Raw genomic sequence first — 56,137 nt, forward strand, 5'->3', positions numbered from 1 at the left:
GCCCCACCCCCAGCCCACCCTGCTTGGTGGTAAAAAACGGCCGGAAAGCCATGCGCTGCTGCATTTCATTCATGCCCCTGCCATTGTCAGACAGGCGCAGGGTCAGGCTACGGCGGTCATGGCGTACCACCTCGACACGCAACCGGCCGCCCTGCTCCATCGATTCCAGGGCATTGGCGATCACGCTACTAAAAATCTGCCGCAGTAACGCCGGATGCCCCAATACCTGTACCGCCGGTAACGGTTGCAGGTCCAGGCTCACCCCGCCCCGCGCCAGCGGCACGGCGTAGGCCTGGAGGCTTTCTTGCAAGGCCAGCGCCAAGTCCACCGCCCCCCCCTCATCGTTCAGCGGACGCAGTGACTGCAGCATCTGGCGAATCCACTGCGACATCCGATCAACCTGGCTGATGATGTCGTTGATATTGCGCTGCGCCGGGCCTTCGTCGAACGCCTGGGCGAGCTCGGCACTGGAGCGGATACTCGCCAGCGGGTTTCGCAGGCTGTGGGCCACCGCCGAGGACACCTCGCCCAGTGCCACATAGGTTTCGTTATTGATCAGCCGCTTCTGCTGCACCGCCAGCAACCGTGCAGCGCGGTGCATGATGCCGTACAGGCCGACGTAGACGAGCGCGGCGCCGATGGTGATCGCCAGCCAGATCAGTATCAGACCATGCTCGATGCGCACAATAAGGTCACGGGGCTCTTTATAGATCTCGACCATCGCCGTTACGTGCTCGCCGTCGGCATCGAACAGCGGAATATAGTTCTCGATGAACAGCTGTTTGGGCAGGGTGACAAACTTTTGCTCGGCACGGGCCTGTTCGAAGTTGTGATAGCTGGCCGAGACTCGCATCTTGTACTCGAAAGCCCGCTCCAGGTCGTCGTCGCTGTCAATCAGCTTGCCGATAAGCGCCGGGTTGGTGGACCAGATCACCGTACGGTCCGGGGCATAGATATTGGCCAGCAGCATGTCTGGCAGGTGGGCGATATGGTCGAGGAACTCACCGCGGGCCTTGCGCCGGGCATCCGGGTCGACGTCCGGCAGGTTGCTGCGGTCGGTGCGCGGGTCAAGCAGCTCGCCCATGGTACGCACGTTGGGGATCGACACATGGCGTACTTCGGCGTCGGCGATGGAGGTGATGAACTGTGCCGTGAGCAAGGCATCGCGCTCAACGCTCTCATCAATGATGAAACGGCTGGAAATCAGCCCCAGTCCGGCAGCCACCGAAAGAATGATGGCCAGGCTGACCCAGGCATACCAACGCAGCAGGTTGAACGGCTTGCGTACGGCTGCCAGCTCGTTGCCGGCAGGCACTTCGATGGCGTCGGAACGAGGGGCGATGTCCATGGCGGGCTCCACAGCTGGGCACCTTCAGAAGGTTATAGCCCAGACCTGGGGAAACCGTAGTGCTAAATTGATGGCAACCGCCGAAGGGTAACGTTTTTTTCACTTTGTTCACGCTGTCTGTAGGAGCGCGTAACCTCTGACAAGCTATGACAAGCTATTACAGTGGTGAATCATTCGCCAACCCCTGCAGCTTGCGGTATTCGCGCAGCACCGTGGGCACATAGCGCCGGGTCTCGGCAAACGGCGGCACAGCGCCGCGCCGCATTACGGCATCCGGGCCGGCGTTGTAAGCCGCCACGGCCAGGGTGATGTCGTTGTTGAACAGTGTGAGCATCTGCTTGAGGTAACGTGCCCCGCCCTGCACGTTGTCTTCGGGGTCCAGGCGATCTTCCACGCCCATCTCACGTGCGGTATCCGGCATCAATTGCATCAGCCCTACCGCGCCGGCAGACGACCGGGCCTTCGGGTTGTAGCCGGACTCGGCCTTGATCAGCGCATGCAGCAACGCCGGTGGCACGTTGTGGATGCGCGCTGCCGTGGCGACCACCTCGGCGTAAGGGCGGCCAGTGATCATCTGCGCATTGGCCGGGCCAGCCTGGGCCAGCGGCTCGTTGATCACCTTTTCATAGTGGCGCCCGGGTCGATGGACGTTGGTCAGTACGTAGCCGCCCTTGGCATCGATGGAGATGTACACATCGGCCTGGGCGGCACCTGCCGCCAGCCAGATCAAACCGAGGATGAGTCCACGCATGACGGTCGCCTCTTCGTCGTGGCCCCCGAAGTGGGGGAAATGCCCCGGAAACCCGAGGTCGATGACCACGACGCAAGCACTGTGCCGCTTCCTGTACCGCATGGCGCAAGGCGCCGAGGCAGACGTGCACGGCTGTTGCATGGTGCCTGTCAACCTGTGTCCCCATGCAGTGGAGGGCTTCACCATGCAGCGCAGAACCAACCCGCAACGTGGCTTCACCCTGCTCGAACTCCTGGTGGTGCTGGTGGTGCTCGGCCTGTTGGCCGGCATCGTCGCCCCCAAGTACTTCAGCCAGCTCGGTCGCTCCGAAGCCAAGGTGGCGCGGGCGCAGATAGAAGGGCTGAGCAAGGCGCTGGATTTATATCGCCTGGAGGTCGGCCACTACCCCAACAGTGAGCAAGGCCTGCAGGCCCTGGTAATCGCACCCAGTGGCGAAGCCCGCTGGACCGGCCCGTACCTGCAGAAGGCCGTGCCGCAGGACCCGTGGGGCCGCCCTTACATCTACCGGCAACCGGGCGAAAACGGCGGTGAATACGACCTGCTGTCGATGGGCAAGGACGGCCAGCCCGGTGGTGACGGGGAAAACGCCGAAATTACCAGCTGGCAGTAAGGAGCGTGGCCATGCGTTACAGCCTCAAGGCCCTGGGCAGACAGGGTGTGGTGCAGTTGCAGATCGACGCCGAGGATGCCGATCAAGCCCGCCGCCTGGCCGAGGACCAAGGCCTGCGCGTGCTTAGCCTGCGCGGCAGCGGCGGCGCCTTGCGCGGCATGGCTTGGCGACGCGAAGCGGCATTTGACCTGGTGCTGTTCAGCCAGGAACTGTCAACCCTGCTCAACGCCGGCCTGCCGCTGATCGACGCACTGGAGAGCCTGGCGGAAAAGGCGCCTGCCGCCACCACACGCAAGGTGCTGGCCGAGCTAGTACGCCAGTTGTACGAAGGCCGTTCGCTGTCCCAGGCCCTGGGCCAGCAACCGCGGATATTTCCGCCGCTGTATGTGGCGCTGGTGCAGTCCAGCGAACGCACCGGTGCGCTGGGCGATGCCCTTACGCGCTACATCAGCTACCGCCAGCGCCTGGACCTGGTACGGCAAAAGTTGGTGGGGGCCTCGGTCTACCCGTTGCTGCTGTTGCTGGTGGGTGGCGGCGTGGTGCTGTTCCTGCTCGGCTACGTGGTACCGCGTTTCAGCCAGGTGTTCGAGGGCATGGGCACCGAATTGCCGTGGCTGTCACGGGTATTGATGCAGATCGGGCTGTTCTTGCATGCCCAGCAACTGCCGCTGGCGCTGGGCACGGTCGGTGGGGTCACGGCGCTGTGGCTGCTACGCCGCCACCCACGGGTGCGGCGCTGGGCATCCTGCCAGTTGCGCCGCCTGCCGGCGCTGCACCAACGCTTGATGATGTACGAGCTTGCGCGCTTCTATCGCTCGCTGGGTATCCTGCTGCAAGGCGGCATTCCCATCCTTACCGCCATGGGCATGGCCCGCGGCCTGCTCGGTAGCGCAGCAGCCCAGGGCCTGGGACAGGCCAGCCAACGGGTGGGCGAAGGGCTGCCACTGTCCGATGCGCTGGAAGCCGGGCACCTGGTTACGCCGGTGTCGCTGCGCCTGCTACGGGCGGGCGAGCAGTCCGGCAACCTGGGCGAGATGCTGGAACGCTGCGCCGACTTCCATGACCAGGAAATCGGCCGCTGGGTGGAATGGTTCGTGAAACTGTTCGAACCGCTGCTGATGACGTTCATCGGCCTGCTGATCGGCCTGATCGTGATCCTGATGTACATGCCGATCTTCGAACTGGCCTCAAGCATTCACTGAATGGTCAGGCCCAGGCTCTCGCGCAGCGTGCTGCCCTCGTAAGCTGTACGGTACACCCCGCGCTCCTGCAACAGCGGGACCACCTCCTGGGTAAACCGGCGGAACTGCCCTGGGTGGCCGATGTAGATGTTGTAGCCATCCAGGGCCCGCGCCTCGAACCACTCGGTCATTTTTGCCGCTACCGTTTCGGCCGAGCCAACGAAAGCCCCTGGGCGCAGCTTACGGCCGAACTCCACCGCCTGGCGCAAGCTGAACCCCTGCTCCCGTGCCTGGTCGGCGATGCGCTTGGCGTTGGTGAAGAAGCTGCTGCGTGCTTGCTCCAGGCTTTCCTGCGGGAACGGCGCATCAAGGTCGTACTGGCTGAAGTCGTGCCAGCCGAAATTGCGCCCGAATTCCTTGAGGGCCAGCTCGAAACTATGGTCCTGCTGGTGGTAATGGCGTTCGATCTCGCGGGCGTGTTCGTCGGTGTCGCCCACATAGATCTCGGCACCAGGCAACACCAGCAGCTGCTCGGGGTCGCGCCCTAGCCGCACAGCGCGGTCTTTCACATCGCGGTAGAACGCCTGGCCCTGCTCGATGCTGGCGGCATGGGTAAAGATGACATCTGCCGTGGCTGCCCCAAGCTCGCGCCCTTGCTGCGAGTCTCCGGCCTGGAAAATCACCGGCTGGCCCTGGGGGGAACGCTGGATATTCAATGGCCCTACGACCGAGAAGTGCTCGCCCTTGTGGTGCAGGGCATGCATCCGGCTCGGATCGAGGAACTGCCCGGTGGCGCGGTTGCGTGGGAACGCGCCGTCTTCATAGGACTGCCAGAGGCCCTGCACCACCGCCACGTGCTCGTGTGCGCGGGCGTAACGGGTGTCGTAATCGTAGTGCTCGTCACGGCCATAGTTGCCCGCGGTGCCAGCATCACCACTGGTGACCACGTTCCAGCCAGCGCGGCCCTTGCTGATCAGGTCCAGCGAGGCCAGGCGGCGGGCGACGTTGAAGGGTTCGTTGTAAGAGGTGGTCAGAGTACCGACCAGGCCGATGTTGCGGGTAGTCACTGCCAGTGCCGAGAGCAGGGTCAGCGGCTCGAGGCGGTTGAGATAGTGCGACGGTGAGCCGGGGGTGATGTACTGGCTGTCGACGATGAACATGAGGTCGAACAGTGCCGCTTCGGCCTGGCGGGCGATATCGATGTACCAGTCGATGTTGACGCTGGCATCGGCGGGCAGTTCCGGGTCGAGCCACAGGTTATGCCGGCCAGGGCCACCACAACCCATGGTCAGGGCGCCGAGCTTGATTTTGCGGGTAGTCATGTACAGCTCCTCATAACAGTTGTTGCCTGTACCGGCCCAATCGCCGGCAAGCCAGCTCCCACAGGTTTGCCACTGTACCCAGGGCTGTGGTGATCCTGTGGGAGCTGGCTTGCCGGCGATTGGGCCACGGCAGGAAAACTCAGTGGTCGAACGCTGCCGCGAACGAGGTATCGAACAGGCTCGACGCCGGGTAGCTCTTGATCAGCCCCAGCCCGGCAAAGAAGTCCACGGTCTTCTGCGCATCCACGATCACCTGCGGGCTCAGCGGCGCCACATCGGTACGGGCGCGGGCAAACCAGACGCGAGCAATGTCGCGATCGGCACGGGTACGTTTGGCCCAGGCATCGGCATAAGCCTCGGTATGGGCCGGGTCGCTCAGCGTCCAGTCACGGGCCTTTTTCAGGCGCTGCAGAAAATCACTGATCTGTGCCCGCTTGGCCTCCACCGCCTTGGCGTTGGCCACCACGAAGCTCTGCGCCGGGATCAATCCTTCGGCCGTGGCCAGCACCCGCGCCCCTTGGCGCTCCTGCTGGGTGACATAGGGCTCCCAGGTCGCGATCACATCCACTGAACCGCCATCCAGGGCATGGGAGGCGTCCAGGGCGCTGAGGTAGCGCAGCTCCAGGGCATCACGCGGCACGGCGGCCTTGTCCAGGGCGCTGAACAGCAACTGCTGGCTCCAGGAGCCTTTCCAGATCGCCGCACGTTTGCCGCGCAGGTCTTCGAGGCTGTGAATGTTCGAGTCCTTGCGCGCCAGGATCGCCACGCCATCGAGGTTCTGCCGGCTGACCGCAATCACCTTGATCGGCGCGCCCAGGGCACCAAGGAACAACGGCGGCGCATCGCCCAGCAGGCCGATGTCCAGGCTGCCCACGTTCAGCGCCTCGGCTACCGGCGAGCCGGCCGTAAACTGCTTCCACTCCAATGTATACGGCAGGTCGTCGAGCACGCCGGCCGCTTCCATCACCGCTCGGGCATTGACGCTCTGGTCACCGACTACCAAGGTTTGCGCGGCAGCGGCCAGGCTGAGGGAGCTGGCCAGCACACCGGCGGCCAATTGCTTGAGGTATCGCACGTTCGTCTCCAGGTACCGAAGGGGTACTTCAGGCCGATCCGCGCGTGCGGTCTCGTGGGGGGCATGGGGGCTGACATATTCACTTTGAATATAACCAGAGCAATGCTTATAAGTTATCGATTATGCGCATCGCCGTGAAATTCGTTTTGGGCATAACCTAATGCTTTGCCCATGTGCCCATTTCAAAACAGATTCACCAATCTGTAAATGCGTAATTTGCATATTAGCTTATTCGTATTTTTACTTTTGAGAATATTCAGTGCGTTTGCTAGGGTTAACCCAAACCGTCAGCCGAGCCTGAACCATGAACCAACCTCTGCGCCTTGAGCGCCTGCGCCACTTCATCGACGCGCTTGCGCAACTGGTGGACCAAGAACCCGACGAAGCCACCCTCCTCGACCACGGCCAGGGCTTGCTGCGCAGCCTGGTCGCCCATGACGACTGGTTGCCCGAAGCACTGGCGCAGCCAGACCCGGCCCGTTACCAGCAATATTTGCTGCATTGCGATTCGCGCCAGCGCTTTTCCATCGTCAGCTTCGTCTGGGGGCCAGGCCAGCAGACACCAATCCACGACCACCGGGTCTGGGGCCTGATCGGCATGCTGCGCGGCGCGGAATATTCGCAAGGCTTCGCCCGTAGCGAACACGGCGCATTATTGCCAGCGGGTGAGCCCGTACGCCTGGACCCCGGCCATGTAGAGGCCGTTTCGCCGCGTATTGGCGATGTTCATCAAGTCAGCAACGCGTTCGACGACCGGGTGTCGATCAGCATCCACGTCTATGGCGCCAACATCGGTGCCGTCAGCCGCGCGGTGTACTCGCCCGACGGCAGCGAAAAACCGTTCATTTCCGGCTATTCCAACAGCCTTCTGCCCAACATTTGGGACCTGTCCAAAGAGAACCCTGCCCCATGAGTACCGTTGCCACCCGCTCCTACCAAGACATTCGCCAGGCCTTGCTGGCCCATGAAGAACTGGCGCTGATCGATGTGCGCGAGGAAGACCCGTTCGCCCAGGCACACCCCCTGTTCACCGCCAACATCCCCTTGTCCAAGCTGGAGCTGGAGATTTACGCCCGGGTGCCGCGCCGTGACACCGCCATTACGGTGTATGACGACGGCGAAGGCTTGGCCCATCAGGCCGCCGAACGCCTGCTGGCCTTGGGATACAGCGATGTCGCATTGCTCGAAGGCGGGCTGGCCGGCTGGCGCGCCGCCGGTGGCGAGCTGTTCCGTGACGTGAACGTGCCGAGCAAGGCCTTTGGCGAGCTGGTTGAAAGCGTGCGCCATACCCCGTCGCTGGCGGCCGAACAGGTGCAGGCGCTGCTGGACGACAAGGCCGATGTGGTGGTGCTTGACGCCCGCCGCTTCGACGAATACCAGACCATGAGCATCCCGGGGGGCATCAGTGTGCCGGGTGCCGAACTAGTCCTGCGGGTTGCCGAACTGGCGCCAAGCCCAGCTACGCAGGTCATCGTCAACTGCGCAGGGCGCACCCGCAGCATCATCGGCACCCAGTCGCTGGTCAACGCCGGCATCCCCAACCCCGTGGCCGCCCTGCGCAACGGAACCATCGGCTGGACCCTGGCCGGGCAAACGCTGGCGCACGGCCAGGAGCGCCGCTTCGCCGAGGTGAGCGACAACACCCGCGCCGACGCCGCCCAACGCGCACGCAATGTGGCCGACCGTGCCGGTGTGCTGCGCCTGGAGCGCGAAGCCCTGGCCGCCTGGCAGGCCGATACCCAGCGCACCACTTACCTGTTCGATGTGCGCACCCCCGAGGAATATGCCCAGGGCCATCTGCCGGCCAGCCGCAGTGTACCGGGAGGGCAACTGGTGCAGGAAACCGACCACGTCGCCAGCGTGCGCGGGGCGCGCATCGTGCTGGTGGATGATGACGGCGTGCGGGCCAACATGAGCGCTTCCTGGCTGGCGCAAATGGGCTGGCAGGTCGCCGTGCTCGATGGCGTGTCGGCGCAAGATTTCAGCGAGAACGGCGATTGGCAGGCCCCCCAACCTCCACTGCCCGCAGTCACCGAAATCGGCGTCGAGCAGCTGGACGACTGGCTGCAAACGCCAGGCACCGTGCTGCTGGACTTCACCACCAGTGCCAACTACGTGAAACGCCATATTCCAGGTGCCCACTGGGCAATTCGCGCGCAGTTGCCGCAGGTGCTGGAACAGCTGCCAGTCGCCGAGCGCTATGTACTGACCTGCGGCAGCAGCCTGCTGGCACGCTTTGCCGCGGTAGACTTGCAGGCGCTTACGCAAACCCCGGTGTACGTACTGGACGGCGGCACGGCGCGGTGGATTGCGGCAGGCAAGCCGCTGGAAAATGGCGAAACGCACCTGGCGGTGGCGCGTACCGACCGTTATCGCCGGCCTTATGAAGGGACGGATAACCAACGTGAAGCCATGCAGGGGTACCTGGACTGGGAGTTCGGGCTGATTGCCCAGCTGGAGCGGGATGGCACCCATGGGTTCAACGTATTGAGCTGAGATTGCCGGGGCTGCCAGGCAGCCCCTTCATGCCCGCCATCGATGAATGATCCACACATATCATTCAGCGTGATATTAACCTTCGTCCCGTTCGATTCGTGCCTCACGCGCAACACACTCACACTCCGCCCACTACTAATACATTGGCGGAGTTCTCCATGGAACAATCTCTCAAACCCTTGCGCTTTCCCCTCGCTGCCTTGGCAGTGGTGGTGATCAGCGCTTGCGGTCGAACCCCAGACGCCGTGCAGGCTCCCGCCGCGCCAAAGGTCACTGTGGCCAAGGTGATCGAGCAACCGATCAACGAGTGGGACGAGTTCACCGGCCGCCTCGAAGCCCCGGAAACTGTCGAAGTTCGCCCGCGGGTCGCCGGCCAGATCGACCAGGTCGCCTTCACGGAGGGCGCCCAGGTTAAAAAAGGCGACCTGCTGTTCCAGATCGACCCACGGCCGTTCCAGGCTGAAGTCCGCCGCCTTGAAGCCCAACTGCAACAAGCAAAAGCCACCGCCATTCGCAGCGCCAACGAAGCCCGCCGTGGCGAACGCCTGCGCGACAGCAACGCCATTTCCGCCGAACTGGCAGAATCGCGTAGCAGCGCTGCCGCCGAAGCCCGCGCCGGGGTCGACGCGATCCAGGCCCAACTTGACCTGGCGCGCCTTAACCTCAGCTTTACCCGCGTCACCGCACCCATCAGTGGCCGCGTCAGCCGTGCCCAGTTCACTGCCGGCAACATCGTCACGGCCGATGTCACCCCGCTGACCAGCGTGGTGTCCACCGACAAGGTGTACGCCTACTTCGACGCCGACGAGCGCGTGTACCTCAAGTACACCCAGCTGGCGCGCGAAGGCCAGCGTGGCCAGAGCACCCCGGTGTACCTGGGCCTCACCAACGAAACCGGCAACCCGCACCTGGGCCAGATGAACTTCGTCGACAACCAGGTCAACCCGCGCACCGGCACCATCCGTGGTCGTGCGGTGTTCGACAACCGCGACGGCCAGTTCACCCCGGGCCTGTACGCACGCCTGAAGCTGGTCGGCAGCGCCCAGTACGACGCCGTGCTGATCAACGACGAAGCTGTGGGCACCGACCTTGGCAAGAAGTTCGTGCTGGTCATGGACAAGGACAACAAGGCCGCCTACCGCACCGTGGAGCTGGGGCCGAAGCTGGAAGGCCTGCGCATCGTGCGCAGCGGCCTGGGCAAGGACGACCGCATTGTGGTCAAGGGCCTGCAGCGCGTGCGCCCAGGTTCGCCGGTCACACCGGAAGAAACCCCGATGGCCAGCGAACAGACCCTCGCCGCCCTCGCCCAGCAACGCCAGGCACTGGAGGCCAGCAACCCGGCACCCAAGGTGGCGGGCAACAACGTGAAAGTCGCCAGCGCCCAGGCGCCACGCGGTTAAGGGAACATACCGATGAACTTCTCGAAATTCTTCATTACCCGGCCGATTTTCGCCGCGGTGCTGTCGCTGGTGCTGCTGATCGCGGGGTCGATCTCGCTGTTCCAGCTGCCGATCAGCGAATACCCCGAAGTGGTACCACCCACCGTGGTGGTACGTGCCAACTTCCCCGGCGCCAACCCCAAGGTCATCGGCCAAACCGTCGCCGCACCACTGGAACAGGCCATCACGGGCGTTGAGAACATGCTGTACATGTCCTCCCAGTCCACCGCTGATGGCAAGCTGACGCTGACCATCACGTTCGCCCTGGGCACTGACCTGGACAACGCCCAGGTGCAGGTGCAGAACCGCGTCACCCGTACCCAGCCCAAGCTGCCCGAGGAAGTGACGCGTATCGGTATCACCGTCGACAAGGCCTCGCCCGACCTGACCATGGTCGTGCACCTGACGTCGCCGGACAACCGCTACGACATGCTCTACCTGTCCAACTACGCCATCCTCAACATCAAGGACGAGCTGGCGCGTCTGGGCGGCGTAGGCGACGTGCAACTGTTCGGCATGGGCGACTACTCGCTGCGCGTGTGGCTGGACCCGAACAAGACCGCTTCGCGCAACCTCACCGCCAGTGATGTGGTAGCGGCAATCCGCGAGCAGAACCGCCAGGTGGCTGCCGGCCAGCTGGGCGCCCCGCCCGCCCCGGGCTCCACCAGCTTCCAGCTGTCGATCAACACCCAGGGCCGTCTGGTCAACGAGGAAGAGTTCGAAAACATCATCATCCGCGCCGGTGCCGATGGCGAAATCACCCGCCTGAAGGACATCGCCCGGGTCGAACTCGGCTCCAGCCAGTACGCCTTGCGCTCGCTGCTGAACAACCAGCCGGCGGTGGCCATCCCGATCTTCCAGCGCCCAGGCTCCAACGCCATCGAAATCTCCGACGAAGTGCGGGCGAAAATGGCCGAGCTGAAGAAGGACTTCCCTGAAGGGATGGACTACAGCATCGTCTATGATCCGACCATCTTCGTGCGTGGCTCCATCGAAGCAGTGGTGCACACCCTGTTCGAAGCCCTGGTGCTGGTCGTGCTGGTGGTCATCCTGTTCCTGCAGACCTGGCGTGCCTCGATCATCCCGCTGCTGGCCGTGCCGGTATCGTTGATCGGTACCTTTGCGGTGATGCACCTGTTCGGTTTCTCGCTTAACGCCTTGTCGCTATTCGGCTTGGTGCTGGCCATCGGCATCGTGGTGGACGATGCCATCGTCGTGGTGGAGAACGTCGAACGTAACATCGGGCTGGGCCTGAAACCGTTGGAAGCCACGCAAAAGGCCATGAGCGAAGTGACCGGGCCGATCATTGCCACCGCCCTGGTGCTGTGCGCCGTGTTCGTACCGGCTGCGTTCATTTCCGGCCTTACCGGGCAGTTCTACAAGCAGTTCGCCCTGACCATCGCCATTTCCACCGTGATCTCGGCGTTCAACTCGCTGACCCTGTCGCCGGCCCTGGCTGCCGTGCTGCTGAAGGACCACCATGCGCCCAAGGACCGTTTCTCGCGGTTCCTCGACAAACTGCTGGGCAGCTGGCTGTTCTCGCCGTTCAACCGTTTCTTCGACCGCGCCAGCCACAGCTACGTCGGTGGCGTGCGCCGGGTCATCCGCTCCAGCGGCATCGCCCTGTTCGTCTATGCCGGCCTGATGGGCCTGACCTACCTCGGCTTCTCGTCCACGCCGACCGGTTTCGTGCCGGCCCAGGACAAGCAGTACCTGGTGGCCTTCGCCCAGCTGCCGGACGCCGCCAGCCTCGACCGCACCGAAGCGGTGATCAAGCGCATGAGCGAAATCGCCCTGAAGCAGCCTGGCGTGGCCGACTCGGTGGCCTTCCCTGGCCTGTCGATCAACGGTTTCACCAACAGCCCGAACAGCGGCATCGTGTTCACTCCGCTCAAGCCGTTCGATGAGCGCAAGGACCCGAGCCAGTCGGCGGCGGCCATCGCGGCTGCACTGAATGCCCAGTTCGCCGATATCCAGGACGCCTACATCGCCATCTTCCCACCACCGCCCGTACAGGGCCTGGGCACGATCGGCGGCTTCCGCCTGCAAATCGAAGACCGTGGCAACCTGGGTTACGAAGCGCTGTACAAGGAAACCCAGAACATCATCGCCAAGAGCCACAACGTGCCGGAGCTGGCAGGCTTGTTCACCAGCTACCAGGTCAACGTGCCGCAGGTCGATGCCGCCATCGACCGGGAAAAGGCCAAGACGCACGGCGTGGCGATCACCGATATCTTCGACACCTTGCAGGTTTACCTGGGCTCGCTGTACACCAACGACTTCAACCGCTTTGGCCGCACCTACCAGGTCAACGTCCAGGCTGAGCAGCAGTTCCGCCTCGATGCCGAGCAGATCGGCCAGTTGAAGGTGCGCAACAACCTGGGCGAGATGATCCCGCTGGCGACCTTCCTCAAGGTCAGCGACACCTCCGGCCCGGACCGCGTGATGCACTACAACGGCTTTATCACCGCAGAAATCAACGGTGCAGCAGCCCCGGGCTATAGCTCTGGCCAGGCCGAAGCTGCCATCGAGAAGCTGCTGAAAGAAGAACTGCCTAACGGCATGACCTTCGAGTGGACCGACCTGACCTACCAGCAGATCCTCTCGGGCAACACCGCACTGCTGGTCTTCCCGCTGTGCGTGCTGCTGGCGTTCCTGGTGCTGGCCGCCCAGTACGAAAGCTGGAGCCTGCCGCTGGCGGTGATCCTGATCGTACCGATGACCCTGCTGTCGGCCATTACCGGTGTGATCGTGTCGGGTGGCGACAACAACATCTTCACCCAGATCGGCCTGATCGTGCTGGTGGGCCTGGCGTGCAAGAACGCGATCCTGATCGTGGAGTTTGCCAAGGATGAGCAGGCCAAGGGCCTCGATCCACTGGCTGCGGTACTGGAAGCCTGCCGCCTGCGCCTGCGGCCGATCCTGATGACTTCGATCGCCTTCATCATGGGTGTGGTGCCGCTGGTGTTCAGCTCTGGTGCAGGTTCGGAAATGCGCCATGCCATGGGGGTGGCGGTGTTCTCGGGGATGATCGGCGTGACCGTGTTCGGCCTGTTCCTGACCCCGGTGTTCTTCTTCCTGATCCGCCGTTTCGTCGAGCGTCGCCAGGCCCGCAAGGCCGAGCGCGTTCAAGTGCTGGAGAACCATGCATGAACCTGCTCAAACCCCTGACCCCAAGCCTGCTGGCACTGGCCCTGGCAGCCTGTGCGGTAGGCCCGGACTACCAGGCCCCGGCAACCGAACCTGCACAACTGAGCAGCGATGTGCAGGCCAAGGCCTACGACCGTAGCCGCTTCGAAAGCCTGTGGTGGAAGCAGTTCGACGACCCGGTGCTGAACCAGCTGGTGCAGGCTTCGCTGGACGGCAACCGTGACTTGCGCGTGGCCTTCGCCCGCCTGAAATCCGCCCGTTCCATCCGCGAAGACGCCGAAAACGACCAGTTCCCGGTGGTCACCAGCCGCGCCAGCAGCGACATCGGCAAGGGCCAGATCCCCGGCCAGACCACGCAGCGGGTGAACAGCGAGCGCTATGACCTGGGCCTGGACATGGCCTGGGAGCTTGACCTGTTCGGACGCATCCAGCGCCAGATTGAGGCCAGCGAAGCACAGGAAGCGGTAGCCGCCGCCGACCTGCAACAATTGCAGGTCAGCCTGATTGCCGAACTGGTCGATGCCTACGGGCAGCTGCGCGGTGCGCAATTGCGCGAGAAGATCGCCCTGGCCAACCTCAAGACCCAGCAAGAATCACGCACCATTACCGAAACCCTGCGCGATGCCGGCGTGGGCAATGACCTCGACGTGGTACGTGCCGATGCACGCCTGGCCGGGGTCGAAGCCACCGTGCCGCAACTGCAGGCCGAACAGGCACGGGCGCGGCACCGCATCGCCACCCTACTCGGTCAGCGCCCGGACGCGCTCAGCGTAGACCTGTCACCCAAGGACCTACCGGCCATCGCCAAGGCGTTGCCGGTGGGTGACCCCGGTGAACTGTTGCGCCGTCGCCCGGACATCCGCAGTGCCGAGCGCCAGCTGGCTGCCGCCACCGCCAACGTCGGCGTGGCCACGGCAGACCTTTTCCCCCGCGTCAGCCTCAGCGGCTTCCTTGGCTTTACCGCCGCACGCGGTTCGCAGATCGGCTCCTCGGCAGCCAATGCCTGGGCGCTGGGCCCAAGCATTACCTGGGCAGCCTTCGACCTGGGCAGCGTACGGGCCCGCCTGCGCGGCGCCAAGGCCGATGCCGAAGGGGCACTGGCCAACTACGAGCAGCAGGTATTGCTGGCCCTGGAGGAATCGGCCAACGCCTTCAGCGATTACGACAAGACCCAGCAGCGGCTGCTGTCGCTGATGCGCCAGAGCGACGCCAGCCGCAAGGCAGCGGAGCTGGCCTCGATTCGATATCGAGAAGGTACGGTGGACTACCTGGTACTGCTCGACGCCGAGCGCGAGCGGCTGAGCGCTGAGGATGCGCAGGCCCAGGGTGAGGTCGATCTGTACCGCGGTATCGTCTCCATCTACAAGGCCCTGGGCGGCGGCTGGCAACCGCAGACGGTGGCCAGCGCACGCTGATACACCCGTTCCAACGACTCCTTTGGTTGGCTCCTCCCCCAACCGTTTGCCCCGCAGGCCTTGGTCTGCGGGGCTTTTTTATGCCGTTGAAGCTTCAGCGCCTGCGAGATCGAGCACCGCCCGCGCGGCGCACCGCGAGCGAAGCTCGCTCCTACGTTTATTTCGGGCCAATTATGCCTGTGGGATTTGCGCGCGACCGCCTTGGTGCCTGCACTCGGTTGCATTTGCCCCCCGGCTGGCCCAAGCTCTGCCCTTCCCGCCACCACGGACCGTCCGATGCACAGACGCAACCGCTACCTGATCGCCCTGCTGCTGTTGATCCTGGTATCGGCCCTGTTCGGTTACCTGTGGCGCGACGATCAGCCAGCACCGCCGACCTTGCCTGCACACAGCTATGCCAAGGCCCTGCGCCAGGCCCATGACGGCCAACCCGGTGCAGCGCGCGTGCTTTACCAGCAATTGCAACGCAATGACCTGCCCTCTATCCGCCGCGCTGCACTGTATGCCGAGCTACCCAACTACCCGTCCCCCCAGGCATTGAAACTCGCCCGCCAGGACCTGGAGCATGCCGACCCGCTGGTGCGCCGTGCGGCCATCGCCGGTATCCGCCGCCTGCTGCCGGCGGCGCAGCGCAGCCTGGTGCTCGGCCCATTGCTGGACGACGATGAACAAAGCGTGCGCTTTGCTGCCGTGGATGCCCTGCTGGGCCTCGATCCCGATGCCATCGGCCTGTATTTCGGCCCGTTGCAGGCAGCCCTGGAACAATACCAGCAGGCGCTCGAGCAACAACCCGAGGATGCCGACGCCCAGGTACATCTGGCGCGCCTGTACCTGCACGAAAACGACTACACCCAGGCAGCCACGGCCTTGCAACGGGCGCTGAAGGTTGCACCCGGCAACCTCGACGCCCTGGCCACCCAGGTGCGCCTGCTGGAGCGTCAGGGCCACCACGATGCCTCGCGCCAGGTCTTGGGCAAAGCCTTGGCGCTAAGCCCCGACTCAGCCTTCCTGCAGTACGAGCTGGGGCTCTGGCTGAACCGCCACGAGCAGCGCGAGTACGCCTTGCTGGCTTTGTCCCGCGCCGTCGAACTGGACCCGGACAACGCCGACTACCGCTATACGCTGGCAGTCACGCTGCACGAGCTGGAACAACTCGACGCCGCGCAAAAGCAGCTGGAAACCGTACTCAACCGCCAGCCGGCCAACCGCCGGGCGCGCGTGTTGCTGATTCAGTACTGGAAAGAGACCGGGCAATTGCAGAACGTACAAGTGCTGCTGGCCGAGCTTGAGCGGCAGAACCCGGACGACCCCATACTGCAACAGGGCCTGTAGGTAACACCTGAATATTTCTGAACCCTGGGCGTGTGCCCAGAGTCCAGTGGATATCAGGCCACCCTACAGGAGAGCCGTTTTGGCCCATTCATTGGCGCTGGATGAACGTGCCTTGATTCTGGCACCCCCGCCATTAGCAGCGGACACCTCGCGCCTGCTCGCCTCAGCCGGCATCAATAGCCTGTGCGCCGTCGACCTGCCCAACCTGAAGACTTGCCTGGCAGAAGGCGCAGGCCTGGCAATCATTGCCGAGCAAGTATTCAGCCAAGGCCCAAGCGCGTTGCTGCAAGCATTCATTGACCAGCAACAGAGCTGGTCGGACCTGCCTATCGTGCTGCTCATCCAAGGCGCCTGGTCAGCCGCAGGCGCGGGTAACCACCCAGTGGGCAATCTTTTACTGCTGTTCGCCCCGTTCGATAACGCCCAACTGTTGCACATGACACAATCCGCCCTGCGCAACCGGCGCCGGCAGTACGCTGCCCGCGATCAGTTGCAGGACCTGCAGCAGCGCCTGAACACCCAGATTGCGTTGGCAGAGAAGGAACAGGAACGCGACGATTTCGCCCGCTACCAAGCACGCAAGATGGAAGCCATTGGCCAATTGGCCGGGGGGGTTGCGCATGACTTCAACAACTTGCTCACCAGCATTGGCGGCAGCTTCGAGCTAATTGAACGGCGCTTGCATCAAGGCCGCAGCGATGGCCTGGACAGCGTGCTGCACATGGGCCGTGAGGCTGTAGCACGCGCTGCCCGCGTGACTCACCGCTTGCTGGCCTTCTCTTCCCGCCAATCGTTGAACAGCCAGCGTGTGGACCTGCACGGCCTGCTCAACGTGAAACGCCTGAAGGCTTGCCTGAACCCTGCTGTAACCTTGCACGTCCACATAGCCAAAGGGCTGTGGCCGGTAGAAGCTGATGACAAACAGTTGCAGGAAGCCCTTGATAACCTGCTGCTCAATGCCTGCGAAGCCATGCCCAGTGGTGGCCAGCTACGAATCGAGGCGAGCAATCAGCACATCGGCAACAATCAGTTCACCAGCGGATCTCTATGTGCGGGTGACTACCTGCGGCTGAGCATCACCGATGACGGCCAGGGCATGGCGCAGAGCACACTGGAGCGCGCTTTCGAGCCATTTTTCAGTACCAAGGCGATCGGCCAGGGCATTGGCCTGGGCCTGTCAATGGTATATGGCTTCAGTAAGCAGTCTCACGGGCATGTCGCCCTGCACAGCCAGGTAGGCCAGGGGACCCGGGTAGACCTGTACCTACCGCGCCATATCGGCCGGGCAAAGGCACCAAGCAAGCCGGTGCCTGTGCAAGGAAGTCGGGGCCGTCACGTGCTGGTAGTGGAGGACGACCCCCATGTTCGCCAACTGCTGTGCCAGACCTTGAGCGAGTGCGGCTTCCCCTGCCGCAGCGCGGCAAATGCCACCCAAGGGCTCCAGGTACTGCGCTCGGCACAACCCGTGGATCTACTGGTCAGCGATATCGGCCTACCCGGCATGAATGGCCGGCAACTGGCCGAAATTGCACGCAGCCTGCATCCGCATTTGCCAGTGCTGTTCATTACTGGCTACGCGGAAACGGCCATGGCCCGCGAGGGCTTTCTGGGCGCGGGCATGCACCTGATCTGCAAGCCGTTCGAACTGAAAGAGCTGCAGACGCAGGTAACGCAGATTCTGGGCCGCCCCTGAACCCATTACTGTTCGAGCATGTTTAGCGCCTGATCGGCGAGGTCCGCCAACAAAAACGGCTTGTTCATCAGTGCCGTGCCCGGCTGATCAAGCAACTGCGCTTCAACAGAATGTTCAGCATAGCCGGTAATGAACAGGATCTTTTGCGCAGGAACCTGCATGCGCATGGCCTTGGCCACTTGCCGGCCACTAAAACCGCCTGGTAAACCGATGTCGGTAATCACCAGATCAAAGGGATCGTCAAGGCGAAAGCGCTCCAGCCCGGTATTGGCGTCACCCGCATCAGTCACCACAAAACCGCGTTCGGTCAGGTATTCGCCCATCACGGCACGTAAGTTCAGCTCGTCATCGATCAGTAGCAGGCGTTCGCCCTGGGCCATGCGCTGGGAACGCTGCGCGGGCTTGGGCTCTTCGGGTGCCGGGTCAAGGCACCTTGGGAAAAGCATGGAAACCCGAGTGCCCTGATTCGGGTTCGACTCGATCCAGGCGTATCCCCCCGATTGGCCGACAAAGCCATACACCATCGATAGGCCAAGCCCGGAACCCCGTCCGATGGGCTTGGTGGTGAAGAACGGCTCAAAAGCCTTGGCAATGTCCTGCGCCGAAATGCCATGGCCATCGTCCTCGACGTGCAAGGCTACGTAGTCGCCTGGCGGCAGTCCATTCTCATCCGGGAAGCTGGCCGTCAACCGCTCGTTGACGCTGCGAACAGTGACATTGCCACGCTCCAGGCAGGCTTCCCGGGCATTGGCGCAAAGGTTGACCAAGGCATTTTCAAGTTGGGTAACGTCAAGGCATACGGCCCACGGCGCAACATCCAGTTGCCAGTGCAAGCGCATTTCTGCGCCCAGCGCCTTCAGTAGCAACGGCTCGCTTAGACGCAACTGCCGATTGAAGTCCAGCGGCTTGGGTGCAAGTGGTTGGTGCCGAGAGAATGCCAGCAGGCGGTGGGTCAGTTCCATGGCGCGCGTCACCGAGTCGCGAGCGACCTCCAGATAGGCGTCGATCCGCTCCAGCCGCCCATCCTGAATCCGCCGCTGCAACAATTCGAGACTGCCGCCGATACCCGACAGCAGGTTGTTCATCTCATGGCCCATGCCCCCGGCCAACTGGCCCACAACCTCCATGCGTTCACTGTTGCGCATCAGCGCTTCGGACTGACGCGCTGCCTCTTCGCGTTCTCCGGTGATATCGCGACCGACTGCCGTCAGCAGGCTGCCATCGAACCGGGCACTCCAGCGAAACCAGTGGTAATGGCCATCGCTGTGACGCAAGCGGGTCTCCAGTTGCTCGGTATTGTGGTACTGCAGGAATCCGGAGACTGCCACCTGTACCTGGGCGCGATCCGCCGGATGTACCAGTTCCAGTATCGGCAGGTTGCGAACCTGCTCCTCATCCCAACCCAGGATGCGGTACCAGGCAGGGTTGGCAGCGTACATCTTGAGCCCAGGGGTAACTGTCATCATTGCATCACGCGACAACTGCCAGATCTGCTCGCGCTCGGCCACATGTCGCTCTATCTGTCGTTCAAAGCCCTGCGCCTGCTCACGCCAATGGTGGTGCGCCTCAACGCTGGCCGTGGTCTCGATTACCGTGTGCAGAAACCCCGCCACGTTTCCAAGTTCATCGTGCAGGGGAGCATAACCGAATGCGCACCACAGCGGCTCGCTGCCTTCGCCGCAGACGATACGCAGGGGCGGGTCCTCGACAAAGTTCGAACACCCTTCAAGCGCCTTGAATACCCACGGCCCCATTGCCGGCCAGGTATCAAGCCAGAGCGCATCGAACGCATTGCCCAGCGCATCCGGTCTGGCGGTCCGCAGCGCCCGATAGCCATCGTTGTGCACCACGCAGAGATCTGTCCCCCAAACCACCGCACAGGGAAACGGTGACAAGTGCATCATGTCGACGGCAATGCGCAACGAGGCCGGCCAGCGCGGCAGCGGTCCAAGTGAGGTACGCCCCCAGTCAAATTGCGCAATTCTTTCGCTCATGAGGTCGAGCGCTGCCGATTTAGGCGCCTTCAAGGTGAGCTGCCGCGCAGATTTGCGCGGCGTACCGTGTACGGCCAATAGCGTTACTCCAGCAATGCGAAGAATTACCCCCGGTGCCAAGATTGGCCTGAGGGTTTAGTTGAAGTTAGTACAGCACAAGCTGCGCACCATGGCGTACTTGCAACTGACAGCTATGCTGATTAGGTTTTCCCCTGGGCCAGGGAGCAACGGCCCATTCAGGTTGCCGACGGGAGCGTGGTCATGAGCAAGAAAATGCTGGTAGTGCTGACCAATACAGCCAAGTATCCGACCCTGAAACGGGCGACGGGGCTATGGCTGGGTGAAGCAGTACACTTTGTCGAGAAAGTCGAAAAGGCCGGCTATACGGTCGATTATGTCAGCCCACAAGGTGGCTATGTCCCTATCGACCCACACAGCCTGCAGATGGCTCCCGATCTGGACTGGCAATGGTATGACGACAAACGCTTCATGACGCGACTGGGCACCAGCTTGAGCCCTGGCCAGGTAAAGGCCGACGAATACAGCGTCATCTACTACACCGGCGGGCACGGCGTGATGTACGACTTCGCCGATAACCAGCCGCTGCAAGAGCTCGCACGCAAGATCTACGAAAAAGGCGGCATCGTTGCAGCGGTCTGCCACGGCGTGGTCGGTCTGCTGAACATCAAGCTCAGCGACAACAGCCTGCTGCTGAAAGGGCGTAAGGTGACCGGCTTTTCCAATATCGAGGAAAAGCTGGTTGAGCTGGATAACGTGGTTCCTTTCTTGACCGAAAATGAGCTAGGCGGCCGCGGCGGCGAGTACAGCAAACATGATGAGCCGTGGAAGCCATACGTCATCGAGGATGGTCGGTTGATCACCGGGCAGAACCCGGATTCCACTGCACTGCTCGCAGAGAAAGTTCTGGCAAGACCCGAGGTTAAGTAAAGCCTTACATCAATCTTTTGGTTTTCCTCTCGCGCAGACTGCTCGCGGCCTACAGCCGGCCGGTCAATGAACGCTTAGGCTCGGGGCTCAGCTGTACCCCATGAACAGCTTAGGCCGGAGAGCGATTGCCCTATGTTGAAAATCATGCACGCCGGGCGCCGCCTGCGGGAGCTGCTGCTGCTTATCTCGGTTGGCCTGGTGCCTGTGGTTACCGGTTTGCTGGTAATGATCGTCCAGCTTGAAATGAAGCTGGCGGAAAACGCGACCCTCTCGGTGCAGGAAGCGGTATTTAGCGTTGACCAGGCATTGGACCGGTTGCATGAGGCTGCCCTGCGTGCCCTACCGCTTGCCGGCCAGCCATGCGACAGCGTGAAAAGCGGTTTGCAGGACCAGGTGGTGAGCCGCTCCATGCTCAGGTCGCTGACCCTGGTCGATAGCGACAAGGCCTACTGCAGCAGTACGTCAGATTCTCTGGAACACTTGTCGGCCTTTGCCTTGTCCGGACGGCAGGTCGAATTGTCCTACGGGCAATCCGACAACCGCCGCAAGCTACTGGTCAACTATTACTTGCAGGGCAAGAACGGTGGCGTGATCGTGACCGCCTACGCCATACAACTACGCAGTGAACTGGACGGTTTCCAGGATCGGCTGATACTGCTCCTGGAGTTCGACGACCGCTATATCTGGAGCCAAGGCGACAGCCGTGACGCACAGCGCCCCTCCCAGTCCGAGTTTTCCGCAAGCGCAGTGTCTTCCCGGTACGGATACAGGGTAAAGGGCGGTTATGCCGAGGGCTTCACCGCACAGGAAATCCGCCAGTCGATGCTGCAGATCGTTCCCTCGTTGATGCTCGTAGGGATCGTGACCGGCTCGATGGTATACCTGGGCTTGTACAGGGCACGCACCTACAGGCGTGGGGCGGCCGCCGAGCATGCATGATGGCGGCGCCCCTGCAGCAGATTCAGTCGGTGCTCAACACGCCGCGGCGCACCTGGTCGCGCTCGATGGATTCGAACAACGCCTTGAAGTTGCCTTCGCCAAAGCCATCATCCCCTTTGCGCTGAATGAACTCGAAGAACACAGGGCCGAGCAGGGTTTCCGAGAAAATTTGCAACAGCAGGCGCTTGTCTTCGGGCTGCGAGGCACCATCGAGGAGGATGCCGCGTGCTTGCAACTGGTCGACCGGCTCGCCATGCCCAGGCAGCCGCTCTTCGAGCATTTCGTAGTAGGTTTGCGGCGGCGCAGTCATGAAGCGCATGCCCAAGCCCTTCAGGGCGTCCCAGGTCTTGAGCAGGTCGTCGGTCAAGAAGGCCACGTGCTGGATACCTTCGCCGTTGAACTGCATCAGAAACTCTTCGATCTGCCCGGCACCCTTGGACGATTCTTCGTTTAGCGGTATACGGATCATGCCATCGGGCGCGGTCATGGCCTTGGACGTCAGGCCGGTGTATTCACCCTTGATATCGAAGTAGCGGATTTCGCGGAAGTTGAACAGCTTCTCGTAGAAGCCAGCCCAGTAGGCCATGCGCCCGCGGTACACGTTGTGGGTGAGGTGGTCGATGATTTTCAGGCCGGCGCCCACCGGATTACGGTCCACCCCTTCAATGAAGTTGAAGTCGATGTCGTAGATCGAGCTGCCTTCCTCGAAGCGGTCGATCAAGTACAGCGGCGCACCACCGATGCCTTTGATTGCAGGCAAGCGCAGCTCCATCGGGCCGGTTTCGATTTCCACCGGCTGGGCGCCCAGCTCCAGGGCCCGCGCATAGGCCTCATGGGCATTGCGCACGCGGAACGCCATGCCGCATACCGACGGACCGTGTTCGGCGGCGAAGTACGAGGCGATACTCTTGGGTTCGTTGTTCAGAATCAGGTTGATGCCACCTTGGCGGTAAAGGTGCACATCCTTGGAACGGTGGCTAGCCACCTTGGTGAAGCCCAGTATCTGGAATACCGGCTCAAGTACGCCAGGAGAAGGCGAAGCCAGTTCGATGAATTCGAAGCCCATCAGGCCCATTGGATTGTCGAAGATATCAGCCATGTTCGTGTCCTCATCTGCAGCGAAATATTATTGATTGCGTAGGATGTGGGACAGAAACGGCGGGGCGCACGGGATACCTCGCACGCTGCGGGCGAGGAAGTCACCTATGATCAGCTTGAACCCATGGTATGTCATATGGACCCATTCTCGGCGGGCTTGATCCCTCGGAATTGAAGGACCTTATTGTTGTATTCGTAAATGGATTCTACATTGCGTAAAATCGTTTGTCGCGTTTTAGTTGGCCGCATGTTCCGACAAGCGGCTATCCTCTCGTTACCCTCCCCACAGATCATTCCAGCATGCCCCTTACCGCTAAACGCCGCGCCAGCCTTGGCTGGCGCAACCTGCTGCCCTGGGTCGTCGGCGTGCTGCCGGTATTGTGCGGCCTGGGCATCATGAACTGGCAGGTCGAGCGCGAGATGCAGGCCAACAGCCAGGCAACCACCCGCCAAGCGGTAGAGCACATCGAGCGCATCCTCGACAACCTGTCTGGTGCCGCCAATGCACTACTGCCCCTGACTGCCAGCCCTTGCGACCAGGCCCAGCTTGCACTGCGTGCCCAGGTCACCCGCAATGCCTTCGTGCGCTCCACCAACCTGTTCAGGCACAACAATCTATTTTGCACCTCGCTGTTCGGCGAGTTCGACGAACCGGTCAACGCCAGCGACTATACCGACGGCAAGCTGTGGCTGATGGACGGCAACTCGGTCACCCCGGGGCATCCGCTATTGGTGTACCGTGCCAGCGACGGCGACCACGGCGCAATCACCACGGTGGATGGCGACCACCTGCTGACCGCATTGCGCCTGATCGGCCCCGATGAAGACCTGCACATACGCGTGGGCAACGCCTGGATGGGCAAGGACGGCGCGGTACACAAAGGCGTGCCGCCTGCCGCAGCCAGCGCCAACGTGCTAATGGGCTCGACGCGTTACCCGTTCAGCGTGCAGGGCGGCTACAGCGCCGACAAACAAGGCCAGCTGCTGCGCAGCCACTACCCTGCCCTGCTCAGCCTGCTGCTGGTGCTGGGCGGCGTGGCAGCGCTGGTTTGTCGCTGGCAGATTCGCCGCGCCTCCTCGCCCCGGGCCGAGCTGGATCGAGCCCTGCAGGCCGACGAATTCCTGCCGTACTTCCAGCCCGTGGTGCGCAAGGGCGATTTCCGCTGGGCCGGTGCCGAAGTGCTGATGCGCTGGAACCACCCACGGGAAGGCCTGGTTCGCCCTGACCTGTTCATTCCCTATGCCGAGCACAGCGGGCAGATCGTCGCAATGACCCGTGCGCTGATCATGCACACTGCCCAGAGCCTGGCGCCCTATGCCGGGCTGCTGGAGGACGGCTTCCACATTGGGGTCAACATTACCGCTGACCACTGCCGCGACTTGCGCCTGCTGGACGACTGTCGCACCTTCCTGCAGCACTTCCCGCCCGGCCGGGTGGTGCTTACCCTGGAGCTGACCGAGCGCAAGCTGATCGAGCCCACCCCGGTAACCCTGGAGCTGTTCGAGAAACTGCATGCCATGGGGGTGATGATTGCACTCGACGATTTCGGCACCGGGCAGTCCAGCCTCAATTACCTGCGCCAGTTCAAGGTCGACTACCTGAAAATCGACCAGAGCTTCGTCGCCATGATCGGCGGGGATGCGCTGTCAGTCCACATCCTCGAAACCATTATCGAGCTGTCAGCCAAACTTGGCCTCGGCATCGTTGCCGAGGGTGTCGAAACCGAAACCCAGCGCGACTACCTGGCGCGCCATGACGTGGACTTTCAGCAAGGCTACCTGTTCGCCAGGCCCATGCCGGCGGCGCAGTTCCTTGAGGCGCTGGCCACACATCAGGGCGCGTCACGGTTGCCGCAAGGCGCGCCCCCTGAGATCATGCGCGGCTGATCCAACCGCTCAACTCCCTATTCGAGGCACTCGTGTCAAAAGGCATTGTTTCATCGGTCATGGCGTCCTGTCTGTTCGCTGTGATGTACTTCTATACCTCGCTGCTCACACCACTCGATGGCGAAGAGATCTTTGGCTGGCGCACCCTGTTGACGCTGCCCTGCCTCACCTTGTTCATGCTTGTCTCGAAGGACTGGAAACGGGTTGGCGAGCTGCTGGCCCGGGTAAAGCGCACGCCGGTGCTGTTGCTGGGTATGGTCGGTACTTCGTGGCTGATGGGCGTGCAGCTGTGGCTGTTCCTCTGGGCGCCCCTGCACGGGCGCAGCCTGGAAGTGTCGATGGGCTACTTTCTGCTGCCGCTGGCCATGGTCCTGACCGGGCGGCTGGTGTATGGAGAGCGCCTTTCGCGCCTGCAGAAGGTCGCCGTGGCCTGCGCCGCGCTGGGCGTAGGCCACGAGCTGTACCAAAATGGCAGTTTTGCCTGGGAAACCCTGCTGGTGACGATCGGCTACCCGATCTACTTCGTACTGCGTCGACGTTGCCGCACTGACCACCTGGGTGGCCTGTGGTGCGACATGTGCCTGCTGCTGCCATGGGCGCTGTACTTCGTTATCCAGGGCCCGCTTTCGGCTGGCGACCTGCAGGCTCACCCAGGCCTTTATGCCTTGATCCCCGTCCTTGGCGCCATCAGCGCCTCAGCCCTGATCGCCTACGTACTGGCCAGTCGCTTGCTGCCATTCAGTCTGTTCGGCCTGCTCAGCTACGTCGAGCCGGTGCTGCTGGTGGGGGTGGCGCTGCTGCTGGGCGAGACCATCGGCCCGGATCAGTGGCTGACTTACCTGCCAATCTGGGCCGCGGTGCTGGTACTGGTCCTCGAAGGCGTCAAGCACCTGCTGCGTCAGCGTCGCCGTTCGGTATAAGCCGAACCTGGCGCACCCGGCGCTCTTCGACCGCCTCCACGGTCAGCGTCCAGCCATTCCAGGCCAGGCGGTCACCCACCATCGGCAGGCGGTCGAGCAGGCTCATCACCAGGCCTGCCAGGGTCTGGTAATCGTCGGTGGCACGGGCACTGAAGCCAGTACGTGCCTGCACCTGGCTCAGGTTCAGTGCACCGCTCACCACAAAGCCTTCACCCTCCTGGACGATACCGGGGCCTTCAACCTCGCTCGCGTCCGGCAGTTCACCGGCAATCGACTCAAGGATGTCAGTCATGGTCAGCAGGCCGGTGAAATCACCGAACTCGTTGACCACGAAGGCGATGTGGGTCGACTGCCCCCGCATCTGCTCCAGGGCGTTGAGGATGCTGAAGCTCTCCAGCAGGTTCAACGGTGCCCGTGCCATGCTTTCCAGGTCCGGCTGGCCACCCGACAACAACTCCTTGAGCAGCTCTTTTTTGTGCACGAAGCCCAGTGGTTCGTCGACGCGACCATCACGTATCAACGGCAGGCGCGAGTACGGCGAGTTGGCCAGGGCCTGCGTAATGGCTTCGGCCGGCTGCGCCAGGTCGATCACATCGACTTCGGCACGTGCGGTCATCACCGTACGGATCGGCCGCTCGGCGAGGTTAAGTACGCCACTGATCATTACCCGCTCACGGCGGTCGAACAGCACCTGTTCCTCGCCACCTGCGACCAGGTCAGCGATTTCTTCGCCCACCTCGTCAACCTCGACCCGGCGGCCGCCCAGCATGCGCAGCACGGCATGTGCGGTGCGCTCACGCAACGGCCTGTGCTGCTGCAAGCTGCGCTTGCGACGGGCACGCGCCAGCTGGTTGAACAGCTCGATCAGGATCGAGAAGCCGATCGCTGCGTACAGGTAGCCTTTCGGGATATGGAAGCCCAGGCCCTCAGCGGTGAGGCTGAAGCCGATCATCATCAAAAAGCCCAGGCACAGCATGATCACCGTGGGATGGGCGTTGACGAAGCGGGTCAGCGGCTTGCTGGCAACGATCATGATACCGATCGAGAAAATCACCGCGATCATCATCACCGACAGCTCTTCGACCATGCCCACCGCCGTGATCACCGCATCCAGCGAGAACACAGCGTCCAGCACCACGATCTGCGCCACGATAGGCCAGAATGCGGCATGGCGCAGCGTGCCACTTGCCTGGGTCACGTGCCCCTCGAGGCGTTCATGCAGCTCCATGGTGGCCTTGAACAGCAGGAAAACACCGCCGAACAGCATGATCAGGTCACGGCCCGAGAAGCTCTTGTCGAACACCTCGAACAGTGGCGCAGTCAGGGTGACCATCCACGAAATACTGGCCAGCAGGCCCAGACGCATGATCAACGCCAGGCTCAAGCCGATCACCCGTGCGCGGTCGCGCTGATGCGGTGGCAGCTTGTCTGCCAGGATGGCGATAAACACCAGGTTGTCGATACCCAGCACCAGTTCGAGGACGATAAGCGTCAACAGGCCCAGCCAGGCCGTGGGGTCGGCTAGCCATTCCATTAGCGAGTACTCACGAGGGAAGCGTCACGAGGACAAAGGGGGGACGGCCTGAAAGGCCAGAGACTGGGGGGCTCCGCGAAGGTGCTCATATAGACCCTGATAGCAAATTGGGAGAATGATCCTACAAGCTCAGCAGGTTTCTCTGATAGCGCAAAACTATTACAAAACCTTTAACCAGTTTAGGTCTGAATTTTTGTGGGTACTTTTCTTCAATACCCTGGGCAGCCGACAACTGAAAATCATGGCTCCTTCCAACCACCGGATCTTTCTCATGAGCCTGTCCCTGTCCATGGCCGCCTTCGCACTGGCGGCGTCAATCTCCCCCGGCCCGGTCAACATCATCGCCCTGAGCAGCGGCGCCAGCCATGGCTTACGCGCCAGCCTGGCACATGTGGCGGGCGCTACGCTGGGCTTCTGTGTGTTGCTGATGCTGGTCGGGCTGGGCCTGCACCAGCTGCTGCTGCGCTGGCCGCTGCTGGGCCTGCTGCTGCACTGGGGTGGGGTTGCGTTTCTGCTGTACATGGCGTGGAAGCTTGCCCGCGACGATGGCCGGCTGACTGACGCGCACGCAACACCCGCCCCATCGGCCTGGCAAGGCGCGGCGATGCAATGGCTGAACCCCAAGGCCTGGCTGGCGGCAGTGGCCGGGGTCGGCGCTTATACCGGCGGTGAACAGCACTTGCTGTGGTTGTTCACCTGGATCTACGGCCCGATCTGTTTCCTTTCGGTGGCCAGTTGGGCATGGGCCGGCAGCGTGATTCGCCAGCACCTGAGCACCCCAAGACACCTGCGCCTGCTCAATCGAGGGTTGGCGGTGTTGCTGCTGGGCAGTGCTGTCTACCTGGTTATCTGACTCCAGCGGCACTACGGTAATGCCCCGGCGTCGCAGCCAGATGCTTTTTGAAAGCCCGCTGCAGGTGCGCCTGGTCGGCAAACCCGGCCTCCTGCGCAACCTCGGCAATCGCCCGCCCCTGACGCAACTGCGCCCTGGCCAGCTGAACACGCTGGTCAAGCAGGTAGCCATGCGGTGTCAGCCCATAATGTTGGCGAAAGGCACGAATCAGGTAGGCGCGCGACAGGCCGCACGCGGTGCAGATGTCTTCCAGGCTCAGCGGATCGCTGCGATGAGCACGTATGAACGCAGCCGCCGCGGCCAGCCGCGGGTTGCCTTCGTCCCTCGCACGGGCGTTGGCCCCGAGAAAGTCCGGCATTGTGCCGAAAAAGCCTGCCAGGCGGCCTTCCCGATCAGGGACGCCCGCATCGAACAGGTCGGCAAACGCCTGCAACAACCGTTGGTACAACGCAGGCGAAGCACTCCAGGTCTGTGTCGGCAACTCAAAGCCTTGCGCCTGTAACCAAGGCAGGTCGACAAAGAGCATCAGGTAAGACCAGGGCTCACCGTCGATTGGGTTGCAGGTATGCACAACGCCCGGGTTCATCAGCACCGTGGTACCGGCCCCTACCTGAGTGCGGAGGTCACCGTTCAAGTAGGTGCTTCGCCCACCGGTGATCACACCGATTGAAAAGCTCTCATGGGAGTGCGCGGCGTAGCACACCTGCCGCCCATCCCCTACCCGCCGGGCTTCGACAAAAGGCAAGGCAGGGTCACGCCAGAACCGCGAAACCTCGATCATTGCCTTGCCTATTCGCTGCTGACATGTACCGATACTACACGTTTACCGTGGAAGCAGGTCCAACGTGCGCTCCACCTCACCGATCTCGATCCGGAAACCATCGCCCTCCGGTATCCCGACTACAAACGCAAAATGCTGGTGGTCGCGATCGGTCAGGTATTTGTAGTAGCTCACAAACCGGTCAGGCGGCTGCAAGGTCAGCAGGCTACCGCCGGGCTGAAGCACGTTTACCCCATGCACCAATTGGCTACCCTCCACGCCAATGACCACTTTTGCTCCGGCGCAGGCTGCCACAATACTCGGCACATCGGACTTGAGCGGGTTGACCACACGGAAACCGCGAGTGACACGCAGGTGCTCGGCGAGCTCCAGCTCATTGCGCAACAGGCGCAGGTCGCCGTCACCGCCACGTAGCAGGAATACTCCAGGGTGTGGGGCATGCGCCACGTGCGACAGCAGTCTGTCGCCCATGGCCTGGTAGCGGGCATGCCGGCTGCGGTTGTTGCCGTGGTCGTCGAACAGCACCAGCTCACGGAAAAACGCACTGCGCAGCCGCAGCGGCTTCATGCCCAGCCAGTCTTCATAGGCCGGCGCCTGGGTGAACAGCGGGTACCTGGCCGATGGCGCAGTGGTCACTGGTATACCCTCGTTACAGGCCAGCGCATAGGTTGGGCAATCCTCCATCAGCCAGGTGCCGAACCACGAATTGCCGTTTTGCGTGCAGTAAATGGCGGCGCGGTCTATTTCGTTGTCCACGATGATTGTCGGGAAGGTATTGGGCTTTTGCGCCAGCCAGTGGCTGGCCTTGCCCTTGTACAACGCGCCATCGACCAGCCATACATTCTTGATCAGGTAGCCGCGGGTTGGCCCTTGCAGCGTGCTGATGCCGCCCTCCATGGTGCGAGCAGGATGCACGTAGGGGTAAAAACGCTTGCCCTCCCAACCCGTTACCCGCTCCAACTGGCCTGGCAGAAAGATGGCCGCCGGCGACACCGTGGTTTCACCCGGAGCAATGTCCCAGCTTTTGGTGGCGATGCTCTTGAGGTCGATGGCCGTGTTCTTGCCCAGCCGCTTGCGCGCCATGTAACGATAGGCAGCCAAGGTCCAGGTGTGCTGCTTGGCTGCGAACGATGCACTGAACTGCGAGATGTCGCTTCCCATGAAGCGTCCTCCCCTGATGACGAAGTCTAAACCCTGGCGTAAAGCGCCAGATCAATGCATCCCTGGCAGCCACTCAGTTGCACGTGACTCTCTGCATGGTGGGCGGTGACTGCAAGCTGGCGTAACGGCTGCGCAGGGTTTCCACGAAGGGCTCACCCGCACCGTTGCCACCATAGAGATAAATCTTGTGCAGGCCCCCAAACACCATTTCGTGGTAACGGCTGGCAACCTCCTCATCGCTCGGGCCATCCGGCAACCCCAGGTGCAGCGTGAGTTTGTCGCCCTCCACCGCGAACATCGGCGTATCCCAGAGGAACTTCGCCGTACCGGTCTTGGGCAAGCGGACAAACAGATAGGCATGGTTGCCCAACGAGTCGATGTCCCCCCCACGACGGCGCTTCCATTTCAGCAGGCCGTCGTCCGGGCGCGCGAGGCACAGGCCGATGTCGTAATAATCGAAACCCTGCTCCAGTGCCCATTCAAGCGCCATGAAGGTGGTGATGGAATTCACCTCACGCAACCTCTTGGCATCACTGAACACCGCCTGGCAGTAGCCGAAACGCAACGTGCTCCAGTACCGCTTGCCGCCACGTACCACTTCACACCCCAGGTGGCAGCCGATCACTTCATCACCCAACGTGATCAGGTCGAGACGGCCGACACTTTTGGCAATGCGGAATACTTCTTCCGTGGGGAACTGCGCAGCATGGATACCCTGCCTGGCGGTGGCATACGGGCGCAGCAGCTCACGGTCTGCCATGGCGATCTCGTCGTTCGCGAGGGCCTGGCGCATCTGGTATAGCGGGCGGTTCTTGCGGATGCTGCGCCGCAGTTCGCTGTCGTAGCGCGCCGTAATGTCCTCCAGCGAACGGCCCAACGGCACTACAGCGCTCAGGTAATGCGGCACTGACAGCGCCCCCGATGAGGGCATTTCGCTGATGACCACTACATGATGGGCGGCCGCCGTGGCACTGGCACTGTCTACGATCGAAGCGCTGCCCTGGCCCTTGCCGCCGATCAGCAGCTTGGCCATTTCCCGCTGTTGCTTGCGGCCGATGTAGAGAATTTCGTAAGGGCTTTCCTGCTGTAGCCGAAACCTGGCTACTTCCCAACGCCAGAAACAGGCACGCGCCGCCATTTCTCGGGCTTTGCTGGCCAGCAGCCGCATTTCGTAACGCAGGGAGGGTGACAGGAGCTTTCGCGCCACAGCCGTCAAGGTCTCTTTCATTTCTTCTTCGACGTCCTTTGAAGTGCTCTATGGTCAATCTGAAAAAGAGAAAAATCAGCAAAAACACTTAACGCTTTGATTTATATAGTTAGCCCTAAAACTTTCCTATCACATTCAGTAACAATTTAAGATACCTGCAAACGCTTTGGCAAGCGGCTTCTAGCTGACTGTAGATCAAGTTTCATGGCGTCAAATATCCTGCGTGAAAGGCCACTCCCACTAGAAGTTTTCTATAAGCATGCCACCCAAAAGGTATTTGATTACCGCTTGGCTATTGATAATTAGCGTCTGATGCCCTCTTCGCATATCAGGAGCATCGGCATGCCTGCGAACAATCCTCATCGATTCCTGCTTGAGGCCCAGCTGCCACACTGGGCCCGCCGGGCAACGCCCAAGCAGTGGGCGGCGTTGCAGCAAAGCCAGGCCAGCCCTTGGCATGAGCAGGACTGGTTTGCCAACGCCGCCCCTGACTTGCGCCAGGCGGTATGCGCCAGCCAGGCACGCCTGGTACGCTCACAAGCAGCCTTGGCCCGCTCACTCAGGGGCCTCAAACAGATCACCGAGTTCGCCGAGCCTTTACTGCAAAATTTTCTGGCCGAACGAGGCTTTAACGCTCCCGTGCAAGACTCACGGCTGCTGCGTGTTGAACGCACTTGGCACTGGAACGGCCTGCGCTATCTCTACAGCCATCGTAGCGACAACCTGTTACAGGCTGCGCTGCAGAATTTCGCCGATGACGAGGCATTTACCTCTCAAAGTGCCATTGCCCTGAGCAGCAACATTCAAGTCACCCATATTCAAGTACAAGGCTCCGCAGTCATCGGCATGCAAGCACCTGTGGCGCACTTTCCACTCACCTCGGAGCGCTTCCAGGTCGAGCCGCTCCCCCTCGCACCCGCCACGTTCGCCACACACTGCCGTGAGTTGGACCTGGGTGGCGCCTACCAAGCCCACCTGGAGCAGCACTTTGCTCAGCCGACTGTCCGTGAGCAAGCCATCACGGTGCAAAAAGCCCGTTTGCGCCTGGCGTCCGACCTGGCCTACCTGCGCCACCACATCAACGGCAACACACACGATCAAGTGCAACAATTGCTGCAAGGCGGCAACGTGGATTGCTGGCAGCTTGCACTGTTCGGCATCAACCTGCAGGAAGCCATGCTGATCGATGCGGGCCGTGCGGGATTGGCCCTGTACTTGCCAGGGCATGATCCAGCCCTGCGTCAATGCAATGACCTTGAAGCGGTGCACGATGCACTGGCAACCCCTAAGCCTTGAAAGCAAGTGGCTGGGCCCAGCTGCACTGGCACAAATCGAGGCCTATAACACCGCCCACGGTGTCGATCTGTTGGTATGCGAACTTGACTACCAGGGGTTCTTCGACAATGCAGGCCCCGCAGAAGCCGCATTGTGGCAACGCTTGCCACTGCAGTTTCGCCGTGACCTTCGGCCATTGCTCGACCGCGAACCCTTCCTGTCACACCCGAACCAAGCCCGCCGGGAATTCTGGCGAAGGCTGTCAATGATCGACGCGGACCCTGTCCTGCGCCAGGCGTGGCTCACGCACCCGCCATCCAACCTTTTCAATCTGCCGCTTTGATCATGTCCGCGGTGCCTGCCGGCCCATCGGTAGGCACTGGCGGCCAGTTTGAGCCAGACTGGTGTTTTTCCGGCGGCCGGTGCATGCTCGCAGCTGAAGCGATTCACCCGGCTTGAAACCAGCCCCGCAATGTGAGGTGCAGTACCTATGGACTGTCTGCTCGATTCACTCTTCCCCAGTGCCGAGAACATCCCGGAAACCTGGCGCCTGGGAGCCCCACTGGAACAACGCGACTACCTGGTGAACGGCGAGCTCAGGCGCTGGGACGGCCCTTTGGCCACGGTGCGCAGCCCGGTATGGCTGAAGGAAGGCGCTGAAGAACGCCAGGTGGTACTGGGCAGTGCCCCGCTGCTCGATGCCGAAACCGCGCTTACCGCACTCGACGCCGCCGTACACGCCTACGACAAGGGCCGCGGCGCCTGGCCGAACATGCGTGTGGCCGAACGCATCCAGCATGTCGAAACCTTCCTGGCACGCATGCGCGAGCAGCGCCAGGCCGTGGTCAAGTTGCTGATGTGGGAGATCGGCAAGAACCTCAAGGATTCGGAGAGAGAATTTGACCGCACCTGCGACTACATCGTCGACACCATCAACGCCCTCAAGGACCTCGACCGCCGCTCCAGCCGCTTCGAGCTGGAACAAGGCACCCTCGGCCAGATCCGCCGCGCGCCACTGGGCGTGGCATTGTGCATGGGGCCCTACAATTATCCGCTGAACGAAACCTTCACCACGCTGATCCCGGCGCTGATCATGGGCAACACCGTGGTGTTCAAGCCGGCCAAGTTCGGTGTGCTACTGATTCGCCCGTTGCTCGAAGCCTTCCGTGACAGTTTCCCACCGGGGGTGATCAACGTGATCTATGGCCGCGGCCGGGAAACGGTGAGCGCGCTGATGGCCAGCGGCAAGGTCGATGTATTCGCCTTCATCGGCACCCACAAGGCCGCCAGCGACTTGAAAAAGCTGCACCCGCGCCCGCATCGCCTGCGCGCCGCGCTGGGCCTGGATGCCAAGAACCCAGGCATCGTGCTGCCGCAGGTCGACCTCGACAATGCTGTCGATGAGGCGGTTACCGGCGCGCTGTCGTTCAACGGCCAGCGCTGCACGGCGCTGAAGATCCTGTTCGTCCACGAGGACGTGATCGACGCCTTCCTCGACAAGTTCCAGCACAAACTGGCCGCCCTCAAGCCCGGCATGCCCTGGGAGCCGGGCGTCGCCTTGACGCCGTTGCCGGAGCCCGGCAAGGTCGACTACCTCGACGGCCTGGTCGCCGATGCCACAGCCAAGGGCGCCCGCGTGCTCAACGAGGGTGGCGGGGAAAGCCGCGGGTCGTTCTTCTACCCGGCCTTGCTGTACCCGGTGAACCACGACATGCGCGTGTACCACGAGGAGCAGTTCGGCCCCCTGGTACCGGTAGTGCCCTACCGCGACCTGCAGACCGTCATCGACTACGTGCTGGACTCCGATTACGGTCAGCAGCTGAGCCTGTTCGGCAATGATCCGGCGACCATCGGCAGCCTGGTCGACATCTTCGCCAACCAGGTCGGGCGCATCAACATCAACGCACAATGCCAACGCGGGCCCGACACCTATCCGTTCAACGGCCGCAAGAACAGCGCCGAAGGCACCCTGTCGGTGCATGACGCCTTGCGCGTGTTCTCCATCCGCACCCTGGTCGCCACCCGCTTCCAGGAGGCCAACAAGGAACTGATCAGCGAAATCATCCGCAACCGCCAGTCGAGCTTCCTGACCACCGACTACATCTTCTGACGGCCGCGCTTATAGAAAATCGATCTAGCGCCATTGTCGATTTTCCATAGGCGCAAACGACTCTATGCAACAGGGCGCCCTTCGGCGCCCACTGCAAAGGAGAGTCGAACATGGCAGTCAAACCCATCCCCGAAGGCCAGCACAGCATTACCCCCTACCTGGCCATCAACGACGCCGCCAAGGCCATCGAGTTCTACAAGAAAGCCTTTGGTGCGGTCGAGATGTTCCGCCTCGATGCCCCTGGTGGCCGTGTGGGCCATGCCGAACTGAAGATCGGTGATTCTTCGCTGATGCTGGGCGACCCCTGCGACATGGAAGGTGGCCTTACCGCCAGCCAGAAGCTCAGCGGCGCAGGCGTGGGCCTGCACCTGTATGTCGAGGATTGCGACAAGGTCTACGCCCAGGCCCTGGCAGCTGGTGGCACGCAGTTGCACCCCTTGACCGACCAGTTCTACGGCGACCGCAGCGGCACCCTGAAAGACCCGTTCGGCAATATCTGGTTCGTCTCTACCCACAAGGAGGACCTGAGCCCTGACGAAATTCGTGCCCGCGCCGCGAAGATGTTTGGCGATAACCCAGCGGCAAGTTGAAAGCCGCGCGACTTTGCTTGAAGCTTGAGGCTCGTGGCCTGGAGCTGCTTCATGCGAATCATCGACAAAACCGCTGCGCAGGTGCGCAGCCTGACCGCCGCCGAAGAGGATCTGCTGGTCGGCTTTGCCACCGGCAGCCTCGTCGGCCCACGCCTGCTGCAGGCCAACCAGCTACTGATGAAGGTGCGCAACGCCAACCAGTGGCTGGCCTGCGACTGCCGCAACGACGCCTTGCCGGTGCTCAATGTCACCCTTAACGGCAGCACCGGCACCTTGTTCCTCAAGAACAAACCAGGCACCGCCGAGCACGCGCCTGGCTGCCCGTTCACCAAGGACGAGCGGGAGGCCATCGAGCGCGAAGACGACCCTGCGTCACCCGCCGCCTGGCTACCGCCCGACACGCCATTGCGCCTGATTGGTGACTTTCGGGCCGGTACCGCCGGTGCCACCAGTGATGGTAACGACCGGCGCGAACAGCAGCGTCTGCTGTCGCTGTTGCTGACCTGGATCGAAACCAGTGGCCTCAATCTCTACGCCACCCACCTGAAAAAGGACCTGACCACGCAGTTTGCCGAATTGCGCAGCGTGGCCAGTCGCCACCCGCTGCTGGAGCGGGTACCTGCCAGCAACTACCTGGAAACCCGGCTGGACATGAAGCACATGATGATGCTCAAGTCCCGCCTGCGTGAGGCCACCGTGTTCGGCAACCATCGCCGCCATGGGCTGATGCTGGACTGCGTTGACCAAATCAAAGGGCGCAAGCTGTTCAACAACCGCAGCGAAGACGGCTTCGACTTCCAGGGGCACCACCTGTACTGGGGCGGTAGCCGCACCACCGGGCCGTTGCTGGCGCTGATGATCTACTCGCCGACCAGCGCCGGTAGCCATTTCTATGAGCTGATCCATGTGGCCAGCGTGCCGGTGCTATCGCGCGCGCATCTGTTCCCGGTGTACCGCGATGAAGAACGCGAGCCGCTCAAGGCCCTGGTCTCGCTGATCGACTGGATGGCCAGCAAGGGCGTCAAGGTGCAGATGCGCCGGCCGGTGATCGGCGGCCAGGTGATGGATGAACTGGTGATGACCTCGGACCAGGACCGGGTATTGTCAGTGTCGTTACTGGAACAGCCCATCGGGCCAGAGCCGGACGCCGAAAACTTCAAGCGCTACGCCGACTTCAAAAGCCTGGAAACTTTCCGCAAGTTCGTTGCCGGTTTTTTCATGCGTGAGCGCTAGACACCGGACAGTACGTGCTCCGCTGCAGGAGCGGCCTTTGCGTCGCGACTGGGGCGCAACGCGGCCCCAAGACCGCAGGCTTTTGACTCAGTCCAGGCATTCCCTGGCAGCCTGGCGCAATTTGTCCCCAGACAGGAAGCTGCCCTTGTAGAAGGTCGCGCGGCTGCCATCGCGAGAGTCAACCACGTCCAGCACATCGTCACTTGCCACTGCACTGGATGCCGTCAGCCGGTAGCCGTGGGCTATCGACTTCTGGGTAGCCTGGGGGGCCAAAACCTGCCACTTAGGCAACACACAGGCGGCGTACGCCTGCGGCGTTTTTTGGGTCAGCTTGCTGGCAGTGGGTTTGCCAGGCGTTGCGCACCCGGCAAGACCGGCAACTAACGCAGACGCGATGAAGATACGAAAAGTAGACATTTGCAATTGGCCGTCAGGAATACGCTGCATTCTAACGAGGGGAGCCTCGGGTTTCTAATCAACCAAGGTCTTGCTGCTGAATTTTCGTGCACCTGCCACAGCAACAACGCGCCCGTGACAACACAACCACATCACGGCTTGTTTACGGGAGCCCGGAACGGCAATTAATTGTTTGCACTCAGGGAACGAATTCATTCTACCCCGCTTCTGATCAACATCAGGCCACGGCATCACCGGCCGGCTTTGCTCAGGAGAACCCTATGCTCTGGTGGCTGGAAATACTCGCTCAATATGCAACTTCCACCGGCCTGGCCGTGCTTTGTATTTTCGTGTTCTGGGCGTATGGCCTGGCATTCGGCAGGGCCTACATGAAGCTCCTCTCGGGCCTGCTGGCCGCCATGCTGCTAATGATCGCCGCATGCCCGCACGGTGTGGACTTTGCACTGGGCAAACACTTGGCGCATGGAGATACCAGCGCGCTGCTGCTGTTTATCGCAGATGCAACAGGCGTAATCACAGCGGTGGTGGTGGCCTCGTTTTTCTTCAGCCCCGGGCGGTTGCAGGACGAAGCCTGAGCGGGACCCATGGAGAGCACCTGATATTTCTGCCAGTAGCATTGGCGGCTGAACGTTGAGAAAGTGAAACTGCCAATGTGGCATCACACCGCGACCCAGCAAGGAAATACACACCATGCAAAAGCACGCCAACACCACGCGCTTCTTCTATCAGAATGGCAAACTCGCCACTGTCAAAACCAATGAACAGGGCCGTAGCATCTTCCGCTCCTCGGATGTGCCACTTGCCGAGCAACAATCAGACGGCACCCACCTCAGCGGATTGCTGGTGACCGACGACAAGGGTTCGGTACTACAGGTGCAGGAAAAAAGCTGAGGCCCTCGGGCCGCATCGGTGCCATCGCAAGGATCGCCGCCTTTCACATATCTGTTGCGCTGCACCCTGCCCTGAGGCGATGCTCATGGCACCGTTGACGCAATAGACAAGGAAGGCCTTCAGCACCATGGAAACGCTTCACAACATCAAGTCAGATCTGGTCAGAACAGCCGATCATCTGGAAAAGCTCAGCCAGGCCATGAGTGGCCACGCCAGGTTCATGGAGGCAAGAGCCACTTTGCAGAGTGCGATCGACGTGACGGCGCACATCAGGTCCATCAATGTGGTTGCGGACGAGTTGCGCTCTGTCGCCGCGAAAATCGACGACGACATTGACGGTGCTTGCTGATAAGCGAATCGGCACGTCAGGTGCCCGGCCAGCTCTTCAGCTGAACTTAAGCTTCACTACTTTGCTAAGCGCCCAACCACTGAAGACGTAGAACGCGTCCAGGTAGAAGCGCCCCGCATAGTTGGGCAGTGGCGAGTGATTCAACAGCACATCCGGGTCAGGCGACGGTGGAAACAGGGCATAAAAGCCGCTAGGCAGCACCGCCAGGGCCAGCAATAACAGGTAAGTCGAGGCTTGCACAAGGGTGCGCCGACTGCCGAAGCTGGCCGACCATTTCAGCCCGTAGAACGCAACCAGACCGGCAACGGGCAACACCCAGAAATGCGTCGGGATCCCAATGAACATTTCGGCGACAACGCTTCTTGCTTCCACCCACTGTTCTCCATCCAAATGCGTGAATTATCACGGGCAAGGCAGGCGAATGCAAAAAAAGCGCTGCTCAAGCCAGTTCTTGAAATTTGCCGGTGGACCTGCATACAGCGCGTTGGGCGGATATCATGCTGACGTTCCCAAACACAAAAAACCCGCTTTCGATGGCGGGCTTTTAGTGTAGGGAGGTCAGTGCATCATGTTTTTGAACACATCAACGCGGCATCCAGCAACCGGCCATGGTCGTACCAGGCATCGCGTTGATAGGCCGTGAACTGGTGCTGGCCGGCTGTGCTGCGCAACTCCACAAGGCCCTCTGCCTTGCTGGGGTCGGTGCTTTCGATGAACAGTCTGACAGAGTTATCGCCATCGACCTCGTAGGTTTTCACATGCCCTGGCAGTTCGCCCTTCACGCATCCCAGATACGTGGGTGCGCTTTTCGCGGTGGTGCCAGAGGTATAGTCATGGCCGTCACGCACGTCAGGGGTTTGTGCGCAACCTGCCGTGAACAATGTGGCGAAGGCGGACACGAGTAAGGCGCCTGCTAACGATATTGAGCTCTTCACGCGACACGCTCCTGCTGCCCCATCTAAACGTAGGAAAGTGTTGCCAGTAGCACGCCATTTTTTAGTTTTCGTGAGCCCATGTTACTGCTCAATAACAACCGTGCCCTATGTTTGTTTGCTATATGGGTCAAGGCTGCATTCAGGGCGCAGTGAAAGTTCTCTTCTGATGAGCATAAGCAACCGCAATTGGCCCCAACTCCGAGTATTCCCAAGCCCACTATCGGGTCAGGCAATGGCGTTCAAAAACACCAAGGTTGCCACCAGGTCCAGGACCAGCACAGCAGTCACAACGAAAACCATGTAATAACGGTCATCCTGAGTCATTTCGGCGCTCTCCGCGGGTCAATGTCTCAGGGTCACAGCAATTACCGTTCCATCACCGAAGCCCCTCCAATGGCTGCCGCTACGCTCATGCATGGCGGCCCTCTACGACACCTTGACCTGGCACACCCCGTTGGCTTTGTTCTTGCCGGTGTACGAGACATTGGGCGAACCGTCGGGGTTGATCGACAGTGACACAGTCACCCCGCTGCCCTTGGCTTCAAAGTAGTTATCGTTGAACTTCTTCAGCTTGCCTTCTTTGCCATTGATGTAGATCGGCCCGCCCTTGTCGGCATGCACCTCGATATTTCCGGGGCACGTTGCGTTCACCAGCGGAATACCGGCGTGGGCAGCGCCCGAAGCTACCAGCAAAGCAGTTAGCAATAGTCGTTTCATCTCACGCTCCTCGAGTGGTTTGACAGCCAGCATAGCCTTCGGCGGCTACTGAACCGGGTCTATAGCCTAATGCCAGTCAGATAAGCAATTTGGGGCTGCAAAGCAGCCCAATAATACTGTAACAACCTTAACTGACTGGCATTACCCTATAGCCCCTCTTACTCTATTTCGAAGCGGCGAAAAGGTCGGCGGCAGGAGCGCCTTCGGCAGCGATGTGGCGCGCCCGAGCCACTCCCCAGGCAAGCGCCCTAGTCATCGACTCGCCTGGCCGAGAGTTGAATGCCTCCTCAAATAACGCCATCCCTGACCGAGCATAAACCCCGAGGAACATCTGCGCTCCACCCGTTCGGGACAGCCTCACCCGCACATCGATGCGGGTGCCGTCACTCAGTGTTTCTTCATGACTTTGGTGGTGCAGTGTCGGGTCAGCCCAAGCCCAGTACACATGGCCCCTCATTCGCATAAGCTCTCCTTCACCGCCAGTGGGTGATTGGTGCAAGCAGGATGGGCAGACCCTTCATTTGTAATTAGGCCTATCCAACTAGCTTGACCACCAGGCGCGAGCAAAAGCTCCATTTTTTTACCCCTCGCCCTCGACCCACTGCCGCGACATGGCGGCAAAGGCGAAGCCAGGCAAGGGGGGCGGTGACCAAAACACCACTCCTGTTCCGTGCTTCGACGAACGTCGGGTGCGTGAAACAGGCCTGCGGTTCCCCTGAACAGCGGGTGCCTGTGCCGAATGAATTGGGGATCAGGCGTCGCCCCCCATACAACTGCCGTCACACCTATGCGACAATACGCTCAATGTCCGGCCTCAACCCCGCATTTATCGCCCAACAGCTCGGGCATAGCGTGCAGATGCTCTTATCGACTTATGCGCGCTGGATTAACTCGTCCAACGACTGGCGGAGCCGGAAAAGCTCCAGATTGGTCCGAAATTGGTCCGCAGCTGCGAAGAAGCCACGTAAGTTATTGATAGGTAAGCTCCTTGATCTCCACCGCTAACATCACCATGCAGTTCGGCTCCAAGCCGCTGTTCGAAAACGTTTCCGTAAAATTCAACAACGGCAACCGCTACGGCCTGATCGGCGCCAACGGTTGCGGCAAGTCGACCTTCATGAAGATCCTTGGCGGTGACCTGGAGCCGTCCGGCGGCCAGGTCATGCTCGAGCCGAACACGCGCCTGGGCAAGCTGCGCCAGGACCAGTTCGCCTATGAAGAATTCACCGTGATCGACACCGTGATCATGGGCCACGGCCAGCTGTGGAAGGTCAAGGCCGAGCGCGACCGTATCTACTCGCTGCCAGAAATGACCGAGGAAGACGGCATGGCCGTCGCCGAACTGGAAACCGAATTCGCCGAAATGGACGGCTACACTGCCGAATCCCGCGCCGGCGAACTGCTGCTGGGCCTGGGTATCCCCCTGGAGCAACACTTCGGCCCGATGAGCGAAGTGGCCCCAGGCTGGAAGCTGCGTGTGCTGTTGGCCCAGGCACTGTTCTCGGACCCGGACGTGCTGCTGCTCGACGAACCGACCAACCACCTGGATATCAACACCATCCGCTGGCTGGAAACGATCCTCACGGCGCGTAACAGCACCATGATCATCATTTCCCACGACCGCCACTTCCTCAACAGCGTCTGCACCCACATGGCCGACCTGGACTACGGCGAGCTGCGCCTGTTCCCGGGCAACTATGATGAGTACATGACTGCGGCCACCCAGTCGCGTGAGCAGTTGCTGTCGGACAACGCCAAGAAAAAGGCGCAGATCGCCGAACTGCAGACGTTCGTCAGCCGCTTCTCGGCCAACGCCTCCAAGGCCAAGCAGGCGACTTCGCGTGCCAAGCAGATCGACAAGATCCAGCTGGCCGAAGTGAAACCTTCCAGCCGCGTCAGCCCGTTCATTCGCTTCGAGCAGACCAAGAAACTGCACCGTCAGGCGGTGGTGGTGGAGAAGATGGCAAAGGCCTTCGACGACAAGGTGCTGTTCAAAAACTTCGACATTACCGTCGAAGCGGGTGAGCGCGTTGCAATCATCGGCCCCAACGGTATTGGCAAGACTACCCTGCTGCGCACGCTGGTCGGCGAAATGACCCCGGACGCAGGTTCGGTGAAATGGACTGACAGCGCGGAAGTGGGCTACTACGCCCAGGACCACGCTCACGACTTTGAAGACGACCTGAGCCTGTTCGACTGGATGGGCCAGTGGACCTCCGGCGAGCAAGTGATTCGCGGCACCCTGGGGCGCATGCTGTTCTCCAACGACGAGATCCTGAAGTCGGTGAAGGTGATTTCCGGTGGTGAGCAAGGCCGGATGCTGTTCGGCAAGCTGATCCTGCAAAAGCCGAACGTGCTGGTGATGGACGAGCCAACCAACCACTTGGACATGGAATCGATCGAGGCGCTGAACCTGGCGCTGGAAAACTATCCGGGCACCTTGTTGTTCGTCAGCCACGACCGTGAGTTCGTGTCGTCGTTGGCCACGCGCATCATCGAGCTGTCGGCCGATGGCGTGGTGGACTTCAGCGGCACCTACGACGATTACCTGCGCAGCCAAGGCGTACTGGTCTGATTGATGGGTGAGGCCTGGCCATTGTGTATGGCTGGGCCCGCCTCTTCGCGGGCTTGCCCGCGAAGATCCCACCGCCAGCCCCACAGCTGACACAACCCGACGAATAATTCGTTAGCCTGCTTTCATTTCCTTCATGTAACAGCCATCATGGGACCACGCCCAACCGCCCGCCCGCGAAAGAGCCTATGACCGCGCAACAACCTGCCCCCGCCAGCCATACGCTGCAAATCACCCTGCAGATCCTGTCGATCGTTTTCTACACCTTCATTGCCTTCCTCTGCATCGGCCTGCCGATTGCGGTGTTGCCAAGCTACGTGCACGACCAGTTGGGCTTTGGTGCGGTGATCGCCGGGGTGACCATCGGCTTGCAGTATCTGGCCACCCTGCTGAGCCGCCCGTTTGCCGGGCGCGTTGCAGATACCCTCGGGGGCAAGCAAGCCATCCGCTTCGGCCTGATGGGGATTGCCGGCTGCGGGGTATTGACCCTGTTATCGGCCTGGACCCTGACGCTGCCGCTGCTGAGCCTGGCGTTGTTGCTTGGGGGCCGGTTGCTGCTCGGCATCGCCCAGGGGCTGATCGGTGTGGCCACCTTGAGTTGGGGCATCAGCCAGGTCGGCCCCGAACACACCGCCAGGGTGATCTCATGGAACGGCATCGCCTCCTACGGCGCCATCGCCATTGGCGCACCACTGGGCGTAGTGGCCGTGGATGAGCTGGACTTCAGCGTGCTGGGCCCTGCTTTGCTGGTGCTGGCAACCCTTGCCCTGCTGGTGTTGCGCAAGCGTGCCGACGTGGTGGTGGTGCGTGGCGAGCGCCTGCCGTTCTGGTCGGCGTTTGTCCGGGTCGCGCCGTGTGGTCTTGGGCTGACCCTGGCCTCGATCGGCTACGGCACGCTGACCACCTTCGTCACCTTGTACTACCTGGAGCGCGGTTGGCTAGGCGCAGCCTGGTGCCTGAGTGCGTTTGGTGTGTGCTTCATCCTTTCGCGTCTGCTGTTCGTCAACGCGGTCAACCGCTTTGGTGGCTACAACGTGGCGGTCGCCTGCATGGCCACTGAAGTGCTCGGCCTGAGCTTGCTGTGGCTGGCGCCTTCGCCGGCCTGGGCATTGGTCGGCGCAGGGCTTACCGGTTTCGGGCTGTCGCTGGTGTACCCGGCGCTGGGCGTGGAGGCCATCAAGCAGGTCCCCAGCAACAGCCGCGGTGCGGGGCTGGGAGCCTATGCGGTGTTCTTCGATATGGCCCTGGCTATCGCCGGGCCAGTAATGGGCGCAGTAGCCGTGCACCTGGGGTACGCCTCGATCTTCTGCGTGGCGGCCCTGCTCGCCCTGGCCGGGGTGGGGCTAACGCTGTTGCTGTCCCGGCGCGCTCGCAGCGGCTGACCGCTCGGCCAGTTGCGGCGCGCCCAGTGCCTGCCTGAAGAACGCTGCCGTTTCACGTTCCAGCGAATGATGGATATGGCGGCGATCCACGCCCTCCGCGTCTTTGCACAATGCCGGCATCCGCGCGTACTGGTCGGCGTCGCAGTGGGCCATGAACACAAAGTGGCCGGCACCGGCCAACAGGCGGTAATCGGGTGTCACCGGCAGCTTGCGGGCCAGGGCCTCGGCATTGCGGTCCACCGCCACCAGTTGGTCGCTATCACCGCTGTAGATCAGGGCTGGCACTTGAACCCCGGCCAAGGCATGGCGCCCGAACAGCAGGCTCAGCGGCGCCATCAACATCACCGCCCCTACCCGCTGATCGGCCTGCGCCGCCAGTTCGCTGCGGTCGGCAATCAATATACCGTGGGTCTTGCAGGCGTCTGCGTCGTTCGGGCGCTCCAGGCAATACTGGCGCAGGCGGTCCAAATCCGGGCGTGCGCCGGAAAGGATCAATGCGGTTTCGCCACCCGCCGAATAACCGATCACGCCCACCCTGCCTTCGTCCAGGTAAGGCCCGACCAATGCATCATCGCGGGCTGCGGTGATCGCGGCACTGACTTGCAGCGGCCGGCCATACAGATTGCTCAGAGTACCCAGCCGACTGTGGTCGCGGGCGTTGTCCCCCGGGTGCACTACCGCCACCACCACGAACCCTCGCCGCGCCAACGAGGTGGCCAGGTAATGCAGCGCCAGCGGGCTGCCGGTATTGCCGTGGGACAACACCAGTAATGGGTACCGGCCCCTGGCGACGGGCGCCTCTTCTGCCACGTCGACTGGGTAGCCGTCTATACGGCTGCTACGGGTTTTACCAGTAGCCGGGTAGAACGCCAGCGCTTGCATCGGCCGGCTATCGACGGGGTCGGCCAAGGTCATGTGGTGCAGGCCGGCAACCCACGGCGCAGCTTCGGCATGGGCCAGCAGGCCGCCGAGCAGGACCATCGCCAACAAGCAGCGGGGAACAGTCATCGGCCGGCGGTACCTTGCAGGGCGAAGAGAAAGCCCAGCATAGAGCCGGCCTGGCCTGCGCCGGATGAAAACTGGATGAAACCATCGTTATGCACGTTGCGCCCGCACTCTCTGCATTTGCGCATGGCGTCGAACCCGTGGCATAGATACAGGTCAACGTCATTACGTGACCGTTTCGCGCCAATGAAGGAGATTCATGCATGAGCAAGCCCGCCTACGTGCCACCCAAGGTGTGGCGCAACGAAGCAGCGTCCGGCGGCCAGTTCGCCAGCATCAACCGCCCGGTTGCCGGCCCGACGCACGACAAGGACCTGCCGCTGGGCAAGCACCCGCTGCAGCTGTATTCCTTGGCCACACCCAATGGCGTCAAGGTCACCATTGCCCTTGAAGAGCTGCTTGCCCTGGGCCATACCGCCGCTGAGTACGATGCCTGGCTGATCCGCATTGGCGAGGGCGAACAGTTTTCCAGCGGTTTTGTCCAGGTCAACCCCAACTCGAAGATCCCTGCCCTGCTCGATCGCAGCGTCGAACCGCCTGTGCGGGTATTCGAATCGGGGTCGATCCTGCTGTACCTTGCGGACAAGTTCGGCGCACTGCTGCCAAAATCACCAGCAGCACGCACCGAGAGCCTGAATTGGCTGTTCTGGCAAATGGGCGCAGCCCCTTACCTGGGTGGTGGCTTTGGTCACTTCTACGTGTACGCCCCGGAAAAATTCGAGTACGCCATCAACCGCTTCACCATGGAGGCCAAGCGCCAACTGGATGTGCTCGACCGCCGGCTGGCCGAGAGCCGTTACCTGGGCGGGGATGAGTACAGCATTGCCGATATCGCCGTGTGGCCGTGGTATGGCCAGTTGGTGCGCGGCAACCTGTATGACGCGGCGCAGTTCCTGGCAGTGGACGAATACTCCAACGTGCAGCGCTGGGCAGAGGAAATTGCCCAGCGCCCTGCAGTGCAGCGTGGCACCAGGGTCAACCGTACCTGGGGAGATGAAGACAGCCAGGTGCCGGAGCGCCATTCAGCCACAGACCTGGCCGATTAGCGCGGACCGTGTGGGAGTGCCCTTTCGCGACACAAGGCCGCTCCCACAAGGGGCGCCTGGTGCCTGACAATGCCCCCCTGCATAAAACCATTTGCCCCCGCGCAAACCTGCGTCCGTCAAGCCCTTCTTGTACACTCCTCGCACTAGCCCCCACCTGCACAATTTTTTTGGTGAACGCATGATCGAGGTAACCGAGGTTTCCATTGCCGAGCTGCGCGACGCGCTCGAGTCGGGCCGCACGACGGCGGTCGAGCTGGTCAAGGCCTACCTGGCGCGCATCGACGCCTACGATGGCGCCGACACCGCCACCGCCCTGAACGCGGTAGTGGTACGCAACCCCGAGGCGCTCAAAGAAGCCGAGGCCTCCGACGCCCGCCGCGCCCAAGGCCAAGTCCTGAGCCCGCTGGATGGCATCCCCTACACCGCCAAGGACAGCTATCTGGTCAAAGGCCTGACCGCCGCTTCCGGCAGCCCTGCCTTCAAGGACCTGGTCGCCCAACGCGACGCTTTCACCATCGAGCGCCTGCGCGCCGCGGGTGCTGTTTGCCTGGGCAAGACCAACATGCCGCCCATGGCCAACGGTGGCATGCAGCGCGGCGTGTATGGCCGCGCCGAAAGCCCGTACAACGCCAACTTCCTGACTGCGCCCTTCGCCTCGGGGTCATCCAACGGTGCCGGCACCGCCACCGCCGCCAGCTTCAGTGCCTTCGGCCTGGCCGAGGAAACCTGGTCCAGCGGCCGTGGGCCGGCGTCCAACAATGGCTTGTGCGCCTACACCCCATCGCGCGGCGTGATTTCGGTACGTGGCAACTGGCCGCTGACCCCGACCATGGACGTGGTTGTCCCTTACGCCCGCACCATGGCCGACCTGCTGGAAATCCTCGATGTGGTGGTGGCCGATGACGCTGACAAGCGCGGTGACCTGTGGCGCCTGCAGCCCTGGGTACCGATCCCGGCGGCATCGACTGTGCGCCCTGTCTCTTACCGGGACCTGGCAGTGGATGCCAGCGCACTCAAGGGCAAGCGCTTTGGCGTACCACGCATGTATATAAATGCCGATGCCGAAGCAGGCACCTCCGAAAAACCAGGCATCGGTGGCCCGACCGGCCAACGCATCAACACCCGCGCTACTGTGATCGACTTGTGGCAACAGGCACGCCGGGCCCTGGAAGCGGCCGGTGCCGAAGTGCTGGAAGTGGACTTTCCGCTGGTGTCCAACTGCGAAGGCGACCGCCCGGGCGCACCGACCGTTTACAACCGCGGCATCGTCAGCAAAGAGTTCCTCCATGACGAGCTGTGGGAGCTGTCGGGCTGGGCCTTTGACGACTTCCTGCGTGCCAATGGCGACCCAAAGCTTAACCGCCTGGCCGATGTCGATGGCCCACAAATCTTCCCCCACGACCCGGGCACCCTGCCCAACCGTGAGGACGACCTGGCCGCCGGCATGGACGAGTACGTCAACATGGCCAAGCGCGGCCTGAAGACCTGGGATCAGATCGAGACCGTGCCTGACGGCCTGCGCGGCCTGGAGCACACCCGCAAGCTGGACCTGGAAGACTGGATGGACAACCTGGGCCTGGACGCGGTGCTGTTCCCGACAGTGGCCGACGTGGGCCCGGCCGATGCCGACGTCAACCCGGCATCGGCAGACATCGCCTGGAGCAACGGTATCTGGGTGGCCAACGGCAACCTGGCGATCCGTCACCTGGGTGTGCCGACCGTCACCGTGCCAATGGGCGTGATGGCCGACATCGGCATGCCGGTGGGGCTGACCTTTGCCGGGCGGGCTTACAGTGATAATGCATTGTTGAGCTTTGGTGCAGCCTTCGAGGCGACTGGCTCACGCCGGATGATTCCGCCGCGCACCCCGGCTCTGGGCTGACTTTTACAAGGGCCGCTTTGCGGCCCATCGCCCGCAAGCCAGCTCCTACAGGAAACTGCAAATCTCAAGGGTTGTGCACTATCTGTGGGAGCTGGCTTGCCGGCGATGGGCCGGTACAACCACCACAGATCGCACAATTCAACTTTATGTGTAAAAATACACAAAACGTTGATATTTCGATCTGCCATGCCTATCACCCCCGGCGAAGAACGCCACCTCACCCTCACAGTGCTCAAGGCTGCCATCCAGGCCCTGGGCAGCGTTGCCGCACGCAATATGGAAATCCTCCTGCACGACCTGGACCACCCGGAGCGTTCCGTGGTGGCGATCGTCAACGGTCACCTCTCCGGCCGCAGCGTCGGCAGCCCGATCCTCGCCGCCCCGAAGCAGGACCAAGGCTTTAAGGCACTGATGCAGGCCTCAGCCGACCAGCACGGCAGCGAGCCGGTGGTACTGCCCGACTACCCCACCACACTCAAGGGCCGCACCCTGCGCAGCGCCACCGCGATCTTTCGCGACAGCACCGGCCACCCCTTCGCCAGCCTCTGCGTCAACACCGACGTCACCGGCCTGGACGCCGCCATGAGCTTTCTCCAGCAGTTCCAACCGCTGGGGGCCACGCCTGCCGTCAACGAACCCGCCGACATGGAACTGCTGATGAGCGAGATCATCCAGGCTTCCCTGCAACGTAGCGGCCAAGGCCGGATGAACAAACAGGCCAAGGTCGAAGCCGTGCGGGTCATGCAAGAGCGCGGCCTGTTCATCGTCAAAGGCGGCGTGGAAAAGGCCGCAAGTGCCCTCGGCGTAACCCGCTACACCATTTACAACTACCTTGAACAATTACGCGGAACCAGCCAATGACCTTGCATATCCACACCCCCCTGATCGAATCTCGTTCCATATCGTTGGCCGCGGGCCGAAACATCTGGCTCAAGCTCGATGCCCTGCAACCTTGCGGCTCGTTCAAGCTGCGCGGCGTCGGCCACGCCTGCGAAGTGCATCAGGCCCGTGGCGCCCAGCAGTTCATTTCTTCCTCGGGCGGCAACGCCGGCCTGGCAGTAGCGTACGCGGGGCGCAAGCTGGGTGTGCCGGTGACCGTTGTAGTTCCCGAGACCACCACCGGGCGGGCCAAGGAGTTGCTGCGCCTGGAAGACGCCAACGTGGTGGTGCATGGCAGCTCCTGGCAAGAGGCCAACGCCCTGGCGCAGACCTTGGTGGGGCCGAATGATGCGTTCATCCACCCATTTGACGACCCGCTTCTGTGGGCCGGGCATGCCAGCCTGATCGATGAGGTCGCCGAAGCAGGCGTGAAACCGGACGCCGTGGTGCTGTCGGTGGGCGGTGGCGGGTTGCTCAGCGGCGTGGTCCAGGGGCTGCAGCGCAATGGCTGGGGTGATGTCCCGGTGCTGGCGGTGGAAACCCACGGTGCCGCGTCGCTGCATGCGGCCATGCAGGCGGGGCATTCGGTCGAGCTGGAGCGCATCGCTTCGGTGGCGACGTCGCTGGGGGCAAAGCGGGTAGCCGATCAGGCGCTGGCCTGCGCTCAGCAACACCCGGTGCACAGCCACCTGGTCAGCGATCGCGCAGCGCTGGAGGCCTGCGAGCGGTTCCTGCTGGACCACCGGGTGCTGGTCGAGCCAGCGTGTGGAGCGGCGCTGGCATTGGCGTATGCGCCGGGCGCCCTGGCGCAATACCAGAATGTGCTGGTGGTGGTTTGTGGTGGCGCTACGGCAACGCTTGAGCAAATTCAGGCGTGGCTGCAGCAAGCCGATTGAGGCTGCCGCCCGTCGGTGGTGATTACGACAGTCACATGCGCCTGTTCTACTGAGCCCGCCGCAACCGGAAAAATGCCCTCGCAACGGCGTCAACCCTGACGAAATGCGTATCGCACCCTTTCGGTCTGCGGCAAGTGAAGGCACAATGCGTGTCCTTTTTTTGGCCGGCCTGGCCGGGGGCCTTTAAATGATCAAGACGCCGTATTACCTCATCGATAAAACCAAGCTGCTCAGCAACATGGAGAAGATCGCCTACGTGCGTGAACACTCCGGTGCCAAGGCGCTGCTTGCCCTCAAGTGCTTCGCCACCTGGTCGGTCTTCGACCTGATGCAGCAGTACATGGACGGCACCACCTCGTCCTCCCTCTTCGAGCTCAAGCTCGGCCGCCAGAAGTTCGCCGGCGAGACCCACGCCTACAGCGTGGCCTGGGCCGATGACGAGGTCGAGGAAATGCTCGAGAACTGCGACAAGATCATCTTCAACTCGATCGGCCAGCTGCAGCGCTTTGCCGAACAGTCCGAAGGTAAAGTGCGCGGCCTGCGCGTCAACCCGCAGGTCAGCAGCTCTGACTACCTGCTGGCCGACCCGGCTCGTCCGTTCAGCCGCCTGGGCGAATGGGACCCTGCCAAGATCGAGCAGGTGATCGAACAGATCTCCGGTTTCATGTTCCACAACAACTGCGAGAACGGCGACTTCGGCCTGTTCGACAAGATGCTCACGCACATCGAAGAGCGCTTCGGTCACCTGCTGCACAAGGTCGAGTGGGTCAGCCTCGGTGGCGGCATCCACTTCACCGGTGAAGACTATGCGGTAGACGCCTTCTGCGCGCGCCTCAAAGCCTTCTCGGAGAAGTACGGCGTGCAGGTGTACCTGGAGCCGGGCGAAGCGGCCATCACCAACAGCGCCTCGCTGGAAGTGACCGTGCTCGACACCCTGTACAACGGCAAGCACCTGGCCGTGGTCGACAGCTCGATCGAAGCGCACCTGCTCGACCTGCTGATCTACCGCCTCAACGCCAAGATGGCCCCCAACGACGGCGAGCACACCTACATGGTCTGCGGCAAGTCGTGCCTGGCCGGTGACATCTTCGGCGAGTACCAATTCGATCGCCCGTTGGCCATTGGCGATCGCCTGTCGTTCATCGACACGGCGGGTTACACCATGGTCAAGAAAAACTGGTTCAACGGTCTGAAGATGCCATCCATCGTGGTCAAGCAACTCGACGGCAGCGTCGAAGTCGTCCGCGAGTTCGGTTTCGAAGACTACGTTTCCAGCCTGTCGTAAGGCCGGCTTTCCAAGTAAGGAGCAAAAGGTAAATTGAAGAAGAACGTTCTTATCATTGGTGCAGGAGGTGTCGCCAAGGTGGTGGCCCACAAGTGCGCGCAGCATAACGACGAACTGGGTCGTATCGCTATCGCGTCACGGAACATCTCCAAATGCCAGGCCATCATCGACAGCGTCAAGGCCAAGGGTAGCCTCAAGGTACCCGCCGACATCCAGGCCTTCTCGCTCAATGCCCTCGATGTCGAGGCAACCAAGGCGCTGATCCGCGAGACCGAATCGCAGATCGTGATCAACGTAGGTTCCGCCTTCCTCAACATGTCGGTGCTGCGTGCCTGCATCGATACGGGTGTCGCCTATCTGGACACCGCCATCCACGAAGAGCCGGGCAAGATTTGCGAGACCCCGCCGTGGTACGGCAACTACGAGTGGAAACACCTCGAAGAGTGCCAGGCAAAGAACATTACCGCCATTCTCGGCGTCGGTTTCGACCCGGGTGTGGTGAACAGCTACGCCAAGCTGGCGCAGCAGCAGTATTTCGACAGCATTGATTCGATCGACATTCTCGACGTCAATGCCGGTTCGCATGGCAAGTACTTTGCCACCAACTTCGACCCGGAAATCAACTTCCGCGAGTTCACCGGTCAAGTGTGGAGCTGGCAGAACAGCCAGTGGACCAGCAACACCATGTTCGAGGTCAAGCGTACTGACGACCTGCCAGTAGTAGGCTCGCAGAACCTTTACCTGACCGGCCACGACGAAGTTCACTCGATTTCGAAGAACCTCAACGTGCCGAACGTGCGTTTCTGGATGAGCTTTGGCGAGCACTACATCAATGTGTTCACCGTGCTGAAAAACCTGGGCCTGCTCAGCGAGCAACCGGTGAAAACCGCCGAAGGCCTGGAAGTGGTACCGCTGAAAGTGGTCAAGGCTGTACTGCCAGACCCAGCCTCGCTGGCCCCTGGCTACACCGGCAAGACCTGCATCGGTGACCTGGTCAAAGGCACCAAGGATGGCCAGCCGCGCGAAGTGTTCATCTACAACGTGGCAGACCACGAAGAAGCCTACGCCGAGACCGACAGCCAAGGCATTTCCTACACCGCCGGTGTACCGCCAGTGGCCGCCGCCCTGCTGGTTGCCCGTGGCGAATGGGATGCCAAGCGCATGGTCAACGTCGAGGAGCTGCCAGCCGAGCCGTTCCTCAAGGCGCTGGACGAGATGGGCCTGCCGACCCGCGTCAAAGATGAAAAAGGCGATCGTCCTTGGGACGCTGAAGCCTAAGCAACAAACAGAAGGGGCGCCACATGGCGCCCCTTCTGCTTTTGCAGGCCCGGCCTTTTCGCGGGCTCGCCCGCGAAGAGGCCAGTGCAGGACTACACCCTACTTCCGCGCCTCCAGGATCAGGTTGAACGGCGTCTGCGTCGCCCGCCGGAAGCGGCTGAACCCCGCTTCCTCGAACACCGCCCGCAAGCGCGCCTCTCCAGCTTGTGCCCCCAGCCCCAGGCCCACCTCCTGCGACAGCGAATTCGGCGTGCAGATGAAGGTAGACGCGGCATAGAACAAGCGCCCGACCGGCGTCAGGTTGCCGTCCAGCGAATCCTCGGCATAAGGCTCTACCAGCATCACCGTGCCGTCAGCCTTCAACGCACGATAGGCATGCTTGGCAGCCCCCACCGGGTCGCCCATGTCGTGCAGGCAATCGAAGAAGCACACCAGGTCATGGTCATGCCCTGGGTAATCCTTTGCGCTGGCCTGCTTGAAGCTTACCCGCTCCGTCAGCCCCGCCTCACGCGCGCGAGCGTTGGCGGTGGTAATGGAAGGTCCGTGGTAGTCGTAGCCGACGAAGGTCGACGCTGGAAATGCCTGGGCCATGACCAGCGTCGAAGCACCATGCCCGCAGCCTACATCCGCGACCTTGGCGCCCGCCTGTAGCTTGGCCACCACGCCCTCGAGCGCTGGAAACCATTCAGCTACCAGAAACGTACGGTAGCCCGGCCGGAAAAACCGCTCGGTACCGCTGAACATGCACGGGTGGTGGTCACCCCAAGCCAGCCCGCCATCGCCGCGCATGGCCGCGACCAGCTTATCCTTGTCATGAAACAGCGCAGCGATCACTGCGGCCCCACCGGCCATGTAGGCTGGGGAGTCCTCCAGCGCCAAGGCCATGGCCTGCTCTTCGGGCAGCACAAAAGAGCCCTTGTCGTGCGCCATGTAACCCGAAGCGGCCTGGGCGTTCAGCCATTCGCGTACCAGTCGTGGATGGCAGCCGGTTTTTTCCGCCAGCGCTTCGGGGGTGATCGGCTGGCTGTCGGCCATCGCCCGGTACAACCCCAGTTCATCGCCAAGGATGACATTGGCCAGGGTCGCCGCTGCGCCCATGTCGCCCACCAGCTTGCCCATGAAATCGTGAAGCCTTGCCTCGTCCATGACCTGCCCTCCTCTGCAAGAAGGCCATCGCCAGCGAGGGAACTCCGCTCCGGGGAGGCGGTGGTCGGTTCAAGGGTTTGGGCTCGCCCTACAGCGCGTTATCGCGAGCACTCGGTAAGTCTAGATCTTCTGCCCGCACGCAACGGGATCCCGACCACATAGCGGCTCAATTCATCCATCGGGTAACAAATCCTAAACAACACTGTGACATTTTTTTTCAGCTTTCCTATTAAGGAGCTGAACGATGAAAGTCACGGTTTTCGGTACCGGCTATGTCGGCCTCACCCAGGCAGTGTGCCTGGCTCAGGTGGGGCATTCGGTGTTGTGCATGGATGTCGACGCCGAGCGGGTTGCCACCCTCAATGAAGGCCATTGCCCGATCTTCGAGCCCGGCCTTGCGCCGATGCTGGAAAAAAACCTGGCCTGTGGCCGCCTGCGCTTCACCACCGATGCCAGGGCAGCAGCCAACTACGCCAGGCTGCAGTTCATTGCAGTCGGCACACCGCCGCAAGCCGATGGCAGCGCTGACCTGAAGCAGGTTTTTGCCGTGATCGACAGCATCCTCGAACATGCTGACGGCACCAAGGTGATCGTCAACAAGTCCACCGCGCCGGTCGGTACGGTGCACCGCATCAAGTCGCGCATAGCCCAGGCCGTCGCCGACCCAGCTCGCTTCCAGGTAATCAGCAACCCAGAGTTTCTCAAGGAAGGCTCGGCCGTGGACGACTGCATGCGGCCGGACCGCATCATCATCGGCGGCGCCGAACCGGCCGAAGTGGAGTTGCTGCGCGAGCTGTACCTGCCGTTCAGCCGCAACCGTGAAAAACTCATGGTCATGGATGCACGCAGCGCCGAGCTGACCAAGTACGCGGCCAACTGCATGCTGGCGACCAAGATCTCCTTCATCAACGAAATCGCCAACCTGGCCGAGCACCTGGGGGCCGATATCGAAATGGTCCGCCGTGGCATCGGCTCCGACCCGCGCATCGGTTACGACTTCATCTACGCCGGCTGCGGCTTTGGCGGCTCGTGCTTCCCCAAGGACCTGCAAGCCCTGCGCCGCAGCGCCGAGACTGAGGGCTTCGAGCCGCGGTTGCTGCGTGCGGTGGAGTCGGTCAACGAACATCAGAAGGGTCGGCTGTTCAGCAAGATCCAGCGGCATTATCCCGATGGCCTGCGGGGCAAGGTATTCGCCCTGTGGGGGTTGTCGTTCAAGCCCAACACCAATGACATCCGCGAAGCCTCCAGCCGAATCTTGCTGGAAGCGCTGTGGGCTGCTGGCGCGCGAGTACAGGCACACGACCCGCAGGCGATGGACGAAATCCTGCGGCATTACGGCCCGCGCGCCGATTTGCAACTGGTGCCGTGCAAGGACGATGCGCTGGAGGGCGCCGATGCGCTGGTCATCGTCACCGAGTGGCAGGACTACCGTGTGCTGAATCTGGACAAGGTGCCGGATCTGTTGGCCGATCGAGTGGTGTTCGACGGCCGCAACCTGTTCGAACCCGAGCACATGGCCGCTGCCGGCCTGACCTACTACGGTATCGGCCGAGGCCAGGTGCAGCCAGCATGCCCGTACTGATTACCGGTGTGGCCGGCTTTATCGGCTTCCACGTCGCGCGCCGCCTGTGCGAGGCTGGCATCGAGGTGGTCGGCATCGACAACCTCAATGCCTACTACAGCGTCGAGCTGAAACGGGCGCGCCTGCAACAGCTGTCCGGCTTCGCCAATTTCCGCTTCCAGCCCCTCGACATCGCCAACAGCGCCGACCTGCAACAGCTGTTCACCAGGCAGGCGTTCAGTGAAGTGATCCACCTGGCGGCCCAGGCCGGGGTGCGCTATTCGCTGGACAACCCCGGCGCCTATGGCCAGGCCAACCTGGTCGGCTTCCTCAATATGCTCGAAGCCTGCCGCCAGCAGCCGCCGCACCACTTGATCTATGCCTCCAGCAGCTCGGTGTACGGCGCCAACGCCAAGCTGCCGTTCAGCGTCGACGACACGGTGGAGCAGCCGGTGTCGCTCTATGCCGCCAGCAAGCGCGCCAATGAACTGATGGCGCACAGCTATGCGCACCTGTATCGCCTACCGACCACGGGTTTGCGCTTTTTCACCGTCTACGGTCCTTGGGGCCGCCCCGACATGGCGCTGTTCAAGTTCACCCGCGCCATGCTCGAAGACCGCCCGATCGAGATTTACAACAACGGCCTGATGGGGCGCGACTTCACCTACATCGACGACATCGTCGAAAGCATCCTGCGCCTGCGCCTGAAGCCACCACAGCCTGCCCACGGGCAACCGCCCTGCCAGCTGTTCAACATCGGCCGCGGCCAGCCGGTGCGGCTGCTGCATTTCGTCGAGTGCCTGGAGGACGCCTTGGGCATCAAGGCCCAGCGCGACTACCTGCCACTGCAAGCGGGAGACGTGCTGGAGACCTGGGCCGATGTGGGCTCGCTGGCGCGCTGGATCGACTTCACCCCGGGCACATCGCTGGAACACGGCGTTAACGCTTTCGTTGGCTGGTACCGGGATTTTTACCGGGTTTGAGCCGCGCACTCACAACAAGACCACAGGTAGCCTCATGACAGATCCACTTGACCTCTCGGTACTGATCCCCGCCAGGAACGAGGTCGAAAACCTGCCATCACTGTTGATGGAAATCCGCGCCGCACTGGCGGCCGAAGCCTATGAAGTACTGGTGGTCGATGACGGCAGCAGCGATCGTACCCTGAGCGTACTGCTGCAACTGAAAAGCGAGGGTTACACCCAGCTGCGCATACTGCGTCACGAGCGCTCGCTGGGCCAGAGTACCTCACTGTGGCATGCCGCGCAGGCGGCCCACGGCCAGTGGCTGGCCACTCTCGACGGCGACGGCCAGAACGACCCGGCAGACATCCCCGGCATGCTGGCCCTGGTGCGCGCCAACCAGGCCTTGGCCGGCGGCGTGAAACTGGTCGCCGGGCACCGCGTCAACCGCCGTGACAGCGCCAGCAAGCGCTGGGCTTCGCGTTTTGCCAACAACCTGCGCAGGCGCCTGCTCAAGGACGCCACGCCAGACACCGGCTGCGGGCTGAAGCTGATAGAACGCGCAGCCTTCCTGCGCCTGCCCTACTTCGAC

The 56,137-nt window shown here is 62.0% G+C and carries 51 protein-coding genes and 1 pseudogene (1 of these 52 cut by a window edge); 34 read left to right on the top strand and 18 right to left on the bottom strand.

Annotated features, from left to right (window positions below; genetic code table 11):
* Positions 1-1,348 (bottom strand): sensor histidine kinase (locus JOY50_RS24305; protein WP_243055992.1); only part of this gene is annotated, 1,348 nt, incomplete at its 3' end.
* 157 nt (positions 1,349-1,505) lie between these two features.
* Positions 1,506-2,099 (bottom strand): lytic transglycosylase domain-containing protein, encoded by a 594-nt coding sequence (locus tag JOY50_RS24310; protein ID WP_132843252.1) that lies wholly within the window; start codon positions 2,097-2,099, stop codon positions 1,506-1,508.
* A gap of 184 nt (positions 2,100-2,283) precedes the next feature.
* Between JOY50_RS24310 and gspG the strand changes: the two genes are divergently transcribed.
* Both gspG and JOY50_RS24320 read left to right on the top strand, forming a co-directional pair.
* Positions 2,284-2,709: a type II secretion system major pseudopilin GspG gene (gspG, locus tag JOY50_RS24315; protein WP_028613001.1), complete on the top strand. Its 426-nt coding sequence runs from the start codon at positions 2,284-2,286 to the stop codon at positions 2,707-2,709.
* 11 nt (positions 2,710-2,720) lie between these two features.
* Positions 2,721-3,911 carry a type II secretion system F family protein gene (locus tag JOY50_RS24320; RefSeq protein WP_132843253.1) on the top strand — a complete coding sequence of 397 codons (1,191 nt, stop codon included), beginning with the start codon at positions 2,721-2,723 and terminating at the stop codon, positions 3,909-3,911.
* Here the strand turns inward: JOY50_RS24320 and JOY50_RS24325 are convergent.
* Both JOY50_RS24325 and JOY50_RS24330 read right to left on the bottom strand, forming a co-directional pair.
* Positions 3,905-5,212: an LLM class flavin-dependent oxidoreductase gene (locus JOY50_RS24325; protein WP_243055993.1), complete on the bottom strand. Its 1,308-nt coding sequence runs from the start codon at positions 5,210-5,212 to the stop codon at positions 3,905-3,907. The genes JOY50_RS24320 and JOY50_RS24325 overlap by 7 nt on opposite strands.
* Before the next feature lie 139 nt (positions 5,213-5,351).
* The gene (locus tag JOY50_RS24330) at positions 5,352-6,287 is read right to left on the bottom strand and encodes an ABC transporter substrate-binding protein (protein ID WP_243055994.1); all 936 of its coding nucleotides are present in this window, start codon (positions 6,285-6,287) and stop codon (positions 5,352-5,354) included.
* 304 nt (positions 6,288-6,591) lie between these two features.
* On the opposite strand from JOY50_RS24330, the gene JOY50_RS24335 reads away from it, so the two are divergent.
* The 7 genes from JOY50_RS24335 (at position 6,592) to JOY50_RS24365 (ending at position 17,812) form a co-directional block, all read left to right on the top strand.
* Positions 6,592-7,200 (top strand): cysteine dioxygenase, encoded by a 609-nt coding sequence (locus tag JOY50_RS24335; RefSeq protein ID WP_243055995.1) that lies wholly within the window; start codon positions 6,592-6,594, stop codon positions 7,198-7,200.
* On the top strand, positions 7,197-8,783 hold the full coding sequence (locus JOY50_RS24340; RefSeq protein WP_132843259.1) for a rhodanese-related sulfurtransferase: 1,587 nt from the start codon (positions 7,197-7,199) through the stop codon (positions 8,781-8,783). Before JOY50_RS24335 ends, JOY50_RS24340 begins: the two co-directional genes overlap by 4 nt.
* Positions 8,784-8,941: 158 nt before the next feature.
* Positions 8,942-10,183, top strand: coding sequence for a multidrug efflux RND transporter periplasmic adaptor subunit MexE (mexE, locus tag JOY50_RS24345; protein WP_138737319.1), 1,242 nt, complete (start codon positions 8,942-8,944; stop codon positions 10,181-10,183).
* Positions 10,184-10,195: 12 nt separating this feature from the next.
* Entirely contained in the window at positions 10,196-13,375 is a 3,180-nt protein-coding gene (locus tag JOY50_RS24350; protein WP_243055996.1) for an efflux RND transporter permease subunit, read from the top strand.
* Positions 13,372-14,787 carry an efflux transporter outer membrane subunit gene (locus JOY50_RS24355; RefSeq protein ID WP_243055997.1) on the top strand — a complete coding sequence of 472 codons (1,416 nt, stop codon included), beginning with the start codon at positions 13,372-13,374 and terminating at the stop codon, positions 14,785-14,787. The genes JOY50_RS24350 and JOY50_RS24355 overlap by 4 nt, the downstream gene beginning before the upstream one ends.
* Positions 14,788-15,063: 276 nt before the next feature.
* The gene (locus JOY50_RS24360) at positions 15,064-16,119 is read left to right on the top strand and encodes a tetratricopeptide repeat protein (protein WP_132843265.1); all 1,056 of its coding nucleotides are present in this window, start codon (positions 15,064-15,066) and stop codon (positions 16,117-16,119) included.
* A gap of 79 nt (positions 16,120-16,198) precedes the next feature.
* Positions 16,199-17,812 (top strand): response regulator, encoded by a 1,614-nt coding sequence (locus JOY50_RS24365; protein WP_132843267.1) that lies wholly within the window; start codon positions 16,199-16,201, stop codon positions 17,810-17,812.
* A 5-nt stretch (positions 17,813-17,817) separates the two neighbouring features.
* Here the strand turns inward: JOY50_RS24365 and JOY50_RS24370 are convergent, their stop codons facing one another.
* On the bottom strand, positions 17,818-19,806 hold the full coding sequence (locus JOY50_RS24370) for an ATP-binding protein (protein WP_405046009.1): 1,989 nt from the start codon (positions 19,804-19,806) through the stop codon (positions 17,818-17,820).
* 261 nt (positions 19,807-20,067) lie between these two features.
* Between JOY50_RS24370 and JOY50_RS24375 the strand changes: the two genes are divergently transcribed.
* Together JOY50_RS24375 and JOY50_RS24380 are read left to right on the top strand one after the other, a co-directional pair.
* Positions 20,068-20,754, top strand: coding sequence for a type 1 glutamine amidotransferase domain-containing protein (locus JOY50_RS24375; protein ID WP_132843271.1), 687 nt, complete (start codon positions 20,068-20,070; stop codon positions 20,752-20,754).
* A gap of 132 nt (positions 20,755-20,886) precedes the next feature.
* Positions 20,887-21,693 carry a CSS-motif domain-containing protein gene (locus JOY50_RS24380; RefSeq protein WP_132843273.1) on the top strand — a complete coding sequence of 269 codons (807 nt, stop codon included), beginning with the start codon at positions 20,887-20,889 and terminating at the stop codon, positions 21,691-21,693.
* A 22-nt stretch (positions 21,694-21,715) separates the two neighbouring features.
* Here the strand turns inward: JOY50_RS24380 and hppD are convergent, their stop codons facing one another.
* Positions 21,716-22,792 carry a 4-hydroxyphenylpyruvate dioxygenase gene (hppD, locus tag JOY50_RS24385; RefSeq protein ID WP_132843275.1) on the bottom strand — a complete coding sequence of 359 codons (1,077 nt, stop codon included), beginning with the start codon at positions 22,790-22,792 and terminating at the stop codon, positions 21,716-21,718.
* Positions 22,793-23,091: 299 nt separating this feature from the next.
* Here hppD and JOY50_RS24390 point away from each other — a divergent pair, with 299 nt between their 5' ends.
* Positions 23,092-24,678, top strand: a complete 1,587-nt coding sequence (locus JOY50_RS24390; RefSeq protein ID WP_243055998.1) for an EAL domain-containing protein — start codon at positions 23,092-23,094, stop codon at positions 24,676-24,678.
* A gap of 32 nt (positions 24,679-24,710) precedes the next feature.
* Positions 24,711-25,598 carry an EamA family transporter RarD gene (gene rarD / locus JOY50_RS24395; RefSeq protein ID WP_132843279.1) on the top strand — a complete coding sequence of 296 codons (888 nt, stop codon included), beginning with the start codon at positions 24,711-24,713 and terminating at the stop codon, positions 25,596-25,598.
* Here the strand turns inward: rarD and JOY50_RS24400 are convergent.
* Positions 25,561-27,132, bottom strand: a complete 1,572-nt coding sequence (locus JOY50_RS24400; RefSeq protein ID WP_132843282.1) for a TerC family protein — start codon at positions 27,130-27,132, stop codon at positions 25,561-25,563. The genes rarD and JOY50_RS24400 overlap by 38 nt on opposite strands.
* 271 nt (positions 27,133-27,403) lie before the next feature.
* On the opposite strand from JOY50_RS24400, the gene JOY50_RS24405 reads away from it, so the two are divergent.
* Positions 27,404-27,985: a LysE family translocator gene (locus JOY50_RS24405; protein WP_138737317.1), complete on the top strand. Its 582-nt coding sequence runs from the start codon at positions 27,404-27,406 to the stop codon at positions 27,983-27,985.
* Here JOY50_RS24405 and JOY50_RS24410 read toward each other — a convergent pair.
* The 3 genes from JOY50_RS24410 to JOY50_RS24420 all read right to left on the bottom strand — a co-directional run bounded on the left by JOY50_RS24410 (position 27,978) and on the right by JOY50_RS24420 (position 31,155).
* Positions 27,978-28,766 (bottom strand): AraC family transcriptional regulator, encoded by a 789-nt coding sequence (locus tag JOY50_RS24410; protein WP_132843287.1) that lies wholly within the window; start codon positions 28,764-28,766, stop codon positions 27,978-27,980. The genes JOY50_RS24405 and JOY50_RS24410 overlap by 8 nt on opposite strands.
* A gap of 42 nt (positions 28,767-28,808) precedes the next feature.
* Positions 28,809-29,927, bottom strand: coding sequence for a glycosyltransferase 61 family protein (locus JOY50_RS24415; RefSeq protein WP_132843289.1), 1,119 nt, complete (start codon positions 29,925-29,927; stop codon positions 28,809-28,811).
* A gap of 73 nt (positions 29,928-30,000) precedes the next feature.
* Complete coding sequence (locus tag JOY50_RS24420; RefSeq protein WP_132843292.1) at positions 30,001-31,155, bottom strand: hypothetical protein; 1,155 nt, start codon at positions 31,153-31,155, stop codon at positions 30,001-30,003.
* Between the two features lie 321 nt (positions 31,156-31,476).
* Between JOY50_RS24420 and JOY50_RS24425 the strand changes: the two genes are divergently transcribed.
* From JOY50_RS24425 to JOY50_RS24445, 5 genes are all read left to right on the top strand, one after another.
* Positions 31,477-32,430, top strand: a complete 954-nt coding sequence (locus tag JOY50_RS24425) for a dermonecrotic toxin domain-containing protein (protein ID WP_238342526.1) — start codon at positions 31,477-31,479, stop codon at positions 32,428-32,430.
* A complete protein-coding gene (locus JOY50_RS24430; RefSeq protein WP_243055999.1) occupies positions 32,405-32,752 on the top strand; it encodes a hypothetical protein in 348 nt (115 codons plus the stop codon). Before JOY50_RS24425 ends, JOY50_RS24430 begins: the two co-directional genes overlap by 26 nt.
* 147 nt (positions 32,753-32,899) lie before the next feature.
* Entirely contained in the window at positions 32,900-34,519 is a 1,620-nt protein-coding gene (locus JOY50_RS24435) for an NADP-dependent glyceraldehyde-3-phosphate dehydrogenase (RefSeq protein ID WP_132843297.1), read from the top strand.
* A 110-nt stretch (positions 34,520-34,629) separates the two neighbouring features.
* Positions 34,630-35,109: a VOC family protein gene (locus tag JOY50_RS24440; RefSeq protein WP_132843300.1), complete on the top strand. Its 480-nt coding sequence runs from the start codon at positions 34,630-34,632 to the stop codon at positions 35,107-35,109.
* A 51-nt stretch (positions 35,110-35,160) separates the two neighbouring features.
* The gene (locus JOY50_RS24445; protein ID WP_243056000.1) at positions 35,161-36,342 is read left to right on the top strand and encodes a hypothetical protein; all 1,182 of its coding nucleotides are present in this window, start codon (positions 35,161-35,163) and stop codon (positions 36,340-36,342) included.
* Between the two features lie 87 nt (positions 36,343-36,429).
* Here the strand turns inward: JOY50_RS24445 and JOY50_RS24450 are convergent, their stop codons facing one another.
* A complete protein-coding gene (locus JOY50_RS24450; RefSeq protein WP_132843304.1) occupies positions 36,430-36,789 on the bottom strand; it encodes a hypothetical protein in 360 nt (119 codons plus the stop codon).
* Positions 36,790-36,845: 56 nt separating this feature from the next.
* On the opposite strand from JOY50_RS24450, the gene JOY50_RS24455 reads away from it, so the two are divergent.
* From JOY50_RS24455 to JOY50_RS24465, 3 genes are all read left to right on the top strand, one after another.
* The gene (locus tag JOY50_RS24455; protein ID WP_243056001.1) at positions 36,846-37,334 is read left to right on the top strand and encodes a hypothetical protein; all 489 of its coding nucleotides are present in this window, start codon (positions 36,846-36,848) and stop codon (positions 37,332-37,334) included.
* 115 nt (positions 37,335-37,449) lie between these two features.
* Positions 37,450-37,650 carry a hypothetical protein gene (locus tag JOY50_RS24460; RefSeq protein WP_132843306.1) on the top strand — a complete coding sequence of 67 codons (201 nt, stop codon included), beginning with the start codon at positions 37,450-37,452 and terminating at the stop codon, positions 37,648-37,650.
* Positions 37,651-37,777: 127 nt separating this feature from the next.
* Positions 37,778-37,999, top strand: a complete 222-nt coding sequence (locus JOY50_RS24465) for a hypothetical protein (protein WP_132843308.1) — start codon at positions 37,778-37,780, stop codon at positions 37,997-37,999.
* Positions 38,000-38,035: 36 nt separating this feature from the next.
* On the opposite strand, the gene JOY50_RS24470 is transcribed toward JOY50_RS24465, so the two are convergent.
* From JOY50_RS24470 to JOY50_RS24485, 4 genes are all read right to left on the bottom strand, one after another.
* Entirely contained in the window at positions 38,036-38,344 is a 309-nt protein-coding gene (locus JOY50_RS24470) for a hypothetical protein (protein WP_132843663.1), read from the bottom strand.
* Between the two features lie 221 nt (positions 38,345-38,565).
* A complete protein-coding gene (locus JOY50_RS24475; RefSeq protein ID WP_132843310.1) occupies positions 38,566-38,934 on the bottom strand; it encodes a hypothetical protein in 369 nt (122 codons plus the stop codon).
* 426 nt (positions 38,935-39,360) lie between these two features.
* The gene (locus tag JOY50_RS24480; protein ID WP_132843312.1) at positions 39,361-39,651 is read right to left on the bottom strand and encodes a hypothetical protein; all 291 of its coding nucleotides are present in this window, start codon (positions 39,649-39,651) and stop codon (positions 39,361-39,363) included.
* Between the two features lie 163 nt (positions 39,652-39,814).
* Positions 39,815-40,114, bottom strand: coding sequence for a hypothetical protein (locus JOY50_RS24485; RefSeq protein ID WP_019471652.1), 300 nt, complete (start codon positions 40,112-40,114; stop codon positions 39,815-39,817).
* A gap of 140 nt (positions 40,115-40,254) precedes the next feature.
* Between JOY50_RS24485 and JOY50_RS24490 the strand changes: the two are divergent.
* The 3 genes and pseudogenes from JOY50_RS24490 to JOY50_RS24500 all read left to right on the top strand — a co-directional run.
* Positions 40,255-40,619, top strand: a pseudogene (locus tag JOY50_RS24490) (site-specific integrase); the annotation flags it as partial.
* A 20-nt stretch (positions 40,620-40,639) separates the two neighbouring features.
* A complete protein-coding gene (locus JOY50_RS24495) occupies positions 40,640-42,226 on the top strand; it encodes an ABC-F family ATPase (RefSeq protein ID WP_132843315.1) in 1,587 nt (528 codons plus the stop codon).
* A gap of 185 nt (positions 42,227-42,411) precedes the next feature.
* On the top strand, positions 42,412-43,605 hold the full coding sequence (locus tag JOY50_RS24500) for an MFS transporter (RefSeq protein ID WP_132843317.1): 1,194 nt from the start codon (positions 42,412-42,414) through the stop codon (positions 43,603-43,605).
* Here JOY50_RS24500 and JOY50_RS24505 read toward each other — a convergent pair.
* On the bottom strand, positions 43,567-44,613 hold the full coding sequence (locus JOY50_RS24505; RefSeq protein WP_019471580.1) for a dienelactone hydrolase: 1,047 nt from the start codon (positions 44,611-44,613) through the stop codon (positions 43,567-43,569). The genes JOY50_RS24500 and JOY50_RS24505 overlap by 39 nt on opposite strands.
* Positions 44,610-44,738 carry a hypothetical protein gene (locus tag JOY50_RS29015; RefSeq protein WP_259139791.1) on the bottom strand — a complete coding sequence of 43 codons (129 nt, stop codon included), beginning with the start codon at positions 44,736-44,738 and terminating at the stop codon, positions 44,610-44,612. Before JOY50_RS29015 ends, JOY50_RS24505 begins: the two co-directional genes overlap by 4 nt.
* A gap of 75 nt (positions 44,739-44,813) precedes the next feature.
* Here JOY50_RS29015 and yghU point away from each other — a divergent pair, with 75 nt between their 5' ends.
* The 6 genes from yghU (at position 44,814) to JOY50_RS24535 (ending at position 51,876) form a co-directional block, all read left to right on the top strand.
* Entirely contained in the window at positions 44,814-45,656 is an 843-nt protein-coding gene (gene yghU, locus JOY50_RS24510) for a glutathione-dependent disulfide-bond oxidoreductase (RefSeq protein ID WP_132843319.1), read from the top strand.
* Between the two features lie 178 nt (positions 45,657-45,834).
* On the top strand, positions 45,835-47,538 hold the full coding sequence (locus tag JOY50_RS24515) for an amidase (RefSeq protein WP_132843321.1): 1,704 nt from the start codon (positions 45,835-45,837) through the stop codon (positions 47,536-47,538).
* A 186-nt stretch (positions 47,539-47,724) separates the two neighbouring features.
* Positions 47,725-48,399, top strand: a complete 675-nt coding sequence (locus tag JOY50_RS24520) for a transcriptional regulator (RefSeq protein ID WP_243056002.1) — start codon at positions 47,725-47,727, stop codon at positions 48,397-48,399.
* On the top strand, positions 48,396-49,313 hold the full coding sequence (locus JOY50_RS24525) for a pyridoxal-phosphate dependent enzyme (protein WP_243056003.1): 918 nt from the start codon (positions 48,396-48,398) through the stop codon (positions 49,311-49,313). Before JOY50_RS24520 ends, JOY50_RS24525 begins: the two co-directional genes overlap by 4 nt.
* A gap of 187 nt (positions 49,314-49,500) precedes the next feature.
* Positions 49,501-50,598, top strand: coding sequence for a carboxynorspermidine decarboxylase (gene nspC / locus JOY50_RS24530; protein WP_003248125.1), 1,098 nt, complete (start codon positions 49,501-49,503; stop codon positions 50,596-50,598).
* 33 nt (positions 50,599-50,631) lie between these two features.
* The gene (locus JOY50_RS24535; protein ID WP_132843328.1) at positions 50,632-51,876 is read left to right on the top strand and encodes a saccharopine dehydrogenase family protein; all 1,245 of its coding nucleotides are present in this window, start codon (positions 50,632-50,634) and stop codon (positions 51,874-51,876) included.
* 99 nt (positions 51,877-51,975) lie between these two features.
* On the opposite strand, the gene JOY50_RS24540 is transcribed toward JOY50_RS24535, so the two are convergent.
* On the bottom strand, positions 51,976-53,022 hold the full coding sequence (locus tag JOY50_RS24540) for a class I SAM-dependent methyltransferase (protein WP_138737313.1): 1,047 nt from the start codon (positions 53,020-53,022) through the stop codon (positions 51,976-51,978).
* Positions 53,023-53,266: 244 nt separating this feature from the next.
* Between JOY50_RS24540 and JOY50_RS24545 the strand changes: the two genes are divergently transcribed.
* The 3 genes in view from JOY50_RS24545 to JOY50_RS24555 are tightly spaced (at most 34 nt apart) and all read left to right on the top strand, a layout consistent with a single transcriptional unit that may run on beyond the window.
* Positions 53,267-54,604, top strand: coding sequence for a UDP-glucose/GDP-mannose dehydrogenase family protein (locus JOY50_RS24545; RefSeq protein ID WP_132843332.1), 1,338 nt, complete (start codon positions 53,267-53,269; stop codon positions 54,602-54,604).
* Complete coding sequence (locus JOY50_RS24550; protein ID WP_132843335.1) at positions 54,592-55,566, top strand: NAD-dependent epimerase/dehydratase family protein; 975 nt, start codon at positions 54,592-54,594, stop codon at positions 55,564-55,566. The genes JOY50_RS24545 and JOY50_RS24550 overlap by 13 nt, the downstream gene beginning before the upstream one ends.
* A gap of 34 nt (positions 55,567-55,600) precedes the next feature.
* On the top strand, positions 55,601-56,137 hold the 5' portion of the coding sequence (locus JOY50_RS24555; protein ID WP_243056004.1) for a glycosyltransferase family 2 protein. 207 nt of this gene lie beyond the right edge of the window; 537 of the gene's 744 nt are visible here — the first part of the coding sequence; the start codon lies at positions 55,601-55,603; its stop codon lies off the right edge, out of view.

This window comes from Pseudomonas sp. BP01, from assembly GCF_022760795.1.
Classification (GTDB): Bacteria; Pseudomonadota; Gammaproteobacteria; order Pseudomonadales; family Pseudomonadaceae; genus Aquipseudomonas; species Aquipseudomonas putida_Q.

What these genes read in the sequence shown, in the direction of transcription:
- JOY50_RS24515 (WP_132843321.1), top strand. Translation starts at nt 45,835, where the DNA reads ATGATCGAGGTAACCGAGGTTTCCATTGCCGAGCTGCGCGACGCGCTC.
- nspC (WP_003248125.1), top strand. Translation starts at nt 49,501, where the DNA reads ATGATCAAGACGCCGTATTACCTCATCGATAAAACCAAGCTGCTCAGC.
- JOY50_RS24310 (WP_132843252.1), bottom strand. Translation starts at nt 2,099, where the DNA reads ATGCGTGGACTCATCCTCGGTTTGATCTGGCTGGCGGCAGGTGCCGCC.
- JOY50_RS24485 (WP_019471652.1), bottom strand. Translation starts at nt 40,114, where the DNA reads ATGCGAATGAGGGGCCATGTGTACTGGGCTTGGGCTGACCCGACACTG.
- JOY50_RS24325 (WP_243055993.1), bottom strand. Translation starts at nt 5,212, where the DNA reads ATGACTACCCGCAAAATCAAGCTCGGCGCCCTGACCATGGGTTGTGGT.
- JOY50_RS24440 (WP_132843300.1), top strand. Translation starts at nt 34,630, where the DNA reads ATGGCAGTCAAACCCATCCCCGAAGGCCAGCACAGCATTACCCCCTAC.
- JOY50_RS24435 (WP_132843297.1), top strand. Translation starts at nt 32,900, where the DNA reads ATGGACTGTCTGCTCGATTCACTCTTCCCCAGTGCCGAGAACATCCCG.
- JOY50_RS24540 (WP_138737313.1), bottom strand. Translation starts at nt 53,022, where the DNA reads ATGGACGAGGCAAGGCTTCACGATTTCATGGGCAAGCTGGTGGGCGAC.
- JOY50_RS24370 (WP_405046009.1), bottom strand. Translation starts at nt 19,806, where the DNA reads ATGAGCGAAAGAATTGCGCAATTTGACTGGGGGCGTACCTCACTTGGA.
- JOY50_RS29015 (WP_259139791.1), bottom strand. Translation starts at nt 44,738, where the DNA reads ATGCGCAAATGCAGAGAGTGCGGGCGCAACGTGCATAACGATGGTTTC.
- JOY50_RS24360 (WP_132843265.1), top strand. Translation starts at nt 15,064, where the DNA reads ATGCACAGACGCAACCGCTACCTGATCGCCCTGCTGCTGTTGATCCTG.
- JOY50_RS24350 (WP_243055996.1), top strand. Translation starts at nt 10,196, where the DNA reads ATGAACTTCTCGAAATTCTTCATTACCCGGCCGATTTTCGCCGCGGTG.
- JOY50_RS24390 (WP_243055998.1), top strand. Translation starts at nt 23,092, where the DNA reads ATGCCCCTTACCGCTAAACGCCGCGCCAGCCTTGGCTGGCGCAACCTG.
- JOY50_RS24405 (WP_138737317.1), top strand. Translation starts at nt 27,404, where the DNA reads ATGAGCCTGTCCCTGTCCATGGCCGCCTTCGCACTGGCGGCGTCAATC.
- JOY50_RS24380 (WP_132843273.1), top strand. Translation starts at nt 20,887, where the DNA reads ATGTTGAAAATCATGCACGCCGGGCGCCGCCTGCGGGAGCTGCTGCTG.
- JOY50_RS24415 (WP_132843289.1), bottom strand. Translation starts at nt 29,927, where the DNA reads ATGGGAAGCGACATCTCGCAGTTCAGTGCATCGTTCGCAGCCAAGCAG.
- gspG (WP_028613001.1), top strand. Translation starts at nt 2,284, where the DNA reads ATGCAGCGCAGAACCAACCCGCAACGTGGCTTCACCCTGCTCGAACTC.
- JOY50_RS24420 (WP_132843292.1), bottom strand. Translation starts at nt 31,155, where the DNA reads ATGAAAGAGACCTTGACGGCTGTGGCGCGAAAGCTCCTGTCACCCTCC.
- JOY50_RS24505 (WP_019471580.1), bottom strand. Translation starts at nt 44,613, where the DNA reads ATGACTGTTCCCCGCTGCTTGTTGGCGATGGTCCTGCTCGGCGGCCTG.
- hppD (WP_132843275.1), bottom strand. Translation starts at nt 22,792, where the DNA reads ATGGCTGATATCTTCGACAATCCAATGGGCCTGATGGGCTTCGAATTC.
- JOY50_RS24410 (WP_132843287.1), bottom strand. Translation starts at nt 28,766, where the DNA reads ATGATCGAGGTTTCGCGGTTCTGGCGTGACCCTGCCTTGCCTTTTGTC.
- mexE (WP_138737319.1), top strand. Translation starts at nt 8,942, where the DNA reads ATGGAACAATCTCTCAAACCCTTGCGCTTTCCCCTCGCTGCCTTGGCA.
- JOY50_RS24520 (WP_243056002.1), top strand. Translation starts at nt 47,725, where the DNA reads ATGCCTATCACCCCCGGCGAAGAACGCCACCTCACCCTCACAGTGCTC.
- JOY50_RS24375 (WP_132843271.1), top strand. Translation starts at nt 20,068, where the DNA reads ATGAGCAAGAAAATGCTGGTAGTGCTGACCAATACAGCCAAGTATCCG.
- JOY50_RS24445 (WP_243056000.1), top strand. Translation starts at nt 35,161, where the DNA reads ATGCGAATCATCGACAAAACCGCTGCGCAGGTGCGCAGCCTGACCGCC.
- JOY50_RS24470 (WP_132843663.1), bottom strand. Translation starts at nt 38,344, where the DNA reads ATGTTCATTGGGATCCCGACGCATTTCTGGGTGTTGCCCGTTGCCGGT.
- JOY50_RS24460 (WP_132843306.1), top strand. Translation starts at nt 37,450, where the DNA reads ATGCAAAAGCACGCCAACACCACGCGCTTCTTCTATCAGAATGGCAAA.
- JOY50_RS24430 (WP_243055999.1), top strand. Translation starts at nt 32,405, where the DNA reads ATGCACTGGCAACCCCTAAGCCTTGAAAGCAAGTGGCTGGGCCCAGCT.
- JOY50_RS24545 (WP_132843332.1), top strand. Translation starts at nt 53,267, where the DNA reads ATGAAAGTCACGGTTTTCGGTACCGGCTATGTCGGCCTCACCCAGGCA.
- JOY50_RS24450 (WP_132843304.1), bottom strand. Translation starts at nt 36,789, where the DNA reads ATGCAGCGTATTCCTGACGGCCAATTGCAAATGTCTACTTTTCGTATC.
- JOY50_RS24320 (WP_132843253.1), top strand. Translation starts at nt 2,721, where the DNA reads ATGCGTTACAGCCTCAAGGCCCTGGGCAGACAGGGTGTGGTGCAGTTG.
- yghU (WP_132843319.1), top strand. Translation starts at nt 44,814, where the DNA reads ATGAGCAAGCCCGCCTACGTGCCACCCAAGGTGTGGCGCAACGAAGCA.
- JOY50_RS24480 (WP_132843312.1), bottom strand. Translation starts at nt 39,651, where the DNA reads ATGAAACGACTATTGCTAACTGCTTTGCTGGTAGCTTCGGGCGCTGCC.
- JOY50_RS24340 (WP_132843259.1), top strand. Translation starts at nt 7,197, where the DNA reads ATGAGTACCGTTGCCACCCGCTCCTACCAAGACATTCGCCAGGCCTTG.
- JOY50_RS24465 (WP_132843308.1), top strand. Translation starts at nt 37,778, where the DNA reads ATGGAAACGCTTCACAACATCAAGTCAGATCTGGTCAGAACAGCCGAT.
- JOY50_RS24550 (WP_132843335.1), top strand. Translation starts at nt 54,592, where the DNA reads ATGCCCGTACTGATTACCGGTGTGGCCGGCTTTATCGGCTTCCACGTC.
- JOY50_RS24335 (WP_243055995.1), top strand. Translation starts at nt 6,592, where the DNA reads ATGAACCAACCTCTGCGCCTTGAGCGCCTGCGCCACTTCATCGACGCG.
- JOY50_RS24400 (WP_132843282.1), bottom strand. Translation starts at nt 27,132, where the DNA reads ATGGAATGGCTAGCCGACCCCACGGCCTGGCTGGGCCTGTTGACGCTT.
- JOY50_RS24525 (WP_243056003.1), top strand. Translation starts at nt 48,396, where the DNA reads ATGACCTTGCATATCCACACCCCCCTGATCGAATCTCGTTCCATATCG.
- JOY50_RS24355 (WP_243055997.1), top strand. Translation starts at nt 13,372, where the DNA reads ATGAACCTGCTCAAACCCCTGACCCCAAGCCTGCTGGCACTGGCCCTG.
- JOY50_RS24425 (WP_238342526.1), top strand. Translation starts at nt 31,477, where the DNA reads ATGCCTGCGAACAATCCTCATCGATTCCTGCTTGAGGCCCAGCTGCCA.
- JOY50_RS24500 (WP_132843317.1), top strand. Translation starts at nt 42,412, where the DNA reads ATGACCGCGCAACAACCTGCCCCCGCCAGCCATACGCTGCAAATCACC.